This is a genomic window from Janthinobacterium paucivorans (assembly GCF_051380805.1).
Taxonomy (GTDB): Bacteria; Pseudomonadota; Gammaproteobacteria; order Burkholderiales; family Burkholderiaceae_D; genus Janthinobacterium; species Janthinobacterium lividum_D.
This window is the reverse complement of record NZ_JBNYXR010000015.1, coordinates 57,672-113,792: the sequence shown is the minus strand read 5'-3', so window position 1 is coordinate 113,792 and position 56,121 is coordinate 57,672. Positions and strand designations below refer to the sequence as shown.

Annotated in this window: 53 protein-coding genes (2 of these 53 running past the window's edge); 23 read left to right on the top strand and 30 right to left on the bottom strand. The window is 61.0% G+C overall.

Annotated features, from left to right (window positions below):
• From mmsB to ACQ4V8_RS17510, 5 genes are all read right to left on the bottom strand, one after another.
• Window positions 1-35, bottom strand: the start of a protein-coding gene (gene mmsB / locus ACQ4V8_RS17530; RefSeq protein WP_010401773.1) for a 3-hydroxyisobutyrate dehydrogenase. Its footprint begins 871 nt before the window's first position; only the first 35 of its 906 coding nucleotides appear in the window; it begins with the start codon at window positions 33-35; the stop codon falls past the left edge of the window.
• A 131-nt stretch (window positions 36-166) separates the two neighbouring features.
• On the bottom strand, window positions 167-1,333 hold the full coding sequence (locus ACQ4V8_RS17525; protein ID WP_010401776.1) for an enoyl-CoA hydratase/isomerase family protein: 1,167 nt from the start codon (window positions 1,331-1,333) through the stop codon (window positions 167-169).
• Complete coding sequence (locus ACQ4V8_RS17520) at window positions 1,326-2,111, bottom strand: enoyl-CoA hydratase (protein WP_436571920.1); 786 nt, start codon at window positions 2,109-2,111, stop codon at window positions 1,326-1,328. Before ACQ4V8_RS17520 ends, ACQ4V8_RS17525 begins: the two co-directional genes overlap by 8 nt.
• The gene (locus tag ACQ4V8_RS17515; RefSeq protein WP_010401779.1) at window positions 2,108-3,268 is read right to left on the bottom strand and encodes an acyl-CoA dehydrogenase family protein; all 1,161 of its coding nucleotides are present in this window, start codon (window positions 3,266-3,268) and stop codon (window positions 2,108-2,110) included. Before ACQ4V8_RS17515 ends, ACQ4V8_RS17520 begins: the two co-directional genes overlap by 4 nt.
• 9 nt (window positions 3,269-3,277) lie before the next feature.
• Window positions 3,278-4,774 (bottom strand): CoA-acylating methylmalonate-semialdehyde dehydrogenase, encoded by a 1,497-nt coding sequence (locus ACQ4V8_RS17510; protein WP_070346101.1) that lies wholly within the window; start codon window positions 4,772-4,774, stop codon window positions 3,278-3,280.
• 181 nt (window positions 4,775-4,955) lie between these two features.
• Here ACQ4V8_RS17510 and ACQ4V8_RS17505 point away from each other — a divergent pair, with 181 nt between their 5' ends.
• Window positions 4,956-6,338, top strand: coding sequence for a short-chain fatty acyl-CoA regulator family protein (locus tag ACQ4V8_RS17505; RefSeq protein WP_196855657.1), 1,383 nt, complete (start codon window positions 4,956-4,958; stop codon window positions 6,336-6,338).
• On the opposite strand, the gene ACQ4V8_RS17500 is transcribed toward ACQ4V8_RS17505, so the two are convergent.
• From ACQ4V8_RS17500 to ACQ4V8_RS17470, 7 genes are read right to left on the bottom strand one after another with little or no spacing between them, the layout of a single operon-like run.
• Entirely contained in the window at window positions 6,335-7,411 is a 1,077-nt protein-coding gene (locus ACQ4V8_RS17500) for an adenosine deaminase family protein (RefSeq protein WP_436571919.1), read from the bottom strand. The genes ACQ4V8_RS17505 and ACQ4V8_RS17500 overlap by 4 nt on opposite strands.
• A gap of 28 nt (window positions 7,412-7,439) precedes the next feature.
• On the bottom strand, window positions 7,440-8,387 hold the full coding sequence (locus ACQ4V8_RS17495; protein ID WP_261980841.1) for a nucleoside hydrolase: 948 nt from the start codon (window positions 8,385-8,387) through the stop codon (window positions 7,440-7,442).
• A 37-nt stretch (window positions 8,388-8,424) separates the two neighbouring features.
• Window positions 8,425-9,456, bottom strand: a complete 1,032-nt coding sequence (locus ACQ4V8_RS17490) for an ABC transporter ATP-binding protein (protein WP_436571918.1) — start codon at window positions 9,454-9,456, stop codon at window positions 8,425-8,427.
• Window positions 9,457-9,469: 13 nt separating this feature from the next.
• Entirely contained in the window at window positions 9,470-10,249 is a 780-nt protein-coding gene (locus ACQ4V8_RS17485; protein WP_010401788.1) for an ABC transporter permease, read from the bottom strand.
• Window positions 10,246-11,085, bottom strand: coding sequence for an ABC transporter permease (locus tag ACQ4V8_RS17480; protein WP_196855660.1), 840 nt, complete (start codon window positions 11,083-11,085; stop codon window positions 10,246-10,248). The genes ACQ4V8_RS17485 and ACQ4V8_RS17480 overlap by 4 nt, the downstream gene beginning before the upstream one ends.
• Window positions 11,086-11,106: 21 nt before the next feature.
• The gene (locus ACQ4V8_RS17475; protein WP_029496715.1) at window positions 11,107-12,129 is read right to left on the bottom strand and encodes an ABC transporter substrate-binding protein; all 1,023 of its coding nucleotides are present in this window, start codon (window positions 12,127-12,129) and stop codon (window positions 11,107-11,109) included.
• A 57-nt stretch (window positions 12,130-12,186) separates the two neighbouring features.
• Window positions 12,187-13,302, bottom strand: coding sequence for a porin (locus ACQ4V8_RS17470; protein WP_436571917.1), 1,116 nt, complete (start codon window positions 13,300-13,302; stop codon window positions 12,187-12,189).
• A 232-nt stretch (window positions 13,303-13,534) separates the two neighbouring features.
• Between ACQ4V8_RS17470 and ACQ4V8_RS17465 the strand changes: the two genes are divergently transcribed.
• Entirely contained in the window at window positions 13,535-14,452 is a 918-nt protein-coding gene (locus tag ACQ4V8_RS17465) for a LysR family transcriptional regulator (RefSeq protein ID WP_010401793.1), read from the top strand.
• 86 nt (window positions 14,453-14,538) lie between these two features.
• Here the strand turns inward: ACQ4V8_RS17465 and rsmA are convergent, their stop codons facing one another.
• The 4 genes from rsmA to ACQ4V8_RS17445 form a co-directional block, all read right to left on the bottom strand.
• Window positions 14,539-15,318, bottom strand: coding sequence for a 16S rRNA (adenine(1518)-N(6)/adenine(1519)-N(6))-dimethyltransferase RsmA (gene rsmA, locus ACQ4V8_RS17460; protein WP_010401794.1), 780 nt, complete (start codon window positions 15,316-15,318; stop codon window positions 14,539-14,541).
• A gap of 100 nt (window positions 15,319-15,418) precedes the next feature.
• Window positions 15,419-16,474, bottom strand: a complete 1,056-nt coding sequence (gene pdxA, locus ACQ4V8_RS17455; protein ID WP_070346097.1) for a 4-hydroxythreonine-4-phosphate dehydrogenase PdxA — start codon at window positions 16,472-16,474, stop codon at window positions 15,419-15,421.
• Between the two features lie 19 nt (window positions 16,475-16,493).
• Window positions 16,494-17,912, bottom strand: coding sequence for a peptidylprolyl isomerase (locus ACQ4V8_RS17450; protein WP_128089132.1), 1,419 nt, complete (start codon window positions 17,910-17,912; stop codon window positions 16,494-16,496).
• Window positions 17,913-18,015: 103 nt separating this feature from the next.
• Window positions 18,016-20,265, bottom strand: a complete 2,250-nt coding sequence (locus ACQ4V8_RS17445) for an LPS-assembly protein LptD (RefSeq protein WP_070346096.1) — start codon at window positions 20,263-20,265, stop codon at window positions 18,016-18,018.
• A 99-nt stretch (window positions 20,266-20,364) separates the two neighbouring features.
• On the opposite strand from ACQ4V8_RS17445, the gene ACQ4V8_RS17440 reads away from it, so the two are divergent.
• From ACQ4V8_RS17440 to ACQ4V8_RS17420, 5 genes are all read left to right on the top strand, one after another.
• A complete protein-coding gene (locus tag ACQ4V8_RS17440) occupies window positions 20,365-21,432 on the top strand; it encodes an aminoglycoside phosphotransferase family protein (RefSeq protein ID WP_010401802.1) in 1,068 nt (355 codons plus the stop codon).
• Between the two features lie 92 nt (window positions 21,433-21,524).
• Complete coding sequence (murU, locus tag ACQ4V8_RS17435) at window positions 21,525-22,244, top strand: N-acetylmuramate alpha-1-phosphate uridylyltransferase MurU (RefSeq protein ID WP_010401803.1); 720 nt, start codon at window positions 21,525-21,527, stop codon at window positions 22,242-22,244.
• Window positions 22,244-23,566, top strand: coding sequence for a Xaa-Pro aminopeptidase (pepP, locus tag ACQ4V8_RS17430; protein ID WP_436571933.1), 1,323 nt, complete (start codon window positions 22,244-22,246; stop codon window positions 23,564-23,566). Before murU ends, pepP begins: the two co-directional genes overlap by 1 nt.
• Window positions 23,567-23,575: 9 nt before the next feature.
• A complete protein-coding gene (locus ACQ4V8_RS17425; protein WP_070346094.1) occupies window positions 23,576-24,718 on the top strand; it encodes a UbiH/UbiF/VisC/COQ6 family ubiquinone biosynthesis hydroxylase in 1,143 nt (380 codons plus the stop codon).
• Between the two features lie 121 nt (window positions 24,719-24,839).
• Window positions 24,840-25,793, top strand: a complete 954-nt coding sequence (locus ACQ4V8_RS17420) for a sensor domain-containing diguanylate cyclase (protein WP_436571916.1) — start codon at window positions 24,840-24,842, stop codon at window positions 25,791-25,793.
• Between the two features lie 62 nt (window positions 25,794-25,855).
• Here ACQ4V8_RS17420 and ACQ4V8_RS17415 read toward each other — a convergent pair whose 3' ends face one another.
• Genes ACQ4V8_RS17415 through ACQ4V8_RS17405 form a run of 3 tightly spaced genes read right to left on the bottom strand, consistent with a single transcriptional unit; the run spans window position 25,856 to window position 28,770 of the window.
• Complete coding sequence (locus ACQ4V8_RS17415; RefSeq protein WP_436571932.1) at window positions 25,856-27,310, bottom strand: NAD(P)(+) transhydrogenase (Re/Si-specific) subunit beta; 1,455 nt, start codon at window positions 27,308-27,310, stop codon at window positions 25,856-25,858.
• An 8-nt stretch (window positions 27,311-27,318) separates the two neighbouring features.
• Window positions 27,319-27,633, bottom strand: coding sequence for an NAD(P) transhydrogenase subunit alpha part 2 (locus tag ACQ4V8_RS17410; protein ID WP_010401815.1), 315 nt, complete (start codon window positions 27,631-27,633; stop codon window positions 27,319-27,321).
• Between the two features lie 24 nt (window positions 27,634-27,657).
• Window positions 27,658-28,770 (bottom strand): Re/Si-specific NAD(P)(+) transhydrogenase subunit alpha, encoded by a 1,113-nt coding sequence (locus ACQ4V8_RS17405; RefSeq protein ID WP_010401816.1) that lies wholly within the window; start codon window positions 28,768-28,770, stop codon window positions 27,658-27,660.
• 412 nt (window positions 28,771-29,182) lie between these two features.
• Here ACQ4V8_RS17405 and ACQ4V8_RS17400 point away from each other — a divergent pair, with 412 nt between their 5' ends.
• From ACQ4V8_RS17400 to ACQ4V8_RS17390, 3 genes are read left to right on the top strand one after another with little or no spacing between them, the layout of a single operon-like run.
• Entirely contained in the window at window positions 29,183-29,662 is a 480-nt protein-coding gene (locus tag ACQ4V8_RS17400; protein WP_010401817.1) for an NUDIX hydrolase, read from the top strand.
• Between the two features lie 31 nt (window positions 29,663-29,693).
• Window positions 29,694-30,809: a tRNA 2-thiouridine(34) synthase MnmA gene (gene mnmA / locus ACQ4V8_RS17395; RefSeq protein WP_436571915.1), complete on the top strand. Its 1,116-nt coding sequence runs from the start codon at window positions 29,694-29,696 to the stop codon at window positions 30,807-30,809.
• A gap of 23 nt (window positions 30,810-30,832) precedes the next feature.
• Window positions 30,833-30,979 (top strand): hypothetical protein, encoded by a 147-nt coding sequence (locus ACQ4V8_RS17390; protein ID WP_157998775.1) that lies wholly within the window; start codon window positions 30,833-30,835, stop codon window positions 30,977-30,979.
• A 12-nt stretch (window positions 30,980-30,991) separates the two neighbouring features.
• On the opposite strand, the gene ACQ4V8_RS17385 is transcribed toward ACQ4V8_RS17390, so the two are convergent.
• The 3 genes from ACQ4V8_RS17385 to ACQ4V8_RS17375 form a co-directional block, all read right to left on the bottom strand.
• Complete coding sequence (locus ACQ4V8_RS17385; RefSeq protein WP_043462986.1) at window positions 30,992-31,405, bottom strand: response regulator; 414 nt, start codon at window positions 31,403-31,405, stop codon at window positions 30,992-30,994.
• A 46-nt stretch (window positions 31,406-31,451) separates the two neighbouring features.
• Window positions 31,452-32,225, bottom strand: a complete 774-nt coding sequence (locus ACQ4V8_RS17380; protein WP_070346092.1) for a 5'-3' exonuclease — start codon at window positions 32,223-32,225, stop codon at window positions 31,452-31,454.
• Between the two features lie 216 nt (window positions 32,226-32,441).
• Window positions 32,442-33,113, bottom strand: a complete 672-nt coding sequence (locus ACQ4V8_RS17375) for a glutathione S-transferase (RefSeq protein WP_436571914.1) — start codon at window positions 33,111-33,113, stop codon at window positions 32,442-32,444.
• Between the two features lie 165 nt (window positions 33,114-33,278).
• On the opposite strand from ACQ4V8_RS17375, the gene ACQ4V8_RS17370 reads away from it, so the two are divergent.
• The 3 genes from ACQ4V8_RS17370 (at window position 33,279) to nagZ (ending at window position 37,372) form a co-directional block, all read left to right on the top strand.
• Complete coding sequence (locus tag ACQ4V8_RS17370) at window positions 33,279-34,331, top strand: YjgN family protein (protein ID WP_436571913.1); 1,053 nt, start codon at window positions 33,279-33,281, stop codon at window positions 34,329-34,331.
• 2 nt (window positions 34,332-34,333) lie between these two features.
• The gene (locus tag ACQ4V8_RS17365; RefSeq protein WP_010401825.1) at window positions 34,334-35,344 is read left to right on the top strand and encodes a M48 family metallopeptidase; all 1,011 of its coding nucleotides are present in this window, start codon (window positions 34,334-34,336) and stop codon (window positions 35,342-35,344) included.
• 486 nt (window positions 35,345-35,830) lie between these two features.
• Window positions 35,831-37,372, top strand: coding sequence for a beta-N-acetylhexosaminidase (nagZ, locus tag ACQ4V8_RS17360; protein WP_010401828.1), 1,542 nt, complete (start codon window positions 35,831-35,833; stop codon window positions 37,370-37,372).
• A gap of 45 nt (window positions 37,373-37,417) precedes the next feature.
• Here the strand turns inward: nagZ and ACQ4V8_RS17355 are convergent, their stop codons facing one another.
• From ACQ4V8_RS17355 to ACQ4V8_RS17340, 4 genes are all read right to left on the bottom strand, one after another.
• Window positions 37,418-37,579: a hypothetical protein gene (locus tag ACQ4V8_RS17355; protein ID WP_196855671.1), complete on the bottom strand. Its 162-nt coding sequence runs from the start codon at window positions 37,577-37,579 to the stop codon at window positions 37,418-37,420.
• 70 nt (window positions 37,580-37,649) lie between these two features.
• Window positions 37,650-37,922, bottom strand: coding sequence for a hypothetical protein (locus tag ACQ4V8_RS17350; RefSeq protein ID WP_010401830.1), 273 nt, complete (start codon window positions 37,920-37,922; stop codon window positions 37,650-37,652).
• A 9-nt stretch (window positions 37,923-37,931) separates the two neighbouring features.
• Window positions 37,932-39,833, bottom strand: coding sequence for a ferrous iron transporter B (gene feoB / locus ACQ4V8_RS17345; protein ID WP_029496718.1), 1,902 nt, complete (start codon window positions 39,831-39,833; stop codon window positions 37,932-37,934).
• Window positions 39,834-39,835: 2 nt separating this feature from the next.
• A complete protein-coding gene (locus ACQ4V8_RS17340; RefSeq protein ID WP_043462955.1) occupies window positions 39,836-40,120 on the bottom strand; it encodes a FeoA family protein in 285 nt (94 codons plus the stop codon).
• A gap of 412 nt (window positions 40,121-40,532) precedes the next feature.
• On the opposite strand from ACQ4V8_RS17340, the gene ACQ4V8_RS17335 reads away from it, so the two are divergent.
• Both ACQ4V8_RS17335 and ACQ4V8_RS17330 read left to right on the top strand, forming a co-directional pair.
• Window positions 40,533-40,736: a (2Fe-2S)-binding protein gene (locus ACQ4V8_RS17335; RefSeq protein ID WP_010401835.1), complete on the top strand. Its 204-nt coding sequence runs from the start codon at window positions 40,533-40,535 to the stop codon at window positions 40,734-40,736.
• 43 nt (window positions 40,737-40,779) lie between these two features.
• Window positions 40,780-41,481: an energy transducer TonB gene (locus tag ACQ4V8_RS17330; RefSeq protein WP_436571912.1), complete on the top strand. Its 702-nt coding sequence runs from the start codon at window positions 40,780-40,782 to the stop codon at window positions 41,479-41,481.
• A gap of 263 nt (window positions 41,482-41,744) precedes the next feature.
• Here ACQ4V8_RS17330 and ACQ4V8_RS17325 read toward each other — a convergent pair whose 3' ends face one another.
• A complete protein-coding gene (locus ACQ4V8_RS17325) occupies window positions 41,745-42,425 on the bottom strand; it encodes a Fe2+-dependent dioxygenase (protein WP_010401838.1) in 681 nt (226 codons plus the stop codon).
• Between the two features lie 423 nt (window positions 42,426-42,848).
• On the opposite strand from ACQ4V8_RS17325, the gene bfr reads away from it, so the two are divergent.
• Window positions 42,849-43,325, top strand: coding sequence for a bacterioferritin (gene bfr / locus ACQ4V8_RS17320; RefSeq protein ID WP_010401839.1), 477 nt, complete (start codon window positions 42,849-42,851; stop codon window positions 43,323-43,325).
• Window positions 43,326-43,455: 130 nt separating this feature from the next.
• On the opposite strand, the gene ACQ4V8_RS17315 is transcribed toward bfr, so the two are convergent.
• Window positions 43,456-44,070 carry a glutathione S-transferase N-terminal domain-containing protein gene (locus ACQ4V8_RS17315; RefSeq protein WP_010401840.1) on the bottom strand — a complete coding sequence of 205 codons (615 nt, stop codon included), beginning with the start codon at window positions 44,068-44,070 and terminating at the stop codon, window positions 43,456-43,458.
• A gap of 277 nt (window positions 44,071-44,347) precedes the next feature.
• Between ACQ4V8_RS17315 and purB the strand changes: the two genes are divergently transcribed.
• The 5 genes from purB (at window position 44,348) to ACQ4V8_RS17290 (ending at window position 50,495) form a co-directional block, all read left to right on the top strand.
• Complete coding sequence (gene purB, locus ACQ4V8_RS17310; RefSeq protein WP_010401841.1) at window positions 44,348-45,727, top strand: adenylosuccinate lyase; 1,380 nt, start codon at window positions 44,348-44,350, stop codon at window positions 45,725-45,727.
• 395 nt (window positions 45,728-46,122) lie between these two features.
• Window positions 46,123-46,647, top strand: coding sequence for a cytochrome b (locus tag ACQ4V8_RS17305; RefSeq protein WP_436571911.1), 525 nt, complete (start codon window positions 46,123-46,125; stop codon window positions 46,645-46,647).
• A gap of 39 nt (window positions 46,648-46,686) precedes the next feature.
• A complete protein-coding gene (locus ACQ4V8_RS17300; RefSeq protein WP_010401843.1) occupies window positions 46,687-47,241 on the top strand; it encodes a YceI family protein in 555 nt (184 codons plus the stop codon).
• Window positions 47,242-47,389: 148 nt separating this feature from the next.
• Window positions 47,390-47,965, top strand: a complete 576-nt coding sequence (locus ACQ4V8_RS17295; protein ID WP_436571910.1) for a YceI family protein — start codon at window positions 47,390-47,392, stop codon at window positions 47,963-47,965.
• 376 nt (window positions 47,966-48,341) lie between these two features.
• Window positions 48,342-50,495 (top strand): S46 family peptidase, encoded by a 2,154-nt coding sequence (locus ACQ4V8_RS17290; protein WP_010401848.1) that lies wholly within the window; start codon window positions 48,342-48,344, stop codon window positions 50,493-50,495.
• A gap of 69 nt (window positions 50,496-50,564) precedes the next feature.
• On the opposite strand, the gene ACQ4V8_RS17285 is transcribed toward ACQ4V8_RS17290, so the two are convergent.
• Entirely contained in the window at window positions 50,565-51,134 is a 570-nt protein-coding gene (locus ACQ4V8_RS17285) for a hypothetical protein (RefSeq protein ID WP_436571909.1), read from the bottom strand.
• 152 nt (window positions 51,135-51,286) lie between these two features.
• Between ACQ4V8_RS17285 and ACQ4V8_RS17280 the strand changes: the two genes are divergently transcribed.
• Entirely contained in the window at window positions 51,287-52,975 is a 1,689-nt protein-coding gene (locus tag ACQ4V8_RS17280) for a M14 family zinc carboxypeptidase (protein ID WP_196855676.1), read from the top strand.
• Between the two features lie 90 nt (window positions 52,976-53,065).
• Window positions 53,066-55,219 carry an FUSC family protein gene (locus ACQ4V8_RS17275; RefSeq protein WP_436571908.1) on the top strand — a complete coding sequence of 718 codons (2,154 nt, stop codon included), beginning with the start codon at window positions 53,066-53,068 and terminating at the stop codon, window positions 55,217-55,219.
• Between the two features lie 128 nt (window positions 55,220-55,347).
• Here ACQ4V8_RS17275 and ACQ4V8_RS17270 read toward each other — a convergent pair whose 3' ends face one another.
• Window positions 55,348-56,121, bottom strand: partial view of a S9 family peptidase gene (locus ACQ4V8_RS17270; RefSeq protein WP_436571907.1) — the end only. Its footprint extends 1,176 nt past the window's final position; only the last 774 of its 1,950 coding nucleotides appear in the window; its start codon lies beyond the right edge, outside the window — the gene reads right to left on this strand; the stop codon is at window positions 55,348-55,350.

Genomic DNA, 56,121 nt, shown 5'->3' with positions numbered 1-56,121 from the left:
ATGTTGCCTAGGCCGATAAAAGCGATATGTTGCATTTTTATAGTCTCCTGTCGCGCCTAAAAAAGCCCATGGCGTTGTTGCCTTGCCTAGTCGTACTGGGCGTACTGGCCGTACTGCCTTCGGCGAGGCGCCTAGCCCTGAGCATTTTTATGCACTACTTAAATGGTTAAATGGATAGGTCGGCCAGCGGATGCTGTCTCCACGGCGCGGCAAAATACTCGTCCAGATACGTCTCGCTGACCTCGGCCAGGCTGGCCGGCTGCCATTGCGGCGCGTTGTCCTTGTCTATCAGCAGGGCGCGCACGCCTTCGCTGAAGTCGGCATGGGCACAACATTGCACGGCCACAATCAATTCCTGCTGGAACACTTGCGCCAGGCTCAGATGACGCGTGCGTACACGCATTTCCCACACCAGGGCGGCCGAGCTGGGCGCGCCCTTGGCCAGCGAGTGCGCCGCCTTTTGCAACCAGGCCGAATCGCCATCGTAGGCGGCAATGGCGGCCACCACTTCGGGCAATGTGGGCGCTTGCGTCAAGGCAGCGATGGCGTCAAAGTTGGCGCGCACTTCGGAGACGGGCAGCATGGACACCGGGGCCGAGAAACCGCGCAGCAAGCGGTTCAGTTGCTGGTGATTCGCCGGCGCGCTGGCCTGCCATGGCGCCAGCGTCAGCGCGTCGAGCAGCATGGCACGCTCTTCCTGGCGCAGGAAGTAATCGCCGAGGCCAGCAAACAGCGCATCGGCCGCGTTCATCGGTGCCCCCGTCAAACCCAGGAACAGGCCGCTGCGCCCCGGCATGCGGCCCAGGAACCAGCTGCCGCCCACGTCGGGGAACAGGCCTATGCTGATTTCCGGCATGGCGATGCGCGTGCTTTCGGTCACAACGCGATGGCTGGCACCGGCCATCAGCCCCAGGCCACCACCCATGACGATGCCGCCGCCCCACACCAGCAGCGGTTTGACGTAGGTATGGATGCGGTGGTCGAGCCGGTATTCCTCGGCAAAAAAAGCCAGCGCCTGCGGGTTCGGCACGACACCGGGCTGCTCGGTCACGGCCGCACGCAAGCTGCGCACGTCGCCGCCGGCGCAGAAGGCCTTGTCGGTCGACGATTGCAGCACCACGCAGGCAATCGCGTCGTCACCGGCCCAGCGCACGAGGGCGCCATCGATGGCGCGTATCATGTCCAGCGTCAGCGCGTGCAAGGACTTGGGCGCATCGAGGGTGATGACGCCCAGCTTCATGCCGCCGGGACAGCCGCGTTCCTCGATCTTCACTGTTTCAAGCGTTGTTTCAAGCATTTTTTCAGCCATTGTTTCATTGATTGTTTCAGCCATTCTTCCACTCCGCCTGACGTTTTTCCAGGAACGCTTGCACACCCTCTTTCTGGTCTTGCGTCTCGAACAGGCCCAGGAACAGGGTGCGCTCATCGGGCAAGGAATTGATCAGCGGATGGCTGCGCGCGCCCTGGATCAGGGTCTTGCACGCCGACACGCTGCTGGGGCTCTGGCGCGCCACTTTGGCAGCCAGGGCCAGCGCCGTGGCGGCAGCCTTGCCAGTTGGCACAACTTCCTCGACCAGGCCGATGGCCAGGGCCTTGGCCGCATCGACCCGCTCGCCGCATAAAATCATGCGCTTGGCCCAGCCTTCGCCCACCAGCCACGGCAAGTGCTGCGTGCCGCCCGCACACGGCAGCAAGCCGACGGACGCTTCGGGCAAGGCCATCTGCGCGTGTTCTTCGGCAATGCGGATGTCGCAGGCGAGCGCACATTCGAGCCCGCCGCCCATGGCATAGCCATTGATGGCGGCAATGCTGACGCCGCGAAACGCCGACAGCGCTTCGAAGGCCTCGCCAAACGCGGCGGCCATGGCGAACGCCGTGTCCTTGTTGCCGTCGGCAAATACTTTCAAATCGGCACCGGCCGAGAAGAACTTCGCGCCGCCACCGGTAATGACCAACGCGTACACGTCCGGGTCGGCATTGAGGTCAGCCACCAGCTGCGTCAGCGCGTTCAGGCTGGCCAGGGTCCACGTATGGGCCGGCGGGTTATCGAGGGTCACCAGGGCCGTGTGGCCACGGCGTTCCAGCAACAAGTTGGCATACACTTTGCTCATCGTAAGGTCTCCGTGGCGCCATCTTTCAAAATCGCTCGCGCGACGATCAGGCGCATGATTTCATTCGTCCCTTCCAGGATCTGGTGCACCCGCGTATCGCGCACATGGCGTTCGAGCGGGTACTCGCGGATGTAGCCATAGCCGCCGTGCAGCTGCAGCGCATCGTTGGATACATTGAAGCCCACGTCGGTCGCAAAACGCTTTGCCATGGCGCAATATGCGGTGGCATCCGGACTTTCCTGATCCAGCTTCCAGGCCGCCAGGCGCACCATCTGGCGCGCCGCCACCAATTCCGTCAACATATCGGCGAGCTTGAATTGCAAGGCCTGGAATTGGGCCAGCTCGCGGCCGAACTGCGTGCGCTCCTTCATGTAGGCTTGCGCGCGCGTCAGGGCCGCTTGCGCCGTACCCACCGAGCACACGGCAATGTTGATGCGCCCGCCGTCGATGCCCTTCATGGCGATGGCAAAGCCTTCGCCTTCCGCGCCCAGCAAGTTACCAACAGGTACTTTTACCTGGTCGAAACTGATGATGCGCGTGGGCTGGCTATTCCAGCCCATCTTTTCTTCTTTCTTGCCATACACGATGCCGGGCAAATTTGCCGGCACGGCAAAGGCAGAAATCCCGCCAGCACCCTCGCCGCCGGTGCGCGCCATGACGATCAGCATGTCCGTCTGGCCGGCGCCGGAGATAAACGCTTTCGTGCCGTCCAGCACGTAAAAATCGCCATCCCTGACAGCTTTCGTGCGCAGGGATGCCGCGTCGGATCCCGACTGCGGTTCCGTCAGGCAATAGCTGGCCAGCTTCTGGCCGGCGGCCATGGCCGGCACCCACGCCTCGCACAGGGCTTCCTGGCCCCAGCGCGCCAACATCCAGGTGGCCATGTTGTGGATCGTAATGTAGGCCGTGGTTGAGGTGCATCCAGCGGCCAGTTCCTCGAAGACGATGGCCGCATCCTGGCGCGACAGACCCATGCCGCCCCAGCGCTGCGGCGTGTACAGGCCGCAAAAGCCCATCTCGCCCGCCTTGGCAATCGTTTCCACGGGGAAGATCGATTCCGCATCCCAATGCGCCGCGTGCGGCGCCAGTTCGCCTTCGGCAAACGCGCGCGCCGCCTGCTGGAACTCGCGCTGCTCGTCGCTCAATTCAAAGTCCATGCCAGCTCCTTACTTGAGGCTGATGGTGGTGTTGACCTTGCCGACCGAGGCCGCATCCGTAAACCAGCGCTGGGTAATCGTTTGCGTCTGCGTATAGAACAGCACGACTTGCTTGCCGAACGGCCCCAGATCGCCGAGCTTGGAGCCGCGCGAACCGGTGAAGCTGAACAGCGGGACGGGCACGGGAATGGGCACGTTGATGCCGACCTGGCCCACGTCGATTTCTTCCTGGAAATGGCGCGCCGCCGCGCCGCTTTGCGTGAACAACGCCGTGCCGTTGCCGTTCGGATTCGCGTTCACCAGGGCAATGGCTTCATCGAGCGTGTCGACTTCGACGACGATCAGGACGGGTCCAAAGATTTCCTGGTCATACACGACCATGCCCGGTTCCACGCCGGACAAAATCGTCGGACCAATGAAATTGCCGTTCGGATAGCCGTCGACCTTCACGTCACGGCCATCGAGGGTCAGCACGGCGCCCTGTTCAATGCCCTTGGCGACCAGGCTGAAAACGCGCTCTTTTGCCGCGCAGGAAATCACGGGGCCCAGGTCGGGATTATCCTTGCCCGCGCCCACCGTCAGCGTTTGCGCCTTGGCGGCCAGTTCCGGCAGCCACTCACGCGCGGCGCCCACCAGCACGGCGACCGAGGCGGCCATGCAGCGCTGGCCAGCCGCACCGAAACCGGCACCGAGCAACTGGTTCAGGGTTTGCTCTTTATTTGCGTCCGGCAAGACGACGGCGTGATTCTTGGCTCCCATCATGCATTGCGCGCGCTTGCCGTTCAGGCTGGCGCGCTGGTACACATGCGTGCCCACTTTGCTCGATCCGACAAACGAGATCGCCTTGATGTCCCGATGGTCGCACAGGGCGTTGACCACGTCTTCGCCGCCGTGTATCACGTTCAGCACGCCGGCCGGGATGCCCGCTTGCAGCGCCAGGCGCACGAGTTTTTCCGTCACCAGCGGGTCTTGCTCCGATGGTTTCAGTACAAACGTATTGCCGCAGGCAATCGCCATCGGGAACATCCACAGGGGGATCATGGCGGGGAAGTTGAACGGGGTAATGCCGGCGCACACGCCCAGCGGCTGCATCACGCTGTAAGTGTCGACGCCACCGGCCACGTTTTGCGCATATTCGCCCATTTGCAGGGTGCCGATGTTGGCTGCGTGCTCGACCACTTCCAGGCCGCGGAAGATATCGCCTTCCGCGTCGAGCAAGGTCTTGCCCTGCTCCATGGTGAGCGTCGCGGCCAGGTCGGCCATGTTTTCGCGGATCAGCTGTTGAAGTTTGAGGAAGATGCGGGCGCGCGCGCCGATCGGCGTCTTGCGCCAGGTTTTGAAGGCGCGCTGGGCGGCGGCGATGGCGGCATCGACTTCGTCCGGCGTGGCAAACGGCACACGCGCCAGAACTTCCTGCGTGGCGGGGTTGACGACATCGCGCCAGACGGTGGTCTTCGATTCCAGCCACTCGCCGTTGATCAGCAGTGGAACGGTCGGAACATTCATAGCAGCAGCGTTTTGCATGGTCACTCGGTGTCTCCTCATTGGGGTAGTGGTCTGTTTGCATTATTCGCACAATACGGGCCGCAAACAAGGCGTGAAAATGCGAGATAATGCAAAGCTGAATCTGTTAATCTGCAAACATTGTAAATTTGCAGATTCCACAAACCGGCGAAGAGGAAACGCGATGGCGAAGGTTTTCATGGGCGTGCGCCTGCAGCGACTGCGCGAGGAACGGCGCATGACGCAGGTGGCGCTGGCCAAGTCCCTGGGCATCTCGCCCAGCTATCTGAACCAGATGGAGCGCAACCAGCGTCCGCTGACGGTGCCGATTCTGTTGCGTATCGGCAGCGTGCTGGGGGTCGATCCGCAAATCTTTTCCGAACATGACAGCGCCAGCCTGGTAGCCGACGTGCGCGACGTATTGGGCGAATTGCCCGACGCGCCACCCACCTCGATGGCCGAGCTCAAGATGCTGGTGGAAAACATGCCGGAACTGGCCCGTTCCATCCTGCTACTGCAGCGGCGCTACCGGGTGATGGCGGAGCGGGCCGATACGCTGGCAGCGCGCCTCGATGACGGCAGCCGCGGCGCCAGTTCGGCCGCGCCCTCCACGGACGAGGAAGTGCGCGAATACCTGAACCGACGACAAAACTATATCGATGAACTGGACCGCGCGGCGGAGCTGGTGGCAGGCGAACTTGATGCCCAGTTGCGCACGCTCGATGCGTTGCAAAGCCGCTTGCTGGAGCGCCACGGCATCGAGGTCCGACTGTCCGATGGCGACGCGGGCATGGTGCGCAAGCATCGCTACGATGCGCAGCAACACATACTGTGGCTGCCCGACACCCTGACGGGCGGCCAGCGCGCCTTCCAGATGGCGGCGCAAATCAGCCTGCTCGAGCATAGCGACCTGATCGACGCCCTGGTGCTGGCGGCAGGGTTTTCGGGTGCGGCCGCGCAAACGAGCGCACGCTTGGCGTTTTCCAATTATTTTGCGGGCGCCCTGCTGATGCCGTACCAACGCTTCTTGCAGGCGGCGGAAACGCGCGCCTACGATATCGAGCGCCTGGCGCACCAGTTCGGCGTGGGGTTTGAGGCCGTATGCCATCGCCTGAGCACCATGCAACGCCCGGAGGCGGCGGGACTGCCGTTTTTCTTTGTCAGAGTCGACCGCGCGGGCAATGTCTCGAAGCGCCAGTCGGCCACGGACTTTCACTTTTCAAGGGTGGGTGGCACCTGCCCCCTGTGGATCGTGTACGACGCCTTCAGCCATCCGGGCCAGGTGCTCACGCAAGTGGCCAGCATGCCCGACGGTTGCACCTACCTGTGGATCGCGCGCCAGGTCAGCACCGCCTCGCCGGGCTTTCGCGCACCGGGCAAGACGTTCGCCGTGGCGCTGGGCTGCGACATCTCGCAGGCGCACCGGCTGATTTACTCGAAGGGACTCGATTTGCACGACCCGTCCAGCGCCACGCCGATTGGCACCGGCTGCAAGGTGTGCGAGCGCCAGGCCTGTCCGCAGCGGGCGTTTCCCTCGCTGCTGCTGCCGCCACCCGCTTCGGCTTAGGAGGCGTCGACCACGCGCGCGCGCAGCGCATCGAATTGGCGCGTAAATTGCGCGCGCCAGTCGCGCCGTGTGGACTCGTCTATCCAGGCTGCGTCGAGGCCATTGAGCATGAAGCCGCGCATGTCGTCGAGGCCGAAACCGAACTCGCGCATCATCATCCAGGCGCCCGTCGGCGTCACATGGTGCAGGGTCGGGTCGTCCGTGTTCGGATGCAGTTTCAGTCCCAGCTTGGCCATGGCGCGGATCGGGTGGTCGAGCGCCCAGCGCTCGGGCGCCAGAGTGCGCAAATAATACGAATTGGTGGGCACCACCGTGAAGACCAGGCCGCGTTCGACGCAGCGCTGCGCCAGTTGAGCATTATCAACGATCGTGTAGCCATGGTCGACACGGTCCACCTGCAACAGCTCGATAGCCGTTTCCACGTTTGTCCACGGCATGCCGAATTCGCCCGCATGCGCCGTGCACTTGAAACCGGCCTCGCGCGCGGCCCGGTAGGCTTCGATAAAGAGCTCTGGCGGGCGGTCGTTTTCGCGGTAGTCGATGCCGATACCGATTACTTCCGGCGCGCGGTGCGCCTTCATCCACGCCACCACCTGCACCGCTTCCGCAGGAGCGGCTTCACGGTCGATACTGGGGATCAAACGGCCGATCACGCCAAAGTCGCGCTGTGCGTCGCGGATGGCGGCCACGATGGCGTCTTGCGCTGCGTCATAGCGGATGCCCGAGACGCGCACGGTACCGGTCGGATTCCAGAAGAACTCCGCATAGCGCACGCCGTGGCCATGCACGTCTTCCAGGTATTCGTAGGCGAGGCAATACAGGTCGGTCGGCGTAACGATCAGGTGCGCGTCCAGCGCGCGCAGCACGCGCAGCACGCCGACCGGTTTGTCGCCACGCGTATAGAACGCGTCGATTTCCTCGGGGCTGACGACATTGCCCGTCTTGGCGGCCAGCGCACGGAAAGTGGCTTGGCGCACCGTGCCAAACAGGTGGCAATGCAGCTCCACCTTCGGCATGGCGCGTAAAAACTGTTCGATGCTCAAGGCTGGCAAGGGGTCGGCAAGGTGTCGCATGAAGCTCGCTTCGTTAGTGGAAAAAAGGTCAGGCCAATATGGCGGCCAGGCGGCGCATCAAGCGCTCGATCGCCGCTGGACCATCGGCCAGCATCGCCACTTGCACGTTGATGGCGGCGCGGCGCGGCACGCGAAATTCGCACACCGTCATGCCGCGCGTCAGTTCGCCCGTCAATTCGATGGCCACGTGGGCGCTCTGGAACTGGAATAGCTGTGGCGCTTCCAGGTACAGGGCCACCACCGGGTCATACATGGGCATGGGCACGCAACCGTCGCTGCTGCGGATGCGCACATATGCTTCCAGGTAGCCGGCCAGAAGCTGTGCGCGCGGCGTGCCGATGGCGCGCAGGCGTTCCACTTCAGCGTTCGTCACCAGCAACTGGCGGCACAGGTTCAAGCCGAACATGCGCAGCGCAATGCCGGACTTGAACACCGCGCTGGCAGCTTCCGGGTCCGCATAGATATTGAATTCGGCCGCCGCCGTATGGTTACCCTGGTCGGTGGAGCCGCCCATCAGGATGATTTCGACGATTTTTTCCGCGATATCGGGCGCCTTGGCCAGCGCCGTGGCCAGGTTCGTCATCGGCGCGATGGCCATGATGGTGATCTGGCCAGGGTGGGCGCGCACGGCGGCGATCAGCGCGTCGACGGCGTGGCCCGGCGCATCCGTGGCTGCACCGGGCGGCAAAATATCTCCCGTGGTGGGCATGCCGCTGTCGCCGAGGATGCGCTGCGCCGTCTCGATAACGCCCGCCAGCGGTTCTTCGCAGCCCCGATAAATGGGCACCGTCAAAGCGTCATGGGCCTTGATGCGCAAGGCATTGTCATAGGTGATATCGACCGGCGCATTGCCCGCCACCACGCTCACGCCCAGCCACTCGATAGCGGGATTGCTGCCCAGCAGCAGCATCGTCAGCCAGTCGTCAAATCCGGGATCGGTATCGAGCCAGATCTTTTTCAAAGCTTGCGTCATCATCGTTTCCAGTCGGGTGGTAGGGGAACGCAGACGGCCATTAAGCCGCCAAACACAGGGCGCTGTCGGACGGCAGCACGAACGAGACCGCCGTGCCTTCGCGCCAGGCGGCGCTGCCAGCCGCGCAAATGCCCTTGACCTGGCCCAGCGGCGTTTGCAGCAGGTATTCGACGGTGTCGCCCAGGAAGCCGCGTGCCAGCACGGTGCCCGGATATTTGCCAGCCGCGTCGTCCGGCGCGCAGACGCGCACCTTGTCCGGACGCCAGCCCAGCACCGTCGTGCCGGAAGTCACCGGCGCCTTGTATGGCAAGCTGGCACCGGCGTGGTGCAACGCGCCATCGCGGTAATCGAACAGGTTTTCAAAACCCATGAAGTTGGCGACGAAGCGCGTCGAGGGCGTGTTGAAGACGGCTTCCGGCGCGGCCAATTGCTCGATGCGACCGCCGTGCATGACAACGATGCGGTCGGACAAGGCCAGCGCCTCTTCCTGATCATGCGTCACGTACAGCATGGTGATGCCCAGTTCGCGCTGGATGCGGCGCAATTCTGCGCGCATCTGCACGCGCAGCTTGGCGTCCAGGTTCGACAGCGGTTCATCGAGCAGCAGCAGGGCCGGTTCGACGACGATGGCGCGCGCCAGCGCCACGCGCTGCTGCTGGCCACCCGACATCTGTGCCGGCAAACGGGTTTCAAAACCGGTCAGTCCCACGGCGGCGATGACCGCTTCCACCTTGCTTTTCAACAAGGCTGGCGCGACCTTGCGCAGGCGCAAACCAAAAGCGATGTTGTCGTACACATTCAAATGCGGGAACAAGGCGTAGGACTGGAAGACCATGCCGATATTGCGCTTGTTCGGCGCCAGCTTGCCGATGTCGCGGCCATCGAGCACGATGCGGCCCGACTGCAGCGGCATCAGGCCGGCGATGGCGCGCATGGTGGTGGTCTTGCCGCAACCGCTGGGGCCCAGCAGGGAAATCAGTTCGCCCTGCTCGACGTGCAAGTCCAGGTCTTTTACGGACGTCGTATTCTTGGCGTAGCCGAGGTTCAGCTTGTGCAGTTCCAGATAACTCATCGTGTGTTGCCTCTTACATGTATTTTGAAATGCCCAGCACCTTCTCGGTCACCATCACGAAAACCATGGTGAACAAGACCAGCAAGGTCGACAGGGCAGCGATCGACGGATCGAAACTGTTTTCCATGTGCCCCAGCATCTCGATGGGCAAGGTGCTGATGCCCGGTCCCGTCAGGAACAGCGAGACGGGCACCTGGTTGAACGAGGTGACGAAGGCGAGGAAGAAGGCGGCGATCACGGCGTTGCGGATATTGGGCAGCACGATCATGAAGAACGCCCGCAATCGCGACGCGCCCAGGGTGATGGCCGCATCCTCGATATCCACGCGCAGGTTGACCAGGCTGGCGTACACCACGCGCACCGAATACGGAATCAACAACGCGATATGGCCGATCAGCAGGCCCACATACACGGGTGCGTTGATGCTCAGGACCAGGTGGTGCAGCAAGCCCAGGCCGACCAGGATGGCGGGGATGATCAGCGGCGACGTCAGTATCTGGCGGATGACGCTGATGCCAGGCGGCGGCATGCGCGAAAAAGCATAGGCGACGGGAATGCCCAGCAGCAGCGCGATGACAGTGGCGATCAGGCCGATCTCCAGGCTGGTCTGGAAGGCGCGGCGAAATTCGGGCGCCGACCATACTTCGACGATCCAGCGCAGCGAATACGACTCGGGCGGGAACGCCAGCGTTTCACCGCCGGAAAAACCGGCCAGCACGACGATGGCAAAAGGCCCCAGCAAGAACAAAAACACCAGCCACAGGACGGCGCGCGAAAACAGGCTTTCTTTCATACGGAGCTCCGGCTCGAGGAAATACGTTTAAGGCCGGCATTGACCAGCAGGGTCATGCAGACGAGGATGACGGCGATCACATTCGCGGCACCGAAATCGCTTTCCACGCTGACCTTCTGGTACAGCAAGGTTTCCAGCATCAGCACCTTGGTGCCGCCCAGCAGGGCCGGTGTGACATAGGCCGTCACGCAGCCCGTAAACACCAGGGTGCCGCCGACCACCAGGCCTTCCTGCGTCAGTGGCAGGGTGACCTTGCAAAACACTTGCCATGGATTGGCGCCCAGGGTGGCGGCTGCCGGTTCTACGTCGCGCGGCAAGTTTTCCAGTGCGCCAGCCAGCGACATCAGCATCAGCGGCAGCAGCAATTGCAGCAGGCCGACAAACACGGCGAACTCGCTGAACAGCAAACGCAGCGGCTCGTCCGTGAAGCCCAGGTTGACCAGCGCCGCGTTGAGGGCGCCATTGCGCCCCAGCAGTACGATCCAGGCATAGGTGCGCGCGATCGGCGAGACCATCAGCGGCAAGATCATCATGCCGACGACCAGGCCGCGCCACTTCGGCGACACGCGCGCCACGGCTTGCGCGGCCGGATAGCCGAGGACGATAGCGGCGAGCGTGACGAGCGCGGCGATGCGCAGCGTGCGCCAAAAGATGGTGCGGTTGAATTCCTGCGAGAAAAATTCAATGAAACGGTCGAAGCCCCATTGCATGCCGTCGCCGACGCGAAAGGCGTCGACCAGCAAGGCCAGCACGGGCAGCAGGAAGCAGACGACGATAAAGATCAGCGCCGGCAGGACCAGCAGCAGTCCCAGGCGCTTTTTTGGATCAGCAAACATGGTGTTTTCTCCTCGTCACCACTATTTGCTCATGGCCTTGTTCCACTGCGTCATCCAGCTGCTGCGCTGCTTGAGGACGGTTTCCGGCTTGACGAACTTCAGCGAATTGATCTGCTCGGCGCCATAGGTATTAAATTGGGCGGCCGCCACCGACAGGCGCACGTCCTTGTTGACGGGCGAATCGACCAGGTTGGTCGCCAGCTGCGTCTGCACTTCCTTGGAGAGCCAGAAATCCATCAACTGATACGCCAGGTCCGCATTCTTCGAGCCAGCCACGATGCCCATGACGTTCATGCCGGCCGCCTGGCCTTCGGCCGGGATGCTCCATTTCAGGGGCAGGCCCGTCTTGAGCATTTGCGACCAGGTAAAGCGCGCCACGGGCGCGGCCCAGATTTCATCCTGGGCGAACAGGGCAGCGAGCTGCGCGCTGTTTTTCGAGAACGTGACGACGTTGCCCTTCATGCCGACGATCTTGGCAAAACCGGTCGCGTAGTCGTCGGTCTTGCCGCCCCAGGCCGCATCGGCCATGCGCAGCATCAAGGGACCCTGCGTGGTGCTCACGTCAGGGAAAGCCACGCGGCCCTTCAGCTCGGGGCGCCACAGGTCTTTCCAGGACGTCAGCGGGGCGATCTTGTCGCTGCGGTACACCAGGCCCACCGAGTACAAGGTGTAGCCGACGGCGTAGTTGCCGCCGATGGGGTTTTTCGCCACATCATACAAGGCTTTGTAATTGCTCAGCTTGGAGTAATCCATGGGCTCGATCACGCCCTTTTGCGCCGCTTCCAGCATGCCGGAATCGGACAGCAGCACCAGGTCGATCACCGGGTTCTTGCTATGCACCACCAGCTTGGCGATGCGGTCCGCATTATTCCCCGTTTCCACCTTGATATCGCAAGCGCATTTGGCCTTGAACGGCTCGTACACATACTTCATGAACAAGGGCTGGGCAATCGGATAGGCCGAAATGACCAGCTCGCGTTTTTCCGCGTGGGCGGCGTTGGCCAGCAAGCCTAGGCTCAACGCCAACATGAGGTGCTTTTTCAAGATGCTTCCTTTCAGGGGACGGCGCTGCGGGACAACACCGGTAAAGATGAATCAGACTCAGAAATAATGTCGCATGCCGACGATCAGCACACTTTGCGTCTTGCCGCCGGACGCGCCGAAGCCGAAGACGCGGGCAAAGGTAGCATCGCCGGCCGCTTTCTGATAGCTCCAGGTGACGGCAACGTCGGTGCGCTTGGAGAGGAAATAATCGGCCTGGAAGTTGAGCTGATGCCATTTCGGCGTCTTGTTGATGACGTCGTATTTTCCGCTAGTAAAGAAATACGACGCGCCCAGGTTCAGCGCCTGCGTCAGCTTATGGTTCACGTTCAGGTCCACGTTTTGCAGAGTCAGATTGCTTTGATCCAGGTAGTGGTAGCGCACGTTGGTGTACAGCGCGCCAAACTTGGTCCTGCCCACATGATAAAAGCCTCCCGTGCCGGCGATGGCCTGGCTGTCCACGCCGGCGCCCTTGACGGCGCTTTTATTGAAGATCAACAGGGAACTGCCATAGTCATTGCCGATGGCGCCATTCGGCGCATCGGGGCTATTCGGGTGATACATCTTGGTATAGGCGACGGCCCAGCTGAAGGCATCGACCTTATAGCCGGCGCCCATGCTGTAGACGCGGTTGCGGTGGGAATCTTCCGGGTTCTCGCTGAAACCGTACAAGCCCGTGAACGACAAGTTGCTGATGTTCGGGCTGACATACTTGACGGCATTTTGCACGCGCAAGTTGTTGTAGCCGTTATCATTATCGCCGATGTGCACGCCGTTACTGGCGATGACCACCGGGCCCAGCAGATCCTTGACGGCTTCGTACTGGCGGCCCAGGGTCAGCGTTCCCTTGTCATCGCTCGACAGGCCCACATACGACTGGCGGCCGAACAAACGGCCGCTTTGCGCGGCCGTGCCCGTCATGACGTTAAAACCGTTTTCCAGCACGAAGACGGCCTTGCTGCCGTCGCCCAAGTCTTCCTGGCCGCGGAAACCGATGCGGGGATTTTGGTTCGTGCCGCTCAGCGCATGCGTACGGCTGCCAGTCCCCTCATCCGACACATAGCCGATACCGGCCGACAGCAAGCCATACACTTGCACGCTGCTTTGCGCTTGCGCCGCGCCCTGTACCGCCAGCAAGCCACCGAGCACCACCGTTCCCGTCATCCATTTGTTCATCGTCGCAGCCCTAAAAGAATACACCCTGAGTTTTTGGAATTATTTTGTGTCAGCGTCCCTTGCCTGGCGCACCGCCGCGAATGTCGCGAATGCAACTACCGCATGCCAGGCTCTGCTCCTGAATATTATTGCATTCAAGACAAGTAAGACCAGTCCAGAATATGGTAAATTGAGGGATAAGAAAATTTGTTTATTTTTATAAATCCATTACTTTTTTTAATAAGCCACGGCCATGCATGCGCTGAGCAAGAAGATTTCCTTACGACATTTGCAAGCATTTTCCACCCTAGCCCGTGTAAACAGCTTCAGCAAGGCCGCACAAGAATTGTGCGTGACCCAACCAGCGCTCAGCGCATCGATCAAGCTGCTGGAAAATCAGTTGGGAAAAAGGTTGTTTAATCGCACAACCCACCAGCTGGAATTGACGCGCGAAGGCAAGCTGGCGCTCGACTACGCCACGCATTTATTGAATACGGCAAGCAACACTTTTGCCGATATCCAACGCGCCATCGGCAGTGGCCGGCACCGCATCCGTATCGGCGCGATTCCGTCCGCCATGGCGATGACGGCCGTCGTGGTGGCGCACTACAACGAGCAGCATGGCGATGAAGTGGAAATCGTTCTGTCCGACATGCCCAATGACGGCTTGCTGCAGGCGCTGCATTCGGGCCAGCTGGACTTTTGCGTCGGTATCGAGGTGCCCGGTTCCATCTCGCTGGAAAGCGTGGGCTTGTTCGAAGACGAGCTGGTGCTGGTGACGGCGCGACGCCATGCACTGGCGCCGCTCAAGGAAGTGCGCTGGGAGCAACTGGCGGGACAGGAAATCGTCGTCTTTACCAAGGGCAGCATCTGGGAGTTCGCCTCGAGCGCGCTGCGCCAGCACGGCTTGAGCCCGTCGAGCCTATACCAAATGATACACAGCGAGTCGCTGTACGGCGTGGTGCGCGCCGGCATCGCCGTAGGCATCATGCCCAGCCTGTACACGACTTTCCTCAACGACGACGATCTGCATGTGGCGCCTTTGCGCCACCCCACCTGCAAGCGCAAGATCGCCTTGATGCGGCGCAATGAAATCAGCCGCAACCACCATGTCGACGACTGCTTTTCTGCCCTGCGGCAGGATTTGCAGCAGGTCGACCAGTGGTTTTGATTATCACCGCCGGGGTCAGCCCCCCACTCACGTCGACGCCTGCTCAGGCGCTAGTGGTGGAGAGGGTCTGACCCCAGCCTTGGCGATTACTGCGGTGCCTTGAGCAAATTGGCCAGCGCCACATACTGCTCCAGCCCCACGGTTTCCGGACGCTTGGTCGGGTCGATCCCGGCCGCCTTGATCTGCTCTTCCGTAAACATGCCGGCCAGGCAGTTGCGGATCACCTTGCGGCGCTGCGAGAAGGCCTTCATGACCACCGCTTCCAGGGTCGCCTGGTCGCAAGCCAGACGTTCGACCACGGGGATCATGCGCACGATGGCCGATTCCACTTTCGGCGGCGGGTCAAACGCCGTCGGTGGCACGATGAACAGCAGCGACATGGTATAGCGCCATTGCAGCATCACGGACAAACGGCCATACGCCTTGCTGCCCGGTTCTGCCACCATGCGTTCGACGACTTCCTTTTGCAGCATGAAGTGCTGGTCTTTCACCAGCGGCGCGAAGTCCGCCAGGTGGAACAGTAGCGGGCTGGAAATGTTATACGGCAAATTACCCACGATGCGCAGTTTCTGGCCGGCCGGCACGGGAATCTGCGCGAAATCAAACTTCAGCGCATCGCCCGAGTGGATCGTCAGCTTGGCCGGATTGAAGGTTTTTTCCAGGCGTACGATCAGGTCGCGGTCCAGCTCGACTACATGCATCTGTGTCAGGTGGCGCAGCAACTGCTCCGTCATGGCGCCCAGGCCGGGGCCAATTTCGACCATGGCATCGTCCGCCTGCGGCGCGATGGCTGCCGTGATGTCGTTGAGGACGAAGCGGTCATGCAGGAAGTTCTGGCCAAAGCGTTTGCGGGCAACGTGTTTCATCATGTGTTTTCTATCAATGCGGTAAAGCCGGCACAGGCCGGCGGGATCGGTTGAGCAAGCAGCGTCGGGTTACGCCGTGCCGGCTAACCCGACCTACGCTCTATGCTCTGGTCGTGGTGCTGGCGCGCAGCATGTCGAGCGCCGTTTGCAGCGCTTGTTCCATGCTGTGGCAATCGGCCAGCCCCAGCCCTTGCGCGGCCAGGTCCAGCGCCGTGCCGTGGTCGACCGAGGTGCGGATCAGTGGCAAACCCAGGGTGATATTGATGCCGCGCCCGAAGGTCGCGTATTTCAGCACGGGCAAGCCCTGGTCATGGTACATGGCCAGCACGCAGTCGGCGTCGGCCAGGTATTTGTGCTGGAACAAGGTATCGGCCGGATACGGCCCCCGCGCATCGATGCCGCGCGCTTGCGCCGCGGCGATCGCCGGGATGATGACATCGATTTCCTCGCGTCCCAGATAACCGCCCTCGCCCGCATGCGGGTTCAGGCCGGTAAGCAAAATACGCGGCGCGGCGATGCCGAATTTCTGTTGCAAGTCCGCCTGGACGATATCGAGGGTGGCGGCCAGGCTATCCATGGTGATGGCAGCAGACACGTCCTTCAATGGCAGGTGCGTGGTCGCCAGTGCCACGCGCAAGGTCGGTTCGCCATGCCCGGGTTCGCCGGCCAGCATCATCACCACTTGCGCTGTGTTGGTTTTTTCTGCCAGGTATTCCGTATGACCGGAAAAGGCCACGCCGGCGTCGTTGATCGTGCTCTTTTGCAAGGGCGCAGTCACCATGGCGCCAAACCAGCCGGCGGCAATGCCTTCCAAGGCCGCGTCCAGAGTCGCGAGCACGGAACGCCCATTTTCCTTGTCGAGCACGCCAGGGGTGACGTTATTGACGGTAGGAATGTCGATCACGGCCAGGCGGCCGGGGCCGAACTGCGGCAGGCCGCTGTTGCGCACGGCTTGCAGCGACAGCGCCGCCAGGCGGATCTCGGGGTCGATCAGGCTGGCCGTCAGCGCCAGGTAGGCCGCGTCACCGAGCAAGATGCAGTTGACCTCGTGCCGCCTGGCCCAGGCGGCGCGGATCGAGATTTCGGGGCCGACACCGGCCGGTTCGCCGCAGGTAATCGCGATGGCCGGGCGGCGTGCTGGGGGCAAGTTACTCATGTGCAAATAGTGGGCAGCATTACTGGTCGTCCGCGCGGAATTCGACGTAAGCACGGTCGCGTACTTCGCGCGCCCAGTTTTCCGTCGCTTCTTCCAGCTTGCGTTCGCGCAAGGCGTTGCGCGCGGCGCTGCGCTGCTTCTCTTTCGAGACGTCGTCGCTCTTGCGTTCCAGCACTTCGATCAGATGCAAGCCAAAGCTCGATTCGATCGGCTCGCTCACTTGCCCCGGTTTCAGCGCATTCATCGCCGTTTCAAATTCTGGTACGGTGTCGCCCGGATACAGCCAGCCCAGGTCGCCGCCCTTGGCCGCCGAACCGTCATTCGAGAACAAACGCGCCAGGTCTTCGAACTTGGCGGCCTTGTTATCGAGACGCTCTTTTAATTCCGACAATTTGCGCTTGGCTTCGGCAGCCGACAAGGTCGGCGTAATTTTCAGCAAAATATGACGGGCACGCGTCTGCTGCACGGCAGCGACGGCTTGCGCCTCGGCTGCACTACGGCGATCCGTCAGTTTGAGGATGTGGAAGCCGCTGTTGCTCTTGATGATGGGCGTGATCTGGCCCGGCTTCAATTTCATCAACTGTTCCGTGAACAGGGGCGGCAAGCGGTCGCTCTGGCGCCAGCCGATATCGCCGCCGCTCAGTGCATCGCTAGCGTCCGAATAAGTGGCTGCCATCTTGGAAAAATCGGCGCCCGTGCGCAACTGGCGGCTGACTTCTTCGGCGCGCGCGCGGCGCGCGGCGATCTGTTCGGGGCTGGAGTTTTCCGGAATGCGCACGAGAATCTGCGCCAGGTTCAGCTCGACCTGTTCGCTGGCCGCCGCTTTTTCCGCTTCCAGGAAGTTATCCACTTCGGAATCGGAGATCTGGATCTTGGCGTCGACTTCATGCTCGCGCAAGCGCTGCATGATGATTTCATCACGGATTTCTTCGCGGAAGGCTGCAAACGGCGTGCCTTCTTTTTCCATCTGGTTGCGCAGCTCTTGCACCGTCATCTTTTGCTGTTCCGCAATACGACCGATCGCGCGGTCCAGGGTCAGGTCATCCACGCGCACGCCCATTTCCTTGGCCAGCTGCATCTGCGCGCGTTCAACAATCATGCGCTCCAGCAATTGACGACGCAGGTCGGCAGGATCAGGCAAAGGCACATTCTGCGCCTTCATGCGCTGCTGCACGCTCTTGATACGCGCCGCCACTTCATTGCGCGTAATCACATCGTCATTGACGACGACGGCGATGGAGTCGATGCTCTGGCCACTGCTCGAGGCGGGGGGCGTGAAGCCCTTGGCCGGTGCAGGTGCGGGTGCGACCACTGCGGCTGCGGCAGCGGCAGCGGGCTTGGCCGCAGGAGCTGGCGCAGCCTGTTGCGCCCAGACACTACTAGTCGTGGCGCCGGAAATGGCGCACAACAAAACCGTTGCAATTTTGAATTGGTGCATACTGGCATTACGCATAATGTGTAGAGCGCTCATGAGTTCAGGTGAATAAAAAAACCGGTTTGTGCCAGCGCCGGGAACACCGGCGGCGGCAACGGTGCCTATCTTAACGGAGTGGCTGGCTCAGTGTCTGGTAGCCAGGGATGGTTTTGGTAAAAGTTTCCAGGCCATTCGCTCCCAGGCCCAGGCCATTCGACAAGCCCGTCAATTCCAGCTGGAAGAAGATCGGCGTCGAGACAGTCTTGTTCGTCGTCACGAAACGCTGCGCGCCCATGCGGAACACCCAGCAGTCGCCCTTGTATTCCAGACCGACCAGGCTTTCCAGCATGCTACGGTCCTTCACGGAGTAACTGATGCGGCCCACGCTATACAGACGGTCCGTCAACGGCCATTGCGTCGAGATCTCGACATTACGCAGGGCGTCGCGCTGAAAACGATTGCTAAAATTCAATACTTTCTTTGCACCGGGCTGATATTGCAAGGTGTACGAAGAGCTCATCAGGCGGCGGTCGCTGGGATTGTACTGCACCAGGCTATCCACGGTCCAAGTGTCGGACACGCGGCCCGTTGCGGCCAGCAAGATATCCGAACGCGACTGGTTAACCGGCGTGGCCGATGTGAGCTGCACGCGCTGGTCGGCAAAGTAGAAACGCTGGCCGAAGGTCAGGCGCATGCGCTCCGTGCCGTCCGTCTGCAGGAAGCGCGATACCAAGGCGGCAGTGACTTGATTGGCATCGCCGATGCGGTCGCTGCCGACGAAACGGTTTTCCGTGAAAATCTGTGTCAGGTTGAACGTCCCGGCGGCCGTATCGAAACTCGGGAACTGCGACTGGTCGCGGTACGGCGTGTAGACGTAGAACAGGCGCGGCTCCAGGGTTTGCGTGCCGCCCTTGGCGCCAAACAGATGCGTATCGCGTTCGAACACCAGGCCGCTGTCGACCGAAAAGGTGGGCACGGCGCGCGTCAACGACGTATCCGGGAAAAGTGGCTTGCTCCCGGCATGGTTGTCGAGTTGGTACGCGCTGGCATTGAGCATCAGCTTGGGCGTGATGAAATAGCCAGGACGCAGGATGGGGAAACTCAGCTGCGGCACGGCCACGAGACGCGACCCTTGCACCTGTGTCGGGTGCGCGAAGCGCGTCGCTTCCGCATCGAAGGTCCAGTCGAAGCCGCCCCAGACGTCGTATTTGCCAGCGTGAAAGTTCAGCGCGGGCAAACGGTCATACGGCCGCGTCACGCTCAGGCTGGGATTATTGATGGCATCGGGATCTTGCAGCACCTGATAATTTTGCACGCGCGCCGTCAAGCTCCAGTCCTCGGTGCGGTAATCGGTGCGCAATTCGCGCAGCAACTGACGCTCGGTGGCGGTGGCGACGGTTTTCGAAAAATCGTTCGGGTAATTATTGTCGGACGCCTCACGCAGATCCCAGCTGTAAGTCCAGCCCTTGGCCAGCGCCTGCTCGTGCTTGGACTTGATCATGTAGCGATTGGACTTGGTTTGCTTGTCATTAGGCAAGAACTCAAACGACGTTGCGCCCTGGTACAGGCCTGCATCCGTCTCGCCCATGTAGCGGCCCGTTGCACCGAGCTGGATGCCGCGCCGCTGTATGTAGCGCGGGTACAACGTCAGGTCACGGTTCGGCGCGATGTTCAGGTAATACGGCATCAGCAGCTCGAAACCATTCTTCGAAGCAAAGCCCGGCGTAGGCGCCAGCCAGCCCGAGCGGCGCGCGCCCGACAAGGAAAACGAGATGCCCGGCGTGCCCAGGATCGGCACGTCCTTGAAATAGATGATGGTCTTGCTGCCGGTACCCACGTCGCGGCCCGTATCGAGGTTCAAGGTACTCGATTTCAAGTACCAGTCCGGATTCGGCCCTTCGCACGTGCTGTACGTGCCGTCGATGACATTGGCTTCATCGGGATTGATGAAGTCGATGCGCTCGGCCTTGCCCCGCCCGCCACCGGCGTCAAAGCGGTACGTCGGGTTGAGCAAGAAACCCTTGCCGGTCTCCATGTTCAGCTTCAAGACGTCACCGGTGTAGTAATCGCCGAAACGCCACATCTTGATATGGCCCTCGGCGTCGAACTGATCTTCAACTTGTTTGTAACAAGCTGTGTCGGCCGTCATTTTTGTGGTTTTTCCCCGCTCAATCACGACATTCTGATCGAGATTGATCTCCCTTTCGGGCCGTCCGTTCATGCTGTTTGCCGTCATGACGGTGGGCGCGTCGGGATCTTCCACATGAACCGTACGCGGTGCTTTCTGGGCGTGAACGGGCACCGTCGTGGCGGCGACGAGCGCGCTGATGGCGAAAGCCCAGCGCTGCGAAGGGGGGGAGGCCGAAAACCAGCTCATGAATTGGAAGGGGCAAGCACCATTGAGAGGCGATTTTTTAATTTGAATCCCTTATTATATGGGAATCTGCATCATCAACCCGATTCCACAGGCCGCTTAATGTCATTCTCTTCCAATTCCTCCACCGCGCCGGCCCAGGCCGACGCTCGCCTGACCCTGTTGAAAGCCTGGTTAAGCTCGCTTAACCTCGTCGCGCCCGAGTCCGCCCGCCCCGCTTCCAGCGATGCCAGCTTCCGCCGCTACTACCGTTTTGATAAGCTGGCTGGCAATGCAACCTTGCCAGGCAGTACACTGATTGCCATGGATGCGCCGCCCGAGCGCGAAAACGTGGCGGCCTTCGTCAAGGTGGCCGGCTTGCTGAAAGGCGCCGGCGTGTCCGTGCCCGAGATCATCGCGCAAGACCTGGACAACGGCTTCCTGCTGCTTTCCGACCTGGGCACGAGCACGTATCTCGATGCACTCAATCACGACAACGCCAGCGTGCTGTATGCCGAAGCGCTCGAGTCGCTGATGAAAATTCAGCTGGCCAGCCAACCCGACGTGCTGCCCGAGTTCGACCGCGCCTTCATCCTGCGCGAAATGAACTTGTTCCCGGAATGGTTCATCGGCAAGCATCTGGGTGCAACCTTAACGGATGTGCAACAAACCCAGCTGGACAAAGTCTTCGAGGCCATCACGGCAAATATTTTGTCGCAACAACAAGTATTCATGCACCGCGACTACCATTCGCGCAACTTGATGCACATCAACGATGGTTCGATCGCCAATCCCGGCATCCTCGATTTCCAGGACGCCGTCTTCGGTCCCGTCACCTATGACATCGCCTCGCTGCTGCGCGACGCCTACATTCAGTGGGATGAAGAGCTGGTGCTCGACTGGGTCATCCGCTACTGGCAGCGCGCCAAGCAACTGGGTTTGCCAGTCAATCCCGACATCGATGCCTTTTACCGCGATTTCGAATTCACGGCCCTGCAACGCCACCTGAAAATGCTCGGCCTGTTTGTGCGCCTCAATTACCGCGACGGCAAGGATCTGTACATGGGCGACCTGCCAACCGTGCTCGACTACGTGCGCAAGACGGCCAACCGCTACACGGAACTCAAGCCGCTGGTGCGCCTGCTGGACGCGCTGGAAAACAAGACGCCGCAAGTCGGCTACACTTTCTGAGGACACCGGCCAAAAATCACTGCCGCCCGCTACGGTTTTGTCCGGTGTCGTAACTGCAAAAAAATTACTGAACAAATCAGAAAAGAATACCCATGAAAGCCATGATCTTTGCCGCAGGCCGCGGTGAACGGATGCGTCCGCTTACCGATACCTGTCCCAAACCGCTGCTGAAAGTGCGCGGCCGTCCGCTGATCGTCTGGCATGTGCTCAACCTGGTGCGCGCCGGCATCACGGACATCGTCATCAACCATTCCCACCTGGGCCATCTGATCGAGGAAACCCTGGGCGATGGCAGCGCGTATGGCGCGCGCATCGCGTATTCGCCAGAAAGCACGCCGCTCGAAACGGCGGGTGGCATCGCCCAGGCGCGCCACTTGCTGGGCGAGGAAGCGTTTCTCGCCATTTCAGGCGACATCTATTGCCCTTACTTTGATTTCAAGCAAGTACTCGATGTGCTGGCTGACAAAGATGTGCTGGGCGTGCCATATCCGGCCGACCAGCGCGACATCGCCTGGACTTATCTGGTGCCCAATCCCGACTTCCATCCGCAAGGCGACTTCGGCCTGACCTTGTTTGCGATCAACAATACCGACGACACCAAATGGACCTTCGCCAATATCGGCGTTTACCGTCCTGAAATGTTCGATGGCATCGCGCCGGGCAGCCACGCCAAGCTCGGCGATTTGCTGCGCCAGTATGCGGACCAGGGCCGCGTGGGTGGCGAAGTCTATACTGGCGAGTGGACCAATGTGGGCACCCCAAAGCAACTCGATGCACTCAATGGCCTGGCGGCCAAGGTGGACGCCGCATGATGGCCAATTACGCGGCACGGCGCGCGGCGCTGATGGCGCAGATGCTGCCCGGTAGCGTGGCCATCCTCGCCACGGCGCCCGAAGTGGCGCGCAACAGCGATTGCGATTATCCGTATCGCCACGACAGCTATTTTTACTACCTCAGCGGTTTTACGGAACCCGACAGCGCCGTGGTGCTGCTGGCCGCCAGTGCCACGGCACCCGCGCGCGCCATCCTGTTTTGCCGCGCCAAAAACACAGAGCGCGAAATCTGGGATGGCTTCCGCCATGGCCCCGATGCGGCGCGCGCCAGCTTCGGTTTTGACAGCGCCTTCCCCATCGAAGAACTTGACGTGGAAATGACGCGCGTGCTGGCCGACGCTACCGCCATCTACTATGCGCTGGGCGGCAGCCTCGATGCCCAGGTCAAGGTCTGGCTGCACAATGTACGCAAGAAGGCGCGCAGCGGCGTCACGGCGCCTGCCATCGCGCACGACATCAACGGCATGCTCGACGCCATGCGCTTGCTGAAAGACCCGCAAGAACAAGGTCTGATGCGCCACGCGGCCGCCATCTCCAGCGCGGCCCACGTGCGCGCCATGCGCGCCACGCGGCCCGGCCTGCACGAATACGCGCTGGAAGCGGAACTGCTGTACGAATTTCGCCGCAACGGTGCACAATTTCCCGCGTATTCATCCATCGTGGCCAGCGGCGACAATGCCTGCACCCTGCATTACAGCGCCAACAACGCCGTCTTGAAAGAAGGCGAACTGGTGCTGATCGACGCCGGCTGCGAATACGCTGGCTACGCTTCCGACATCACGCGCACCTTGCCCGTCAACGGCCGATTCAGTCGCGCGCAGCAGGCGCTGTATGAGCTGGTACTGGCGGCGCAGCAGGCAGCACTGGAGATGGTGCGCCCCGGCATGCCGCACAGCGCCATCCACGAGGCGGCGCTACAGGTGCTGGCACAGGGCATGCTGGATTTGAAACTGCTGGAGCGGGAAAAGTGCGGCAGCGTACAGGACGTCATCGCCGACCAGGCCTACCTGCCCTTCTACATGCATGGCACCAGCCACTGGCTGGGCATGGACGTACACGACGTGGGCGCCTACCGCGACACGGGAGCACCCGGCAAGCCATGGCGTGCTTTGGCACCGGGCATGGTGCTGACGGTGGAACCGGGCATCTATGTGCGCCCTGGCGCGGACGTACCGGAGCAATTCTGGCATACCGGCATCCGCATCGAGGACGATGTGCTGGTCACGCCGCAAGGCCATGAAGTCTTCAGCACGGCGCCCAAAAGCGTCGCTGAAATCGAACAACTGATGTCACAGGATTAAAGCCGCCGCATGCATACACCGTCCACTTTCGATCTCGCCATCTGTGGCGCCGGCCCTGTCGGCATGGCGCTGGCCGCCCTGCTGGTGCAGCGGGGCGCGCGCGCCGCCGGCATCGCCCTGCTCGACGCCAAATCCATCGAGCAAGCCAGGCGCGACCCGCGCACCATCGCCCTGTCGCACGGCAGCCGCCAGATTCTCGAGGCCGCAGGCGCCTGGCCCGTCGAAGCGACGCCTATCCACCAGATTCACGTCTCGCGCCGCGGCCAGTTCGGACGCAGCCTGATGGACCGCGGCGAACATGGGGTTGAGGCGCTCGGCTATGTGGCGCGTTACGGCGCCGTCGTCAGCGCGCTGGCCGATGTATGCGAGCGCCTGGGCGTGGCCAGCTTGCGCCCCGCCCAGGTAACGGGTAGCGCAGAGGATGCCGATGGCCTCAGCGTGCAAATAGAACAGGCCGGCGCCACATCGAGCTTGCGCGCCAGCCTGCTGGTACAGGCTGAGGGCGGTCTGTTCGGCCAGCAAGCGGAGCGCGCTGTCAGCCGCGATTATGGCCAAAGCGCCATCATTGCCCATGTGCGCGCCAGCGCTCCGATCGCCCATCGCGCCTATGAGCGCTTCACCGATGAAGGCCCGCTGGCGCTACTGCCGCAGGACGATGGCTACGCGCTGGTGTGGTGCGTAGCGCCGACGCGCGCAGAACAATTACTGGCCCTGGACGACGCGGCCTTCCTGGCGCGCCTGGGCGCCGCCTTCGGTAGCCGACTGGGACGCTTTACCCACACGACGGCGCGCCTGGCCTATCGGCTGGGGCTGAACGCGCAGGCGGCCGGCACGGCGCGCACGGTTGCCATCGGTAATGCGGCGCAAACCCTGCACCCGGTGGCAGGGCAAGGCCTGAACCTGGGCTTGCGCGACGCCGCCGCGCTGGCCCGCGTGCTGGCACAGGACAGCAGGCCTGGCGCACTGGAACGCTACGCCAGCCTGCGCCAGGCAGACCGGGGGCTGACCGTGCGCGTGACCGACACCATGGCGCGCATTTTTACGGGCAGCGCTCCCGCGCAAGGCTTGCTGGGCCTGTCACTGGGCTTGCTCGATGCCATCAGCCCGGTGCGCAAAGGTCTGGCAGAACTGATGATGTACGGCCGGCGCTGAACCTCATTCATCGCTCAGCCACCGTGGAACGGGCGAAAAAGAAACAGGGAACCTATCGGGCATGGAGTAAACCGCCTGCGGGTGCGACAATGGCTGTCACCTGGATTTCAGAGACCGTTCCATGACAGAAGCTTTGCCCCCGGCACCGCCTGCCACGCTTCCCGAAGTACTTCTTTCCCGCCTGCTGGAAGACTCCCTTGACGCCGTGATCATCATCGATGAACATTGCCGCATCCGCTATATCAATGACGCCATGCAGGTGCTGTCGGGCTATGCCAGCGGAGAATTGCTGGGCCAGCCGCTGAACGGCCTGCTGCCTGACGCCTTCAGCACGCAGCACGACAACCACGTCATGAACTACATCCGCAACTCGTGTACCTCCAGCAAGCTGGGCAAGATACGCGAATTCGCCATCCGCCACCGCGACACGCAGATAATCCCTATCGAAATGAAGGCGCTGGACCTGGGCGTAGCCGACGGCATGCGCTATTTTGGCGCCCTCTTGCTCGATATGCGCGAACGGCGCGAAATGGCGGCAAAAAACGCCAGTCTGCTGGCACAACTGGAACAGCAGGCACTGCACGATGTGCTGACGTTGCTGCCCAACCGGCGCGCCTTTGAAGCCCAGGCCGAGCAAGCCATGGCGCGCGCAGCGCGCAGCGGCACCGCCCTGAGCGTGGGCGTGGCCGACCTCGATCACTTCAAGAAGGTCAACGACCGCTATGGCCATGCGGTCGGCGATGCCGTGCTGCGCACGGTAGCGCAAGCGCTGCGCGACACGGGCCGCATCACCGACGTAGTAGCGCGCCTCGGGGGCGAGGAATTCGGCCTGCTATTGCCCGATGCCAGCGTACAGCAGGCACAGCAGGTAGCCGAGCGCATCCGCGCAGCGGTAGCTGCCGCTGTCACCCCCTTGCCAGATGGCAGCCAGTTGCAGGTAACCATCAGCATCGGCGTAGCCTCCTTGTCGGCTGGCGCCAGCCTGGACGCGGCCATGTCGGATGCCGACAAGGCCTTGTATATCGCCAAGCATCAGGGGCGCAATCAGGTCATCGCGGCAGCGGCCAAGGCATAAAGATGGCCCGCGCAGGCGGGCCATCTTCAGTCGCGCAAGATGCTATCTGACTCAACTTCCTCCTACTCAACCGCCTTGAGCATATCCTCGATCACCTTCTTGGCGTCGCCAAATACCATCATCGTGTTCGGCTGGTAGAACAGTTCATTGTCCAGGCCCGCATAGCCGGAAGCCATCGAACGCTTGTTGACGATGATGCTCTTGGCCTTGTAGGCTTCCAGAATCGGCATGCCGGCGATCGGCGATGTCGGGTCTTTCGCCGCCGGGTTGACCACGTCGTTCGCGCCCAGCACCAGCACCACGTCCGTCTGGCCGAATTCGCCGTTGATGTCTTCCATCTCGAAGACCTGGTCGTACGGCACTTCCGCTTCAGCCAGCAGCACGTTCATATGGCCCGGCATGCGGCCCGCCACGGGGTGGATCGCATACTTGACGGTGATGCCCTTGTGCGTGAGCTTTTCCACCAGCTCCTTGAGCGAATGCTGTGCGCGCGCCACGGCCAGGCCGTAACCGGGCACGATGATGACAGTTTCCGCATTGCCCATGATGAAGGCGGCATCATCGGCCGAACCCGATTTCACGGGACGCTGCTCCTGCGCGCCGGCCACGCCTGCCACCGGCGCAGCGCCGCCAAAGCCACCGAGGATGACATTGAAGAACGAGCGGTTCATGGCCTTGCACATGATGTACGACAGGATCGCACCGGAGGAGCCCACGAGCGAGCCGGCGATGATCAGCATCGAGTTATTGAGCGAAAAACCGATGCCGGCTGCGGCCCAGCCGGAGTAACTGTTGAGCATCGACACCACCACCGGCATATCGGCGCCGCCGATAGGAATAATGATCAGCACACCCAGCGCAAAGGCGATGACGGCCATGACGATGAACGGCGTCCAGGCCGGCTCCACTGCGTCGGCGAAGCAGAACACCAGGCCCAGCGCAAGCATCACCAGCGCCAGCACCAGATTGAGCATGTGCTGGCCCTTGAAGCTGACAGGCGCCCCCTGGAACAGGCGGAACTTGTATTTGCCCGACAGCTTGCCAAAAGCGATCACCGAACCGGAGAACGTGATGGCGCCGACAAAGGTGCCGATGAACAGCTCGAAGCGGTTGCCGATGGGCAACGCCTGACCCTGCTGGGCGATATTGAAGGCCCATGGCTCGGACACGGCCGCCACGGCGATACACACGGCCGCCAGGCCGATCAGCGAATGCATGGCCGCCACCAGTTCCGGCATCTTCGTCATTTCCACGGTTTTTGCCAGGTAGGCACCGATGGCGCCGCCCGTGACGATGCCGATAATGACGAGGGTCAGCCCCATGCCGCCCGTTTGCTGTTCCTTCAGCTTGAGGATCAGCGCCACGGTGGTGACGGCGGCAATTGCCATGCCACTCATGCCAAAGGCATTGCCACGGCGCGCCGTCGAGGGCGACGACAGGCCTTTCAAGGCCTGGATGAAGCACACCGAGGCGATCAGGTACATCATCGTCACCAGGTTCATGGTGACGAAGCTCATGGCGTGACTCATTCTTTTGCTCCTTGCTTGGCCTTCGGTTCTTTTTTGCGGAACATCTCGAGCATGCGCTGCGTGACGAGGAAGCCGCCAAACACGTTGACGGCGGCCAGCGCCACGGCCAGGGTGCCTGCCACCTGCGCCAGCGGACCTTGCGTCAGGCCGGCCGCCAGCATGGCGCCGACGATGATGATGGCGGAAATGGCATTGGTGACAGCCATCAGCGGCGTATGCAAGGCCGGCGTGACGGTCCAGACGACGTGGTAGCCGACATAGATGGCCAGCACGAAAATGATCAGGTTAATAATGGTGTGACTGATTTCCATGATGTTGTTCTCTCCGGCGCTGCATTATTTACGTAAGATTTCGCTGCCCGCGCACACCAGGCTGGCCTTGATGATTTCATCCTCGCGGTCGATCAGCAACTGGTCGCCCTTGTCGATGATGAGCTTTAAAAAGTCCAGCACGTTGCGCGCATACAGGGCCGAAGCATCGGCCGCCACCAGGGTCGCCAGGTTCGGCTCGCCCACGATGTAGACGCCATGCTTGAGCACCGTCTTGCCCAGTTCGGACAGGGGGCAGTTGCCGCCCTGCTCGACGGCCAGGTCGACGATGACGGAACCCGGCTTCATGGCTTTCACCGTTTCTTCCGAGATCAGCACGGGCGCGGCGCGGCCAGGGATCAGGGCCGTGGTGATAATGATGTCAGCCAGTTTCGCCCGTTCATGCACCAGTTCGGCCTGGCGCCGCATCCAGTCGGCCGGCATGGCGCGCGCATAGCCGCCCGAACCCTTGGCAATTTCTTTTTCTTCATCGGTCAGAAAGGGCACGTCGAGGAATTTCGCGCCCAGCGACTCGACCTGCTCCTTGACGGGCGGGCGCACATCGGACGCTTCGATGACGGCACCGAGGCGCTTGGCCGTGGCGATCGCCTGCAGGCCGGCCACGCCCACGCCCATGATCAGTACGCGCGCTGCCTTGACGGTGCCGGCCGCCGTCATCAGCATGGGCATGAAGCGCTGATAGGTATTGGCCGCCACCAGCACCGCCTTGTAGCCGGCGATATTCGCCTGCGAGGACAGCACGTCCATTGACTGCGCGCGCGTGATGCGCGGCACGGCCTCAAGCGCAAAGGCGGACAGGCCGGCCGTGGCCATGGCAGCGATATTGTCGGCGTCAAACGGGTTGAGCATGCCGATCAGCACGGTGCCGCTGGCCATCAAGGCCCGTTCAGCGGCATCGGGGGCGCGCACCTTAAGTACGATGGCGCAGCCATAGGCTTCCTGGGCGCTGCCGATCTGCGCACCGGCGGCGGCATACGCATCGTCGGGAATCGACGCTTGCAAGCCCGCTCCGGCCTGCACGACGATCTGATGCTTGGCTGCCAACTTCTTGACTGTCTCGGGCGTTGCTGCCACCCGCGTTTCACCAGGCCGTGTTTCGGCCGGTATGCCTATCCTCATGATGCCTCCGCTAATTAATAAACTGACTAGAATCTAACACGGAAAGCAGCGCGTTAAACGTTTATGAAGCAGCAACTTTTAGTTGTACGATACTAATTTCACCAGCATCCCCCAATTCGTTTCACCATGCGGCGCTGCGACCATATTGTGGGAAAAGTGTATCAATATCACCACAGTCTAGCGTGCGTGCATGCTTGTTTTGACCACGCGGAAAGCCTATATTAGCGGGCGTTTCCTGCCATCTTGCCGACTCAGCCCCCATGCTAGTGCGCGCCCCGGGAAAGACGTAAGTACCTCCCACCGCTGTTGACTAAAACGTTGTCATTTATCAATATCTCCGCGTAACAGAAGGCAGGGTTCCAACTGCGCGCGCAGAACAAGATAAAATGTCGGCTCTTTCAAGGATGGAATCATGCCGAGAATCTGGAAACCCTCTGTCACCGTTGCCGCCATCGTCGAGCGCGACGGCCTGTTTTTATTGATTGAAGAAGAGACCAGCGAAGGCATCAAGCTCAATCAGCCGGCCGGTCACCTCGACCCGTTCGAGTCGCTGGAGCAGGCGGTGATCCGCGAAACGCTGGAAGAAGCGGCCTACGATTTCATCCCCACGGCACTGGTCGGCATGTATATGTCGCGCTATCAGTCACTGCGCACGGGCGAGGACGTGACCTATTTGCGCTTCACCTTTTGCGGCACGGCCGGCGCCGAGCATGACCGCCCGCTGGACGAAGGCATCATCCGCACCCTGTGGATGACGCGCGACGAACTGGCGGCATGCCAGGAACGCCACCGCAGCCCTCTGGTGCTGCAGTGCGTGGACGAATACCTGGCTGGCCGGCGCGCACCGCTGGCCCTGCTGCACACGCATGCGTCTGTCTTTAACAGCGCATAGCAACATTATCTAAAGTACACTGGAAAGCAAGATGAGCAAGAAGAAAGTCGTTATCGGCATGTCCGGCGGGGTCGATTCCTCGGTTGCCGCATGGATGCTGAAGGAACAAGGCTATGAAGTCATCGGCCTGTTCATGAAAAACTGGGAAGATGACGACGATTCGGAGTATTGCTCCACGCGCCAGGACTGGATCGATGCGGCCAGCGTGGCCGATGTCATCGGCGTCGATATCGAAGCCGTCAATTTCGCCTCCGAATACAAGGACCGCGTGTTCGCCGATTTCTTACGCGAGTACCAGGCCGGCCGCACGCCGAATCCGGACGTGCTGTGCAACGCCGAAATCAAGTTCAAGGCTTTTCTTGACCACGCCATGACCCTGGGCGCCGACCTGATCGCCACCGGCCATTACGCGCGCGTGCGCCAGGCGCCCCAGGATGCCGGCCGCTATGAGCTGCTCAAGGCAGTCGACGCCAGCAAGGACCAAAGCTACTTCCTGCACCGGCTGAACCAGGCGCAATTGTCGAAGACCCTGTTTCCGCTCGGTGAAATCCCGAAGACGCAAGTGCGCAAGATCGCCGAACAACTGGCACTGCCGAACGCGCAAAAGAAAGATTCGACCGGCATCTGTTTTATTGGCGAGCGCCCGTTCCGCGAATTTTTGAACCGCTACCTGTCCTACCAGCCGGGCCCCATGAAAACGGCCGACGGCAAGACAGTGGGCGAGCACGTGGGCCTGAGTTTTTATACGCTGGGCCAGCGCAAGGGCATCGGCATCGGCGGCGTGAAGTCCTACCAGAATGCCGATGGCAGCAGCGACGCATGGTATGTGGCGCGCAAGGATATCGCCAACAACACCCTGTGGGTGGTGCAGGGCCATGACCATCCGTGGCTGCTGTCGCCCGCCTTGACGGCGGACCAGGCCAGCTGGGTCGCCGGCACCGCGCCCCAGGCAGGCACCCTGTCTGCCAAGACGCGCTACCGCCAGGCCGACGTGGCCTGTCAGCTACTGCCGGATGGAAATGAACACTTCAACCTGGCGTTTGACCAGGCACAATGGGCCGTCACGCCGGGCCAATCGGCCGTGTTGTATGATGGGGATGTCTGCCTGGGCGGCGGCATCATCGCCAGCGCCACGGGCTTGCCCTGATCATGGACTGAAAGGATACGCTGATGCACACACTGCACGCCCGGATTGTCACCGCATGGAATGCCTTACCCGTAGTCTTGCGAGCCAGCTTGCTGCTGGGTGCCACAGCGTACTTTTTGCTGAACCTCGGCAAGTCATTGGGCCAGGCACTGTACTACCTGACCCATTAAGCTGTCGCCGGTTCAATCGGCCGAGTTCGACGATTGCGCGGCGGCCAGCGCCTGCTGCTTGCGCACCATGGCAATGACCGTATTGCGCACGGTTTTCAACACCGTGTCGGCCATGAAGGGCTTGACGATGAAGCCCGACACCCCCATTGCATGGGCCGCCTGCAGCGAGGCGGCGTCAATGCCGCCCGATACCATGAAAATGAGCGTCTTCGGATACTGGGCGCGGATGGTTTGCACCACGTTGCTCCCGTCTTCCACCTGCTCGCGCGCGATGCAGACGAAATGCGGATGGTGCTTGACCAGCAGCGCCAGTCCCAGCGCACTGGTATGCGTCTGCCCGCAGACATCGTAGCCGCCATCGGTCAGGACCGTGTTCAGCAGGCCGCGCGCCACGGCGCTGCTATCGATCAGGACTGTTTTTAACATCATGATTTACTTCCCTTGCTTGATTGTTCTTGTCTTGCGCCGTGCCTTACTTTTCCCACACCAGCTTGTTCCAGGTCACGCCTAAAGTCACGTCCGTCTTGAGCGCGACTAACTTTCTTGAAAGATACAGTATTTCCCGCTCTTTTCGCAGGCTTTCGCCCAGCGCACCGGGCAAAATCCCCGCGCCGGCCATCACGGCGTCGATATTGCCGTAGGCGCGCAACAGTTTCGCGCCCGTTTTTAGGCCAATCTTCGACACACCGGGGATGCTGTCGGTGACGTCGCCCATCAGCGCCAGCAGGTCGGGCAGCAGTTCCGGCGGCACGCCGAACTTTTTCTCGACCCAGGCGCGGTCGTGCCAGATACCCTTGAAATGATCCCACACCAACGCGCCGTGGGCGATTAAGCCATGTAAATCCTTGTCCGTGGTGGCAATAACGGCCGCGCCGCGCCCTTCGTGCAGCCAGCGCATGACGGCCGTGCCGATCACGTCGTCGGCCTCGACCCCGGCAATACTCACGACATTTAGACCGAAGCTGGCCAGGGTGGCATAGAAGCCGGGCAAGGCGTCGCGCAGCACCTGCGGCATGGGCTGACGCCCCTCGCGGTAACCGGCATACAGGGCGTGGCGCCAGGTGTTGCCGCCAAAATCGAAGGCCGGCAAGATGTGCGTCGGCTCATGATCATTGATAAGGGTGCGCAAAGACGACAGCGCATGGCGCAGCGCGATCTCCGCCTTTAGGTCGGAATCGGGTTCAGGACTGGCTTCGTAGACGCGGCGTACGATATTCAAGCCGTCGATAGCGAGGAGTCTGGCCATGCGGTAAATGGATACTGTTTGAATCGCGCATTTTACCGTATGACGCAAGCACTATTGCCAGCCAATTCCGCTTGACAGGTTTTACGCGGCGCAACAACGCCTAACAAAACCGTCTCGAGCGCAAGTCAATTGTGGCTAAGAAGCGCAACCGTACTCAAGTAAGGTGAGCATCGCAGGCCGCAAGTGGCGACGCGCAGTAGGTTTGCTTAGGCATTCTCATTTGGCGAAATCGTAGGGCCCGCCACGCTCCAGGGCACGCTGGTAGGCGGGCCGCGCGTGGATGCGCTGCAGGAATGCCGTCAACTTTGGCAGGCGCTCATCGAGTCCGCCGCGCATGGCGGCCGCTTCCAGCGGAAAGCTCATCTGGATGTCGGCGGCCGTGAATTCATTGCCGGCAAACCATTTGGCGTTCTCCAGCTGCGCTTCCATGTAAGCCAGCTGGCTGTTGAGATTGGGCATGATGAAGCTGCTCTTGACCTTGCTGACGATGGCGCGCGCTATCGGCTTGACAAAAAACGGCATGGGCGACGATTCGACCTTGTCGAACACTAGCTTCATCAGCAGCGGCGGCATGGCCGAGCCTTCCGCGAAATGCAGCCAGTAGGTCCAGCGCAGCTTCTCCGGCGTGCCCGCCGCCGGTATCAAGCGGCCATTGCCGTAGCGTTCGACCAGGTACTCGATGATGGCGCCCGATTCGGCGATCGTGTTGATGCCATCGGTGATCACGGGCGACTTGCCCAGGGGATGGACGGCTTTTAAAGAAGCCGGCGCCAGCATGGTTTTCGGATCACGCTGATAGCGCTTGACCTCGTAGTCGAGGCCCAGCTCCTCGAGCAGCCAGAGTACGCGCTGCGAGCGCGAATTGTTCAAATGGTGGACGACGATCATGGTTTTTCCCGTTAGGCGGTGGTTGAGTTCTAGTATAGCCGGGACGGGAAAATCGCGGCGGCACGGGCGGCAGAGCGAAATATATTGCAAAAAAAAGTATTTTTAATTGATAACTTCTTCATCTTCCCTTATCTTGTTTGTTTCCAATAAGCAAGGAAGCTCTCTGTGGATTTCGATACAAACAACAACACGCCGCAACGCGCAGCCATTACCTTCAGCGCCACCGGCAGCGAATACTTCCGTATCTGGATCGTCAACCTGCTGCTGAGCATCGTTACCCTCGGCATTTACTCGGCCTGGGCCAAGGTGCGCCGCAACCGCTATTTCTATTCCAGCACCCACCTGGCCGGCAGCAGCTTCGAATACCATGGCAATGCGCTCGCCATTTTGAAGGGCCGTATCGGCGCCCTGGTCCTGATCGGCGGCTACAACCTCGCCTTCCAGATCTCGCCCGTCGTGGGCTTGATCATGCTCGTACTGATGATGGCCGTCATGCCGTGGCTGGTCTGGAAAAGTCTGCAATTCAAGCTCTACAACACCAGCTACCGGGGCATCCGCTTCGGTTTCGGCGGCAGCGCCAAGGAAGCTTACACATACTTTCTGTGGCTGCCTATCCTCAATACCTTCACCCTGGGCTTGATGACGCCTTTCCTGCACCAGCGCCTGAAGCGCTTCCAGCATACGCATAGCCGCTTCGGCACCAGCAACTTCAGCTTCGACGCCAGCGTCGGCAGCTTCTACAAGACCTATCTGCTGTTCTTCGCCCTGCTGCTGGCCGGTTTCCTGGTACTGATCTTTGTCGTCTTCGCCAGTGTCTTCGCCGCCTTCAGCACCAATGCCAATGACGTCACCAAGGCTGGCAGCATCTTTGGCGCCGTGGCCGCCCTGTATGCCTGGGCCTTCATCGTGCTGCCGCTGTTCCTCACCATGATCCAGAACCTGATCTGGAACCACACGCGTTTGCAGCAGCACCAGTTCCAGTCGCAGCTGACATGGGGCCGCACCACCTTCATCATGCTGACCAACTTGCTGGGCATCGTCGTCACCCTGGGTCTGTTTTCGCCATTCGCCCATGTGCGCTGGCTGAAATACCGCTTGGAAGCGACTTCCATGCTGGTGTACGGCAGCCTCGATGCCTTTGTCACAGCCACCGGGGAGCAGGTATCTGCCACTGGCGAAGGCATGGTCGACCTGCTGGACTTCGACCTGTCGCTGTAAGCATGGACGCCAACACGCAAGCGAACCACGCGCCCCTGGCCGCCCGCTATTTCGACGGCCAGAGTTCGCGCCTGTACCACGTGACACTGTCCGTGCGCGATGGCGTGGCCGTACTGGCGGGCGACGTCGAGCGCAGCTGTCCGCTAGGCGAGCTGCATGTGTCCGAACGCAGCAGCCACGCCGTGCGCAAGGTCAGCTTTCCCGACGGCGCCTATCTGGAAATCGCCGACCAGACAGCCTTCAACGCATTGCTGCACGACACGGGCCACCGCGACGGCTGGGTGGTGCGGCTGCAGCAAAGCTGGCGCGGCGCCCTGCTGGCCACGGTGGCCACCGTGCTGGCGCTGTGGCTCAGCTATCAGTACCTGCTGCCGGTCGTGGCGAAAGGCATCGCCTATGCGATTCCCCAGTCCGTCGAGCGCCAGCTGGGCCAGGGCGTGCTCGATATCCTCGACCAGCACGTGTTTGCCGCGAGCAAGCTCGATACGGCACGCCAGCAAGCCTTGCGCAGCCAGTTCGCGCGCCTGTCCACGCCCGGCGACAGCACGCCCGAGCACCGCATCGTTTTCCGCAAGAGCAAGATCGGTCCGAACGCGTTTGCCCTGCCGTCGGGCGATATCGTGCTGACCGATGAAATGGTGGAACTGCTGCCGGACGATGTCGCCATCATGGGCGTGCTGGCGCATGAGCTGGGCCATTTGCAGCAGCGCCACCTGACGCGGCGCATCATCCAGACCTCGGCCGTGGGCGCCGGTGCGGCACTGCTGTTTGGCGACGTGTCGACGCTGGTGGCAACCGTGCCGCCGCTGCTGCTGGACTTGAAGTATTCACGCGACGTCGAACGCGACGCGGACGACTACGCCATTACCATGCTGCGCCAGAACGGCATAGCGCTGGAACACCTGGCGCAAGTCTTTGTCGCCTTGGGCAAGCTGGAACAGGGCACGCCTTACCTGTCGAGCCATCCGGCCAGCGCCGAACGGATCGAACGCATCCGCGCCGCACAGCGTTGAAGCCGCGCGGCGTCCAGCGGGCGCCGCGTTTTTTCCGCCATCACCTTGCGCAAATCAAAGGTAGCGTCGACCTTATCATTCCGACTTCACCGCAGTGCCCATGCGCCCAATACCCTTTCGCTAGCTGACCTTCATTGCCACGGCCGCCATCTTTGCCCTGTGCCGGGCTTACTATGCATATTAATGACGATCCCCGCTGGCCGGTGCGCTGCCTGCAGTCGCAAAGCTGTCGCACGCAACTGCCGCCCGTATTCGGCAGCTACTGCCCCAAGGCCCAGCCAGCGTCGTTCCAGCGCCTGGGTCGATACGGTCGCTGCGCAAGCGAAGCAATACCACTTAATAACCACTTGCGCAAAAACCCAAATCCAATACAATACCAAAACAAATACAAAACCAAGGCAGCTTTTGCGGTGAGCGCCACGATGCGCCACCACGGTGCCAAAATGCGTATGCCGTCGTCAAAATAAATACCGGAGGAGTTGCAGCATGGAGCAGGGTTTGCGCGAGAAAGCAGGACAGTTGTTCATGGTGGGCTTCGACGCCCTGCAGGCGGACGAGCATATCAAGACCTTGATACGGCAAAAGAAGGTGGGCGGCGTGATCCTGTTCCGCCGCAACGTGCACACGCCCGCGCAGGTATCGGCCCTGTGCCGCGAGCTGCAGGAAATCAACGCGGAGGTATCCGATACGCCGCTGCTGATCGCCATCGACCAGGAAGGCGGCATGGTGATGCGCATCGAGCAGGGCGTCACGCCGATACCTGCGGCCATGGCCTTCCAGGCAGCGGGCTCCATCGAAGACTGCGAGCGCATGAACCAGATCAGCGGCGATGAGATGCGCCAGCTCGGCATCAATATGCTGCTCGCCCCCGTGCTGGACGTGAACAACAACCGCAACAACCCCGTCATCGGCGTGCGCGCGTATGGCGAAGATGCCGCTACCGTCATCGACTACGGCATGGCTGCCATGCGCGGCCAGCGCGCCAGCGGCGTGGCCGTCACTGCCAAGCATTTCCCCGGCCACGGCGACACGGCCATCGACACGCATTACGCCATGGCGCTGGTGCCGCACGACAAGGAACGCCTGCACGCCGTGGAACTGGCACCCTTCCGCGCGGCCATCGCCGGCGGCGTGGACGCCATCATGACGGCGCACGTGGTCTTCCCCGCTTTTGAGGCCGATACCAGCGTGCCGGCCACCCTCTCCAAAGGCGTGCTGACGGACTTGCTGCGCGGCGAATTGAAATACCAGGGCGTGGTCATTACCGATTGCCTGGAAATGGCAGCCATTGCCGACGGCATCGGCATCGCCCAGGGTGCCATCGCGACCTTGCAGGCAGGCGCCGACATCGTCCTGATCTCGCACCGCGAAGCGCAGCAGACGGCTGCCATCGAGGCCGTCATCGCCGCCGTGGAACGCGGTGACATCGCCATGGCGCGCATCGACGCAGCGCTCGCGCGCGTCGCTGAACTCAAGCGCAACCGCGCCGTGTGCGACTGGCGCACGCGCCCCGTGGCCCCGCCGGCACTGATGCAAGCGCCTGCCATGGCACTGTCGCAGCGACTGCAAACAGCGGCCTTGCGCGTGCAAGGCGCGTACCGCCCGCTTGACCCTGGCCTGCCCGTGACCCTGCTGACGGTAGAAGTGCGCTCGCGCAGCGAAATCGACGAAGTGGCGCTGGGCCGCAACAAGGAAGCGCGCAGCTCGATGCTGCCGGCGCTGCTTGAAGCTGGCCTGGACGTGCGCGAATATGCGCTGTCGGCTGAAGCGCTGGACGAGGAAGTGGCTGCCGCCATTGCTTTTGCGCAAGGTGCGCAACAAATCGTGCTGCAAACGTATAACGCCATGTTCATCGACGGCCAGCGCCGCCTCATCGACGCCCTGGCGCAAGATAAACTGTGGCTGGTAGCGGGCCGTTTGCCCTACGACCTGGATCTGGCGCCACAGGCGCAAGGCCGCCTGGCTGCCTTTGGCTGTCGCCCGGCCGCGCTGGCACCAGTCGTCGACAAGCTGGCCGGCAAGACCTAGCGCTGTAGCGGCGTAAAAAAACCCGCAGCAGCGGGTTTTTTTCGTTCAGGGCCGCGTGACAGGCGGCAAGGCAGCCACCGCCAGCAAGGCAAAGGGCCCGAGGACCAGGCCGATGCAGAACCAGAATCGCGCGTGGCGGCCACGCCGGCTGGCCAGCAAGCAGGCAGCAAGCGCAAACAAAAACATGAAGATCAAGAGTATCGCCATTGCCACTCCTTGCTATGCGCACAGTCCAGTGTAGCCGACGGGCGCACCGGTGGCTACACGGATATCAGCCTTAGCGCCGCACCTGCATCAGGATCACGCGCTTGCTGCTGCCATCGGCCGGCGGCGTGGCGGACGGCGGCGGGCTGTCGCAAGAGCCACAGGAACCGCAGCCGCTGGCGCAACCGGCTGCCACCTTGAATAAGGTCGACATCTTCGCCTCATCGAAGCTGCAGCGCACCAGGCCACGCACGATGGCGCGGCGCACGCCAGCGGGCAGATACCTGGTCGAAAAGTGCAGCAGCGCGGCGGCGACGATCAGGGCGACGATGAGGGTTTGCCACATGCTTTTCTCCTAAGCGCCCAGCAACAGGGCGAGGCGATACGTGATGAACGAGGCGGCGTAAGCGAGGGCGAACATATAGCCGGCCATCAGCAGCGGATAGCGCCAGCCACCCGTTTCGCGTTTCACCACGGAGAGGGTGGACAGGCACTGCGGCGCGAACACATACCAGGCCAGCAGCGACAGTGCGGTGGCCATCGACCACGAATGGGCAATCAGCGGCTCCAGAGTGGTGGCCAGCGCATCGCCCGTTTGCGACAGCGCATACACGGTGCCCAGCGCGCCGACGGCCACTTCGCGCGCCGCCATGCCCGGCACCAGCGCGATGCAGATCTGCCAGTTGAAACCGATGGGCGCGAAGATCACTTCCAGGCTGCGGCCCAGAATGCCGGCCAGGCTGTAATAGATAGGCGGATGAATCGCATTGTCCGGCGCGCCGGGGAAGGTGCTGAGGAACCACAGGATGATCATCAGGCTCAGGATGATGGTACCGACGCGCGTCAGGAATATCTTCGCGCGCTCCCACAGGCTGACGGACAAGTTCCGCAGATGCGGCCAGTGGTAGGCCGGCAGTTCCAGCATCAGCGGCTGCTTGCTGCGCACACCCATGCTGCGCTTCATGACCCAGGCCACGGCCATGGCCGAGATGATGCCGGCGAAGTACAGGACAAACAGCACCAGGCCTTGCAGGCTCAGATAGCCCCACACCTGGCGCTGCGGGATGAAGGCGGCGATGATCAGCGCATACACGGGCAGGCGCGCCGAGCATGTCATCAGCGGCGCAATCATGATGGTGACCAGGCGGTCGCGCGGGTTCTGGATGGTGCGCGCCGCCATCACGCCGGGAATGGCGCAGGCAAAGCTCGACAGCAGCGGGATGAAGGCGCGGCCCGACAGGCCCACGCCACCCATCAGACGGTCCAGCAGGAAGGCCGCGCGCGGCAGGTAGCCGCAGTCTTCCAGGCTGAGAATAAAGAAGAACAAAATCAGGATTTGCGGCAGGAATACCAGCACGCTGCCGACGCCGCCGATGATGCCTTCCACCAGCAAGCTTTTCAGATGGCCGTCGGGCATGTTCGCTGTCAGCAAGGCGCCCAGGTGGCCCACGCCATCGGTGATCATTTCCATCGGCGTGGCGGCCCAGGCAAACACCGCCTGGAAGATCAGGAACATCAGCACGGCCAGGATGATGGGGCCGAACACGGGGTGCAGCACCACGTCATCAATTTTTTCTGTCAGGTTGCCCGTGTCGGCGCTGTCGTTGCTGACGGCGGCCAGGATGCGGCGCACTTCGCGCTGGGTTTCTTCAACGGTGATGGCATCGATGGCGGCCAGCGGTTTCGCTTGCACGGCCGGCAGCGGCAGCATGGCGTCAATCGCGCCCAACAAAGCTTTTTCGCCATCATGCTGCACCGCGACGGTTTCCACCACGGGCATGTCCAGTTCCCGTGACAGCTTGGCCGTATCGATGCGCATGCCGCGCTTGCGCGCTACGTCCGTCATGTTCAGCGCCAGCAGCATGGGCAGGCCCAGGCGTTTGACTTCCAGCACCAGACGCAAGTTCAGGCGTAAATTGGTGGCGTCAACCACGCAGATGATGGCGTCCGGACGCGCTTCCCCCTTGCGCACGCCTCCCACCACGTCGCGCGTGATGGCTTCGTCGGGCGTAGTGGCGGACAGGCTGTAGGCACCCGGCAAATCGAGCAGGCGCACGGGCTTGCCAGCGGGCGAAGTGAAATGCCCTTCCTTGCGTTCGATGGTCACGCCAGCGTAGTTCGCCACTTTCTGGCGCGCGCCCGTCAGGCGGTTGAAGAGGGCAGTCTTGCCGCAGTTCGGATTGCCCAGCAAGGCAATTTGTGGCTGATGCAGCGGCTTATGCAAGCCCGCATCGACAATAGTTTCGACAGCACCCATGGTCATTCCGGTTGAAGCAGCGGTTGAATCGTCACCAGCGCCGCTTCGAAGCGGCGCAGTGCGAACGTGGCATTGCCGACCTTGATGGCCAGCGGATCGCCGCCGGGAATGCCGCGCTTGAGCATGCGCAGTCGTTCGCCAGGAACAAAACCGAGCTCCATCAAGCGGCGGGCGAGGTCGACGCCGTCGTCCGTCTGTCCTGCCGTGTAGGGAGTGATATGCAACACCGTGCCGCTCTGGCCGACTGCCAGCGCGTCGAGCGTCATCGAGGGTGGAACTAGAGTCATGAGCAAATTCCGTTCAAATTAAACACACCGGGGACATACTGCGGCGCGCGGCGCATCGCGTTTGACTTGGCTGTTGTGAGGTAAACGCAACTGTTGCGCTTTACCGACAAGCGGCCTTTCAAACTGTCCAGACGGCGACCATCCGAAACAATACCAGCATTATAAACATGAATGCGAATTGTTTTTATTTGCCCCGGAGAGTAGCCCCTGTCAAGGGCTAGGCCATGGACCAGAAGCACATATCGACATGCCACACCTGGCCGCCAAGCGCCGCACGCCAGATCAAAATCGCTTGCATTGTCCTGCGCTTTGCGCGACAATGAAACTTAATGATAATGATTCTCATTAAAACACTAGCAACAATGCTTGAGGAACCTAGTGTCCATTCATCATCCAGCCAGAAGGTGCATCAATGATTGTATGTGTCTGCAACAACATATCTGATCGTGAAATCCGTCAAGCCGTCGATCTTGGCCTGTCGAGCATGGCCGAACTGCGCCGCGACCTGGGCGTGGCCACCTGCTGCGGCAAATGCCACACCTGCGCGCGCGACGTGCTGAACGATCACCTGGGCGCCACCGCAGTGATGCAAGAAACAGTATTGATGCGAGCGTAATGATGCGAGCCGTACTGACAAACTGAAGAAAGCGACGACTGCCATGACGATGATGCCCCCGCCCGTAACGGTGCAGGCCGTGCAACAATTTGCCGACTTCGACAAGAAGCGCAACAAGTTTGCGCCGCTGATGGCCATCGTCGTTCTGCATATCGCCGGCTTTTACGCCATCCAGAGCGGCCTGCTGAGCCGCGTCGTCACGGCAACCATACCGACCATCACCACCATCAGCATCATCGCCCCGCCAGCGCCGCCCAAGCCGCCGGCAGCGTCGGTGCCAAAAACCGTGGAACTGAGCGCTCCCGTGCCGCGCGCCGTGATCCCGCCACTGCCGCTGATCGCCGTGGCGCCGAGCGAACCGACGATCACGCCGCCGCAACCGACGCGTGCCGAAGCAGCTCCCGTGGCCACAGCCGCGCCGGCAGCACCATCGACACCGGCGCCTCCAGCACCGGCGCCAGCGACACCGCGCACTGTCAACAGCGTCGAATACGTCAAGGCGCCGCAACTGATCTACCCGAATTTGTCGCGCCGTCTGGGCGAGAGCGGTACCGTGGTATTGCGCATCCTGATCAATGAAAAGGGCTTGCCCGAGCAAATCCTGGTGCATAAATCTAGCGGCTACGGCAATCTCGATGAAGCGGGCCGCCAGGCTGCGCAGCGCGCGCTGTTCAAGCCGATGATAGAGAACGGCAAACCCATGTCCGTGTATGTGCTGGTGCCACTGACCTTCCAACTGAGCTAACCTTCCGGCAGGCAGCGCAGCGGGTGTGCCCTGCTGGCTTTTCTATAGCGTGTTTTCTGTACTAGTCAAGCAACTGCTTGTTTCAGTCTGCCAGCCTACATCCCCGGGCCAGGCAGACTTTTTTTTGGGGTCAGACCCTTTGGGTCTGACCCCAGCCGTTCAGGTCTAGGGTTAGAGCATGCAAAAACTGTATTCTCTTTTTAACCCTAAAAAAACTGGGGCCGGACGGGGACGCCTAGTCCCGCAGGGTCCGACCCCCTTTTTTAGATCTCCGCCCACATCCTGAGCAGGTTGTGATAATGGCCCGTCAAGCCCACCGTCGCCGGTGAGTCGCCGTGCTCGCCACGCACATTCTGGATGTTCTGATCGAGCTCGAACAGCATGCTGCGCTTCCAATCCTCGCGCACCATGCTTTGCGTCCACAGAAAAGAGCAGATGCGCTCGCCGCTGGTGACGGGCAGCACCTGATGCACGCTGCTCGACGGATACACGATCACGTCGCCGGCCGGCAGTTTCACTTCATGCGTGCCGTAGGAATCGACCACCACCAGTTCACCGCCTTCATACTCGTCCGGCTCGCTCAGAAACACAGTCGACGAGACGTCGGCGCGCATCGACTGCATGCCGTTTTTCGGCGTGCGGATAGCGCCGTCAATATGCAGGCCATAGTGCTCGCCACCGGCGTAGCTATTGAAGAATGGCGGCAGGATGCGCAGCGGCAGCACGGCCGAAAAAAACAGTGGATTGGCCATCAATGCGCGGCTGACGATCTCGCCCAGCTCCAGCGCCAGCGGCGAGCCCTCGGCCAGTTGGCGGTTGCGCTTGACCTGCGCCCCTTGCGCCCCGACGCTGGCGCGCCCATCGACCCAGTCCGTCTGCGCCAGACGCTGGCGAAACTGCGTGACCTGTTCCGGCGTCAGCACGCCGGGTATATGCAGCATCATTTTGCTATCCTTTTTTCAGTAAAATCGCTGCCCGATTATCGCATCGCCGACGGCGGCCAAGAATACGTCAAAGCAAGAACGGCGCAAATATTTTCGCCCGTTTCAAGGCCGCCAAGCACACACGCCAACGGCAACAAAGTGGCAGCAGGAACGCGAATGAGAATGGCCTTCATTTTCCTTCACAAATAAAAAACGGAAAGATCGGACAATCCATTTGAGAATGGGTTTTATTCGCACGTTATTTACGTTAAAAAGACGGAAAAATACCGTTTCCCGCCCGAAATCGCCGATATTTTGCGCTATTATGCGGGCATAGCGAGACCGAAAAACTGCGCGCCACCAGGCAGCCATGTGCCACCCGGCAGTGAACGCCAGCAGCCTGCGGTTTCATCATCAAACGCGACACAGAACAAAGGACATCCCATGAAGGGCGATAAAGAAGTCATCCGTATGCTCAACGCACAGCTCACCAATGAACTGTCGGCCATCAACCAGTACTTCCTGCATGCACGCATGTACAAGCACTGGGGCCTGGAAAAGCTGGGCAAGAAAGAATACGAAGAATCGATCGGCGAAATGAAACACGCCGACAAGCTGATCGACCGCATCCTGATGCTCGACGGCCTGCCGAACCTGCAAGCGCTGCATAAGTTGCTGATCGGCGAGAACACGCCGGAAATGCTGGAATGCGACTTGAAACTGGAACGCGCCGCGCACGCCACCGTCAAGGAAGGCATCGCCATCAGCGAAAAAGCCGGCGACTACGTCTCGCGCGACCTGTTCCTGATGATCCTGGAAGACACGGAAGAGCACATCGACTGGCTCGAAACGCAGATCGACCTGATCGCCAAAGTCGGCATCCAGAACTACCTGCAAAGCCAGATGGCTGTGGAAGAGTAAAGCTTAGGCAGCAACGTAAAAACCGGCACGCGTGCCGGTTTTTTTTCGCCTGTACTCAGGGCTGTCCGGCGCCCTGGCGCCCGGTGTCGGCGATTGCCCGGCCTTCGACGCGCGACCGCTCAGCGCACGCTCACTGAGGCACGGTATCCTTGAACGATTGTCGCTCGGACAGTTTGTCGAACAGACGTGCCAGCGCCGGATGCGCGGCGCGCCAGTCGATTTCCGGGAAGCGGAAGCTGAGCCAGTCCAAGGTGCAACCCACGGCCACGTCGGCCAGCGTATAGTTCTTGCCGGCGCAATACGCACTCTCGCCCAGACGCGTTTCCAGCGCTGCAAGACCCAGGATGATCTTGTCGAGCTGGCGCGCGATCCAGGCCGCGCTTTGCTGCTCGGGCGGACGCTGCGTGCGCTCCAGGCGCACCAGCACGCCTGCATCGAGGATGCCGTCGGCCAGCGCTTCCCAGTTCTTGATATCGGCGCGCTCGCGGCCATTGCCGCCGGCAGGCAGCAGCTTGCACACTGGCGTCAGCGTGTCGAGGTATTCGACGATGACTTTCGAATCGATCAAGGTGCTGCCATCCTCCATCACCAGGCAGGGCACCTTGCCCAAGGGATTGGCCTGCGCGATGCGGGTTTCTGGCACCCACACGTTTTCCAGCTCAAAAACATAGTCGAGCTTTTTTTCCGCCAGCACAATACGGGCTTTGCGGACATACGGGCTGGCGAGGGAGCCGATCAGTTTCATAGGTACTTTAAGGTAAAGGAGCAGCGAGCAGTATAACATCGGCGGCAGCGGCGTTTGGTCGCACGCGCCCAGCGGTCCGCATAGTGTGGCAGGCATGCCGCATCGAGTCCGGATTCGTCCGAAATGGCGGCCATCGGCAGCCGACCGACGGCTAGCGAACGGTCAGCGGTGGTAAAATCGGCATTTATCTGTGGCGCCGAAAAATTGCTTAATTGCAATAATCCTACCCTCCCCGCGCGCCACACGCCAACCGTTTCTTTAACTTGCGTCCGCTCTCATGACTTCTATCACTCCGTATTCCACGCTGTCGGCCCTGTCTCCGCTCGATGGCCGCTATGCCAGCAAGACCGATCTGCTGCGCCCGATCCTGTCCGAAGCCGGTTTCATGCACCACCGCGTGAAAGTGGAAATCTCCTGGCTGCAAGCACTATCGCAAGCCGGCTTCGCCGAAATCAAGCCTTTCTCGGCAGAAGCGAGCGCCCTGCTCGACAAGATGGCGGCGGATTTCTCGGAAGCCGACGCGGCCCGCATCAAGGCCATCGAAGCGGTCACCAACCATGACGTCAAGGCCGTCGAGTACTGGCTGAAGGAACAAGTGGCGGACGTGCCGGAACTGGTGGCGGCATCGGAATTCATCCATTTCGCCTGCACCTCGGAAGACATCAACAACACCTCGCACGGCATGATGCTGAAAGCCGCACGCGATGGCGTGATGCTGCCCGCATTGCAGGGCCTGGTGGCCAAGCTGACGCAGATCGCGCACGACAATGCCGACGTGCCGATGCTGTCGCGCACGCACGGCCAGACGGCCAGCCCGACCACCCTGGGCAAGGAGTTTGCCAACGTCGTGGCACGTTTGCAGCGCGCGGTGAAACGCATCGAACAGGTAGAAATCCTCGGCAAGATGAATGGCGCCGTCGGCAACTACAACGCCCACCTGTCGGCCTACCCCGGCTTCGACTGGCCGGCCTTCTCGCAGGCCGTCATCGAACAGCGCCTGGGCCTGGTCTTCAACCCGTACACCATCCAGATCGAGCCGCACGACTACATGGCCGAACTGTTCGATGCCTTCGCGCGCGCCAACACGATCCTGCTGGACCTGAACCGCGACATCTGGACCTACGTGTCGCTGGGCTACTTCAAGCAAAAACTGAAAGCCGGCGAAATCGGTTCGTCGACCATGCCGCACAAGGTCAACCCGATCGACTTTGAAAACTCCGAAGGCAACCTGGGCCTGGCCAACGCCGTGCTGAAACACCTGTCGGAAAAACTGCCCGTCTCGCGCATGCAGCGCGACTTGACCGATTCGACCGTGCTGCGCAACATCGGCGTGGGCCTGGGCTACACCCTGCTGGCGTATGACAGTTGCCTGCGCGGCCTGAACAAGCTGGAAGTGAACCACGCGCGTCTGGCGCAAGACTTGGACGCCACCTGGGAAGTGCTGGCCGAGCCCGTGCAAACCGTGATGCGCCGCTATGGCATCGAAAATCCGTACGAGCAACTGAAAGAATTGACGCGCGGTAAGGGCATCTCGAAAGAGGCGCTGCAAACCTTCGTCAATGGCCTGGCCATCCCGCAAGACGCCAAGCAAGTGCTGCTGAGCATGACGCCAGCTAACTACATCGGCATCGCAGCGCAATTGGCCAAGGCGATCTAAGCGAGCACCGCGATCCGCATCAGGCAGATCCACTCCCGCAGGGCGGCCAGCGCACAAACGCCGCCCGCCCTGTAATGGCGTTCAGTTAGTGTGTTAGTGATGCTATTTTTAGCCCAAGAACCAGGACAGGGGTCGGACCCTGAGGGGGAATGTGCTTCAATGGAGCACATTCCGATCACGAAGTGACCGACCCCAGCTCTTTGCCTCTGGGGTTAGCGAATTTACTGGCGCTCATAAATCACGCCAAAATCCTTAACTGAACGGCATTACCGCCCGCCCTGCGGTTTTTCCAGTCATCTTTCTTATAGAATCAGCAGCACGCAGCGCAATTTGATTTTCTTTGGTATATTAAGGCTAATTAGTCCTGACACGTACTACTTTCAAGAAAGCCGCCGATGCAACGCTACACGACCACCGCCATCCTCCTGCACTGGCTAAGTGCCCTGCTGATCATCAGCGCCTTTGTCATGGGCCTGGTCATGACAGACATTCCCGGCCTGACGCCCACCAAGCTCAAATATTTCTCCTGGCACAAATGGCTGGGCATAACTGTGCTCGCCGTCGCCGCCATCCGCCTGCTGTGGCGTAAGGCCAACGTGCCGCCGCCGCACCCGTCGAGCATGCTTGCCTGGCAAAAAAAGGCGGCCGACGCCGTGCACGTGCTGCTGTACCTGCTGATCTTCGCCGTACCCATTTCAGGCTACCTGTACACCCTGGCGGCCGGCGTGCCGGTCATCTATCTGGGCCTGTTCCAGCTGCCGGTCATCATGGCGCCGAACCCCGAGCTTAAGCCACTTCTAAAAGAGATTCATTATGTTCTGAACATGACGATGGCCGCCACCGTGGCCGCCCATGTGCTGGCAGCGCTGAAACACCATTTCATCAACCGCGATGGCGTACTTAAACGCATGCTGCCATAACGTCCTCCCTTTGCTCACTGAAACACAGGAAAAAATAAGATGAACACCACCCAACGCATCGTCCTCGCTTCCCTGCTGGGCCTATCCGTGGCCGCCACCGCGGCCACCGTGCTGAAAGTCGATCCCGCCAAGACCAGCGTGTCGGCCGCGTTCAAGCAAATGAACGTCCCCGTGGAAGCGAAGTTCAAGAAATTCAATATCGCCATCGATTACAACCCGGCCACGCCGGATGCCTCGAAAGCGTCAGTAGAAATCGACACGGCCAGCATCGATATCGGCGACCCGGAGTACAACAAGGAAGTGGCCAAGAAAGAATGGTTCAACTCGGCCCAGTTCCCGAAAGCCACGTTTGTCTCGAGCAGCATCAAGGCCGCCGGCGCCGGCAAGCTGACCGTGAGCGGCAAACTGAGCATCAAGGGCAAGACCAGCGACGTGAGCTTCCCCATGACGGTGAAAGCCGATGGCGGCAAATACGCATTTGACGGCGCCCTGCCGATCAAGCGCCTGACCTACAACATCGGCGAAGGCGAGTGGAAAGACACCAGCATGGTTGCCGATGAAGTCACCATCAAATTCCACGTCGCCGCCCAGTAACACCTGAGAAAACGTCCATGGCTGCGTTGCTCTTGCCCGGTTTTCCACCTTGTGCTTTTCGTACTGCACCAGGCAAGGCGCCTTGTCCTGAACGTTTTTCAGTCGTTACCAAAAACAACCCCACCACCTGTTCAACTATAGGATCTGCATGAAATTTTCGCACTTGATGATCGCCGTGCTGGCCGCTGCCAGCGCTGGTTCGGCCATGGCCGCCGCCGACACCTACAACCTCGACCCGACGCATACCTTCCCCAGCTTTGAAGCCGATCACATGGGCCTGTCCGTCTGGCGTGGCAAGTTCAACAAAACCAAGGGCAGCGTGACACTGGACCGTGCCGCCAAGACAGGCAGCCTGGACCTGGTCATCGATGCCGATTCGATCGATTTCGGCTTCGACGCCATGAACACGCACGCAAAAAAAGCGGACATGTTCAACGTGGAAAAATTCCCGGCAATCACTTACAAGAGCACGTCGCTCAAGTTCAACGGCGATCAGCTGGTGGAAGTGAACGGCGAACTGACCCTGCTGGGCGTGACCAAGCCCGTCACATTGAACGTGAGTAAATTCAAGTGCATCATGCACCCGCGCTACAAGCGCGAAGTGTGCGGCGCTGACGCCAGTGCGCAATTCAAGCGCAGCGACTTTGGCCTGAACTACGGCATGCCGGCGTTCTCGCCGGAAGTCAAGCTGGCCATCCAGGTCGAAGCGATCAAGGCCGATTAAGGCCGATTAAGCACGGCCTTGCAGCATGACAAGCCCGCCTCGCTGCACGCAGCCAGGCGGGCTTTTGCATGCGCGACGCAAGGGCGCTGGACTTTTTATGCTGCGGCTTATGCTGCGGCATCAATATCACCTGGCGCCAAGGCAAGTACGCACAAATACCACGGCGCTGGCACGGGGAAAATGACACTGGCAAGCGGCTCCTGCCACTGCACCACTGGAAGTTGTGTCCATTAAAACAAATAAATGCAACCATGCCGCCCGGAAAATGTGATTGACTAGTGCGAGTTCGATACGGATACTATGCCTCGCCCGCTGAGAAAAACACTGGGTACACGTTGGTTCCGCCTTCCCACCATGTAAAAAGACTAGAACTCGAATGAAAAAATCTTTAATCGCGCTCGCCATCCTGAGCAACTTCGCACACGCCGACGAAGGCATGTGGATGCCCCAACAGCTGCCACAAGTAGCCAAGGAACTGAAAGCGGCCGGACTGAAACTCGATCCGACCACCCTGACCAAACTGACCGAGTTCCCGATGGGTGCCATCGTCAGCCTGGGCGGCTGCTCGGCCTCGTTCGTCTCGCCGCAAGGCCTGGTTGCCACCAACCACCATTGCGTCTACAACAGCGTGGCGGTCAATTCGACCAAAGAGCGCGATTTGCTGGCTAACGGCTTCCTGGCCAAGACGTTCGCGGAAGAATTGCCGGCCGCTCCTGGTAGCCGCATCTTCGTCACCTCGGCCGTGACCAATGTCAGCGACAAGATCATCAGCGCCGACGTAGCCAAGCTGCAAGGCAAGGCACGCATCGACGCGATCGAGAAAAACCAGAAAAAACTGGTTGCAGAGTGCGAAAAAGAAGCCGGTTTCCGCTGCACCGTGTCGGCCTACTACGGCGGCCTGGAGTTCTACCTGATCAAGCAACTGGAAATCCGCGACGTGCGCCTGGTGCACGCGCCTCCAGCGGGCGTGGGCAAGTTTGGCGGCGACGTCGACAACTGGATGTGGCCACGTCACACCGGCGACTACGGTTTCTACCGCGCCTACGTCAGCCGCGACGGCAAAGCTGCCGACTTCAGCAAGGACAACGTGCCTTACCAGCCTAAACACGTGCTGAAACTGGCCAAGGATGGCTTAAAAGAAGGCGATTTCGTGATGGTCCTCGGCTACCCTGGCCGCACCAACCGTCACCGCCTGCCATCGGAAGTGGCTTACACGTTTGACTGGAACTATCCAGCCTTCGTAAAAGCGTCGGGCGAAACCCTGGCCATCATCGCGCGCGAAACCAAGGACAACAAGGATGTGGCCCTGAAATACGCGGGTCAGGTCGCTGGCGTCAATAATTACTACAAGAACCGCCAAGGCATGCTCGATTCCTACGCTGGCAGCGACTTCCTGGCGCGCAAGACGACGCAACACAATGACATGAAAGCATGGGTCAACGCCAATCCTGCACGCAAGGCTGAATTTGCCGGCGATATCGAGCAAGTGGAAAAGCTGATCGCCGAGCGCGATGCCGACACCAAGCGCGACTTCTTCCTCAGCTACGCACAGCCGCGCCTGCTGAGCACAGCACGCAGCTTGTACCGCCTGTCCAACGAGAGCACCAAGGCCGACACGGAACGCAAGTCCGGCTACCAGACGCGCGATTTGCCGCGCCTGGCCTCGGGCATCACGTCGGTCGAGCGCACCTACGATGAAGCAGTCGACAAGGCATTGGTATTGAACAGCCTGAGCAAGTACGCCGCGCAACCGGCAGCACAACGCCGCGCCAGCTTCGACGCCGCCATCGGCATCAAGGATGGCATGTCGGCCGCCGAACTGTCCACCGCGCTGGACAAACTGTATGCCGGCAGCAAACTGGGCGACAAGGAAGAACGCGCAGCATGGCTGAAACGCACGCCAGCCGAATTCCAGGCCAGCAAGGATAGCTTCATCCAGGCAGCCGTTGCCATGTATCCCGATTCGCTGAAAAACGAAGCGGAAGACGAAGAACTGGCCGGCAAGATCCAGCAAGCCTACGCCAACTACATGAAAGCAAAAATTGCCTTCATGAAGAGCAAGGGACTGGCCGTCTATCCTGACGCCAACAGCACCTTGCGCGTGACGTTCGGCAAAGTTGCCGGCCGTGACCACGGCGCCGACGGCACCACCTGGAGCGCGTTTACCACCGTCAAGGGCATCACTGCCAAAGCCACGGGCGAAGGTGAATTCAATGCACCGGCGAATCAACTGGCCGCAATCAAAGCCAAGGACTTCGGCAAATTTGTTGATCCGAAACTGAAAACCGTGCCGGTCGACTACCTGGCGACTCTGGACATCACCGGTGGCAACTCCGGTTCGGCTGCCCTGAATGCAAAAGGCGAATTCATCGGTCTGGCCTTCGATGGCACCTTGGACTCGATCATTTCCGATTGGGACTACAACAAGGCCAACACCCGTTCGATCCAGGTCGACCTGCGCTACATGCTGTGGAACATGAAACACATCGACCGCGCAGACAACCTGCTCAAAGAAATGGGCGCTGAGTAACAAGAAACGATCAGCCGCTCACGCGCGCTTGTCAGCTGAGCCACTCCTGCGGGAGTGGCTTTTTTTCGTCTAGCGTTTGATCTTTGAAAACCGGTAAGGTACGCCTTGCTGCGCGCCAAACACCTGCGCTCGAGGGTTTCCCAAGGGCAGCATCACGCGCCGTCCATCCTGCAGCAGCAGGGCCAGGTCGGCGCCGGGAAAACGCTGCGCCAACAGCCGATAGGCTGGCCGTGCTATGGCAGCGGCGGGAATCACGATGCGGTAATCGGCATCGCCAAAGTCCAGTAGCAGCGCGGGAACCTCGTCCGGCCCGGGCAAGGCCGTGATGCGCAGGTGCGTGCGTCCCTTGACCAGCTCGATGGCTGACCAGGCGGGCAAGGCGCGCTCGGTGGCGCCGATCTGCAACTGCGGCGCCTGCCTGCCATCCGCCGAACGCAGCAGGACATCGGGCCGCGCCGCCGGCGCTGCTATATCGACGGCCAGCAACCAGCCCCGGTAGCGTATCAGCGCGCCTTGCGCGCTGGCAGTGACGGAGCCGCCAGGTGCCACGGGGTCCTTGCTCGCCTGCAAACGCAGCGGCGCCGCCTGCGCTGCCAGGCAAGCCCACCACACCAGCGCCGCCAGCACCATCTTGTCCATGCCGCCTCCATCCTTGCGTCTGAAACGTATTCATAACACAGGGGCTGCAGCTGTCTGCTGTTGCGCATCAAGGCATCGGCGCCGGTGCTACAATTGCCCCCTTGCGGGCGTACTTACCCGGCGCGCCTTCCCCCTCCCAGACTCAGACCGCTATGCCACCAGACTTGCGCACGACCTACGAACTCGGTAACCACAACCAGACCACGACCTGGCTGGAATGCATCACTTTCTACAAAGATCTCGCCGCACGCTACCCGCAGGTGCTGCATTTCGAACAAATCGGCCTGTCCGATTCGGGCGTGCCCATCCATGCTGGCGTCGTCAGCGCCGATGGCGTATTTGACCGCGAGCAAATCAAGCGCGCAGGGCGTAGTGTTTTCTTCAACAATAACGGCATCCACCCGGGCGAACCGGAAGGCATCGACGCTTGCATGGCCATCGTGCGCGACCTCTGCACGCAGCCGGAACGCCTGGCGGCCCTGGGTAGCACCGTGCTGCTGTTCATTCCAATCTACAACGTCGATGGCAGCCTGAATCGCGCCAATACCTCGCGCGTGAACCAGGATGGCCCGGAGCAATTCGGTTTCCGCGGCAACAGCCGCCACCTGGACCTGAACCGCGACTTCATCAAGTGCGACAGCCTGAACGCGCAAGTATTCAACCGTCTGCTGAGCAGCTGGGACCCGGACGTCATGGTCGACACGCATACCTCGAACGGCGCCGACTATCCGTACACGATGACCCTGATCCACACGCAGACGGATAAACTGGGCAATGGCCTGGGTCCGTTCCTGCAACAGACCATGCTGCCGCACATCTTTGCCGCAATGGAAAACGCCGGCTGGCCCACCTGCCCGTACGTCAATCCCGTCAAGGACAGCCCCGACCACGGCATCGCCGAATTCCTCGAAGTACCGCGTTTCTCGACCGGTTTTGCGGCCCTGCACCATGTCATCGGTTTCATGCCGGAAACGCATATGTTGAAACCATTTGCCGACCGCTACGCTTCCATGCGCGCCCTGCTCGACATCACCCTGGCGTTCACCATCGAGCATGGTGAACAGATCAAGCAACTGCGTGCGCAAGCCAAGGCGGCTAGCCGCACGCAAGCACAATGGCCGATCCACTGGGTCATGAACGAAGAGCAGCCGTCGACTTTCCCCTTCAAGGGCTATGCGGCGCAATACACGCCTAGTATCTTGGGCAACTACCAGCGCCTGTCGTATGACCGCTCGCAACCGTGGGAGCGCGATATCGCTTACTACAACCGCTTCGATGCGGACGTCACCGTGGCCGCGCCGAAAGCCTATGTAGTGCCGCAAGCCTGGCGCGAAGTCATCGAGCGGCTGCGCTGGAACGGCGTTGAAATGTCGCGCATCAGCGAAGAACAAACCTTAACGGCGCGCTACTACCATATCGCCAACGTCGGCACGCGCACCACCCCCTACGAAGGCCATATGTTCCACGAGACGGTGGAACTGGAGGCACGCATGGGCGAATTCACGGTGCAGGCGGGCGATTATGTGATCAGCCTGGAGCAGGACAAGGCGCGCTATGCGGTGGAAACGCTGGAGCCGCAGGCGCACGACAGCTTCTTCCGCTGGGGCTTTTTCAACAGCGTGCTGGAGAAGAAAGAAGCGTTTTCCGATTACGTCTTCGAAGACATGGCATCCGAGTTGCTGCGCGATGAGCCAGCGCTGGCGGCCAAGTTTGCCGACTGGAAAGCAGCGAACCCGGCCTTGCTGAGCAATCAAGGAGCCGTCCTCGACTTCATTTTTGAGCACTGCCAGCGCTTCGCCGAGCCTGAATGGCGGCGCTACCCCGTCATTGCCCTGATGTAAATCGAAGCGGTAGCAACTGCAACATCCTGGCGCCGCAGCGGAGACCCCGGTGCGGCGCCTCTTTCTGTGCCCTGCCCACAAGGTAATCCCATGCACTACGCACTGAACCTGCGCACCTTCATTTACAGCCATTATTTTTACCTGGGCTTGCGCGTGGCCATCGGCCTGGTCGGCCTGGCCTTGCTGGTCCAGGAAATCAGCGACAGCGCCACCGCCATGACGGTATGCATCGGCGCCCTGTGCACGACCCTGATGGACATGCCCAGCCCGCTGCGCCACAAATTGAACGAAATGCTGGCCTCCGTGCTGTTGTGTAGCGCCGTCACTCTATTGATCAGCCTATGCGGGCCGGTGCAGTGGCTCTTGATGGCGGTGCTCGTGCTGGTCAGTTTCCTCGCCAGCATGATGGTGGTGTATGGCAAGAAATCCATGCCCTTGCAACTGGCCGCCCTGTTCATCATGACCATGTCGATGGAGCATCAGATGACGTGGCAGCAATCGTTTCACCATGCAGGCCTGTTCATGCTCGGTGGCCTCATCTATCTGGCCTACGCCATGGCCATCGCCTGGGTCTTGCGCCACCGCATCAAACAGCAAGTGCTGGCCGAAGCCCTGTTCGAACTGGCCACCTACATCGACATCAAGGCCGACTTCTACGACACGCGTTTCAATTTGACGGCGCAGTTCAACAAGCTGGTGCGCCACCAAAGCATATTGGCCGACCGCCAGCAAGCATCGCGCGACCTGATTCTGCGCAGCCACAAAAACAGCAAGGATGCCATCGTGGTGCAAGTGCATGTATGCATGCTCGATTTATACGAGCTGATCCTCTCCACGCACACCGATTACGCGCTGCTGCGCCAGCACCTGGCCGATTCCGACGTGCTCAAATCCTTGCACGACCTCGCTTACAAGGCGGCGCGCGATATCGAATCGGTCGCCTACGCCGTCACGCGCAAGCGCGCCTCGTATGCGCAGATCAGCTATGACAAGCAATGGTGTGATATCGAAGCGAAGATAGCCAGCCTGCATGCGCAAGGAGACAAGGCGCAGGAAGCGCTGGCCACCCTGCGCGCGCAGCGCAACAAGATCCGCGCCATTCTGAAGATGATCGTCGAACTGCACCTGGCCACGCAAAAAGTCTACGCCGACGTGCCGTTCTGGAACGGTGCGGACATGGCGCCATTCTTGTCGCAGCAGAAATACGAACTGAAGACCTTGCTGGCTAACCTGCGCCTCGATTCGCCCATATTCCGCTTCGCCCTGCGCGTCTCGATGGCCATCTCGGTGGGCTTGGCGATAGGCCACTGGCTGCCGTATGCGGCGCACAGTTACTGGATCGTGCTCACCATCGTCATCATCTTGCGCCCCACGTTCAGCATGACGCGCCAGCGCCGCGCCGACCGCATCATCGGTACCATCATCGGCTGTGTCATCACGGCCATCGTGATCCGCTTCGTCCACAGCAATATCGTGCTGATGGCCATTCTATTTTTATCCATCGTCGCTACGCCCACCTTTATTTACTTGCGCTACCGCTACACGGCCATCGCCGTGAGCCTGATGATCTTGCTGCAGATGCACCTGGTAGCGCCCAGCAACCCGAACCTGGTCAGCGAGCGCCTGATCGATACCCTGATCGGCGCTGCGGTGGCGACTATCTTCAGCTTCGTGCTGGCCAATTGGGAATACCAGAGCCTGCCACGGCTGGTGCGCCAGGTACTCAATGTGAACCTGAACTATATGCGGGCCAGCTTCGCGCTGTTGCAGGGGGAGTGTTGCGATGACTTCGCTTATCGCATCGAGCGCAAGCGTTTGATGGACAGCCTGGCCGCGCTCAGTTCGGCGCTGGTGCGCATGCTCGATGAACCGGCCAGCAAGCAACGGGCGGTGGAAGACATCAATCTATTCATCGTGCAAAATTACTTATTGGTGGCACACGTGGCGGCGCTGCGCTCGATCCTGGGGCGCCACGCCAGCTTGTTGCCTGTCGTCCGCGTCAATGCCTTGCTCAGCCACAGCCACGCGCAAGTGTGTCTGACCCTCTCGCGCGCGCTGGAGCAGCTCGATAACAAGGCCGCCATCAGCGCCCCGCTGGCCGCGCCTGCCACACCACAGGTCAGCGAAGTGGCCTGGTCGGGCTGGCCACTGGTGCAGCGCCGCATCCGCTTGTTGCAGGCCGATGCCGACAAGATCGTGGTACATAGCGCGGCGATCGTACACATCGTCTCACCGCGCGGCTGAAAAAAAGTCCATGGCGTTGTTGCCGCGCCTCGTCGTACATTCGTACTGCCTTCGGCACGACGCCTAGCCCTGAACATTTTTTCAGCCGCTTTATGCAGGCTGGCCTGCCTGCGGCAGGCTACCAATCACTACTTCAGATACTGCTCAAACCAGCCGACGGTGCGCTGCTGCAAGTCGCGCTGGTGTTCGATCTTGCGTAAGGAGTGACCTTCGCCTTCATAGATGACCAGGCTCGATGGCACGCCCATGGCACGCAAGCCGTGCCAGAATTCCAGCGACTGGGCAGCTGGCGTTTCCACGTCGCGCTCGCCCACATAAATCAGGGTCGGCGTCTTGGCCGCCTTGATCGATTCGATGGGTGAAGCCTTGCGATAGACAGCTGGATTGTCATACGCGGAAGCGCCAAAGAATGGCATCATCCACTGATTGATGCCATTCTGGCCGTAATAACTGATCCAGTTCGACACGCCCGCCCCCGCCACGGCGGCCTTGAAGCGGTCGCTGTGCGTGACGCCCCACATGGTCATGAAGCCGCCATATGAATGGCCGATCAAGCCCAGGCGCTGGCCGTCGACGGGGGCCACTTTTTGCACCGCATCGATGCCGGCCAGGATGTCGCGCCAGTCGCCGCCGCCAAAGTCGGCCATGTTGGCACGCGTGAATGCCTGGCCCTGGCCAAAGCTGCCGCGCGGATTGGGCAGGAAGACGAAATAGCCTTTTTGCGTCAATTCGTGGATCAGGGTGCTCGCGGCCACATAGCGGGGCGAGGCGGCCGCGCCCGGGCCGCCATGCACGTTGACGATCAACGGGTAGCGCTTGCCGGACGCCAGTGACGACGGTCCCAACAGCCAGCCCTGCACCTTATATTGCTCGTTATTCCAGCCCACATTCTGCACCGTCAG

What these genes read in the sequence shown, in the direction of transcription:
- ACQ4V8_RS17525 (WP_010401776.1), bottom strand. Translation starts at nt 1,333, where the DNA reads ATGGCTGAAACAATCAATGAAACAATGGCTGAAAAAATGCTTGAAACA.
- ACQ4V8_RS17520 (WP_436571920.1), bottom strand. Translation starts at nt 2,111, where the DNA reads ATGAGCAAAGTGTATGCCAACTTGTTGCTGGAACGCCGTGGCCACACG.
- ACQ4V8_RS17515 (WP_010401779.1), bottom strand. Translation starts at nt 3,268, where the DNA reads ATGGACTTTGAATTGAGCGACGAGCAGCGCGAGTTCCAGCAGGCGGCG.
- ACQ4V8_RS17510 (WP_070346101.1), bottom strand. Translation starts at nt 4,774, where the DNA reads ATGAATGTTCCGACCGTTCCACTGCTGATCAACGGCGAGTGGCTGGAA.
- ACQ4V8_RS17505 (WP_196855657.1), top strand. Translation starts at nt 4,956, where the DNA reads ATGGCGAAGGTTTTCATGGGCGTGCGCCTGCAGCGACTGCGCGAGGAA.
- ACQ4V8_RS17500 (WP_436571919.1), bottom strand. Translation starts at nt 7,411, where the DNA reads ATGCGACACCTTGCCGACCCCTTGCCAGCCTTGAGCATCGAACAGTTT.
- ACQ4V8_RS17495 (WP_261980841.1), bottom strand. Translation starts at nt 8,387, where the DNA reads ATGATGACGCAAGCTTTGAAAAAGATCTGGCTCGATACCGATCCCGGA.
- ACQ4V8_RS17490 (WP_436571918.1), bottom strand. Translation starts at nt 9,456, where the DNA reads ATGAGTTATCTGGAACTGCACAAGCTGAACCTCGGCTACGCCAAGAAT.
- ACQ4V8_RS17485 (WP_010401788.1), bottom strand. Translation starts at nt 10,249, where the DNA reads ATGAAAGAAAGCCTGTTTTCGCGCGCCGTCCTGTGGCTGGTGTTTTTG.
- ACQ4V8_RS17480 (WP_196855660.1), bottom strand. Translation starts at nt 11,085, where the DNA reads ATGTTTGCTGATCCAAAAAAGCGCCTGGGACTGCTGCTGGTCCTGCCG.
- ACQ4V8_RS17470 (WP_436571917.1), bottom strand. Translation starts at nt 13,302, where the DNA reads ATGAACAAATGGATGACGGGAACGGTGGTGCTCGGTGGCTTGCTGGCG.
- ACQ4V8_RS17465 (WP_010401793.1), top strand. Translation starts at nt 13,535, where the DNA reads ATGCATGCGCTGAGCAAGAAGATTTCCTTACGACATTTGCAAGCATTT.
- rsmA (WP_010401794.1), bottom strand. Translation starts at nt 15,318, where the DNA reads ATGAAACACGTTGCCCGCAAACGCTTTGGCCAGAACTTCCTGCATGAC.
- pdxA (WP_070346097.1), bottom strand. Translation starts at nt 16,474, where the DNA reads ATGAGTAACTTGCCCCCAGCACGCCGCCCGGCCATCGCGATTACCTGC.
- ACQ4V8_RS17450 (WP_128089132.1), bottom strand. Translation starts at nt 17,912, where the DNA reads ATGCACCAATTCAAAATTGCAACGGTTTTGTTGTGCGCCATTTCCGGC.
- ACQ4V8_RS17445 (WP_070346096.1), bottom strand. Translation starts at nt 20,265, where the DNA reads ATGAGCTGGTTTTCGGCCTCCCCCCCTTCGCAGCGCTGGGCTTTCGCC.
- ACQ4V8_RS17440 (WP_010401802.1), top strand. Translation starts at nt 20,365, where the DNA reads ATGTCATTCTCTTCCAATTCCTCCACCGCGCCGGCCCAGGCCGACGCT.
- murU (WP_010401803.1), top strand. Translation starts at nt 21,525, where the DNA reads ATGAAAGCCATGATCTTTGCCGCAGGCCGCGGTGAACGGATGCGTCCG.
- pepP (WP_436571933.1), top strand. Translation starts at nt 22,244, where the DNA reads ATGGCCAATTACGCGGCACGGCGCGCGGCGCTGATGGCGCAGATGCTG.
- ACQ4V8_RS17425 (WP_070346094.1), top strand. Translation starts at nt 23,576, where the DNA reads ATGCATACACCGTCCACTTTCGATCTCGCCATCTGTGGCGCCGGCCCT.
- ACQ4V8_RS17420 (WP_436571916.1), top strand. Translation starts at nt 24,840, where the DNA reads ATGACAGAAGCTTTGCCCCCGGCACCGCCTGCCACGCTTCCCGAAGTA.
- ACQ4V8_RS17415 (WP_436571932.1), bottom strand. Translation starts at nt 27,310, where the DNA reads ATGAGCTTCGTCACCATGAACCTGGTGACGATGATGTACCTGATCGCC.
- ACQ4V8_RS17410 (WP_010401815.1), bottom strand. Translation starts at nt 27,633, where the DNA reads ATGGAAATCAGTCACACCATTATTAACCTGATCATTTTCGTGCTGGCC.
- ACQ4V8_RS17405 (WP_010401816.1), bottom strand. Translation starts at nt 28,770, where the DNA reads ATGAGGATAGGCATACCGGCCGAAACACGGCCTGGTGAAACGCGGGTG.
- ACQ4V8_RS17400 (WP_010401817.1), top strand. Translation starts at nt 29,183, where the DNA reads ATGCCGAGAATCTGGAAACCCTCTGTCACCGTTGCCGCCATCGTCGAG.
- mnmA (WP_436571915.1), top strand. Translation starts at nt 29,694, where the DNA reads ATGAGCAAGAAGAAAGTCGTTATCGGCATGTCCGGCGGGGTCGATTCC.
- ACQ4V8_RS17390 (WP_157998775.1), top strand. Translation starts at nt 30,833, where the DNA reads ATGCACACACTGCACGCCCGGATTGTCACCGCATGGAATGCCTTACCC.
- ACQ4V8_RS17385 (WP_043462986.1), bottom strand. Translation starts at nt 31,405, where the DNA reads ATGTTAAAAACAGTCCTGATCGATAGCAGCGCCGTGGCGCGCGGCCTG.
- ACQ4V8_RS17380 (WP_070346092.1), bottom strand. Translation starts at nt 32,225, where the DNA reads ATGGCCAGACTCCTCGCTATCGACGGCTTGAATATCGTACGCCGCGTC.
- ACQ4V8_RS17375 (WP_436571914.1), bottom strand. Translation starts at nt 33,113, where the DNA reads ATGATCGTCGTCCACCATTTGAACAATTCGCGCTCGCAGCGCGTACTC.
- ACQ4V8_RS17365 (WP_010401825.1), top strand. Translation starts at nt 34,334, where the DNA reads ATGGACGCCAACACGCAAGCGAACCACGCGCCCCTGGCCGCCCGCTAT.
- nagZ (WP_010401828.1), top strand. Translation starts at nt 35,831, where the DNA reads ATGGAGCAGGGTTTGCGCGAGAAAGCAGGACAGTTGTTCATGGTGGGC.
- ACQ4V8_RS17355 (WP_196855671.1), bottom strand. Translation starts at nt 37,579, where the DNA reads ATGGCGATACTCTTGATCTTCATGTTTTTGTTTGCGCTTGCTGCCTGC.
- ACQ4V8_RS17350 (WP_010401830.1), bottom strand. Translation starts at nt 37,922, where the DNA reads ATGTGGCAAACCCTCATCGTCGCCCTGATCGTCGCCGCCGCGCTGCTG.
- feoB (WP_029496718.1), bottom strand. Translation starts at nt 39,833, where the DNA reads ATGGGTGCTGTCGAAACTATTGTCGATGCGGGCTTGCATAAGCCGCTG.
- ACQ4V8_RS17340 (WP_043462955.1), bottom strand. Translation starts at nt 40,120, where the DNA reads ATGACTCTAGTTCCACCCTCGATGACGCTCGACGCGCTGGCAGTCGGC.
- ACQ4V8_RS17335 (WP_010401835.1), top strand. Translation starts at nt 40,533, where the DNA reads ATGATTGTATGTGTCTGCAACAACATATCTGATCGTGAAATCCGTCAA.
- ACQ4V8_RS17330 (WP_436571912.1), top strand. Translation starts at nt 40,780, where the DNA reads ATGACGATGATGCCCCCGCCCGTAACGGTGCAGGCCGTGCAACAATTT.
- ACQ4V8_RS17325 (WP_010401838.1), bottom strand. Translation starts at nt 42,425, where the DNA reads ATGATGCTGCATATACCCGGCGTGCTGACGCCGGAACAGGTCACGCAG.
- bfr (WP_010401839.1), top strand. Translation starts at nt 42,849, where the DNA reads ATGAAGGGCGATAAAGAAGTCATCCGTATGCTCAACGCACAGCTCACC.
- ACQ4V8_RS17315 (WP_010401840.1), bottom strand. Translation starts at nt 44,070, where the DNA reads ATGAAACTGATCGGCTCCCTCGCCAGCCCGTATGTCCGCAAAGCCCGT.
- purB (WP_010401841.1), top strand. Translation starts at nt 44,348, where the DNA reads ATGACTTCTATCACTCCGTATTCCACGCTGTCGGCCCTGTCTCCGCTC.
- ACQ4V8_RS17305 (WP_436571911.1), top strand. Translation starts at nt 46,123, where the DNA reads ATGCAACGCTACACGACCACCGCCATCCTCCTGCACTGGCTAAGTGCC.
- ACQ4V8_RS17300 (WP_010401843.1), top strand. Translation starts at nt 46,687, where the DNA reads ATGAACACCACCCAACGCATCGTCCTCGCTTCCCTGCTGGGCCTATCC.
- ACQ4V8_RS17295 (WP_436571910.1), top strand. Translation starts at nt 47,390, where the DNA reads ATGAAATTTTCGCACTTGATGATCGCCGTGCTGGCCGCTGCCAGCGCT.
- ACQ4V8_RS17290 (WP_010401848.1), top strand. Translation starts at nt 48,342, where the DNA reads ATGAAAAAATCTTTAATCGCGCTCGCCATCCTGAGCAACTTCGCACAC.
- ACQ4V8_RS17285 (WP_436571909.1), bottom strand. Translation starts at nt 51,134, where the DNA reads ATGGACAAGATGGTGCTGGCGGCGCTGGTGTGGTGGGCTTGCCTGGCA.
- ACQ4V8_RS17280 (WP_196855676.1), top strand. Translation starts at nt 51,287, where the DNA reads ATGCCACCAGACTTGCGCACGACCTACGAACTCGGTAACCACAACCAG.
- ACQ4V8_RS17275 (WP_436571908.1), top strand. Translation starts at nt 53,066, where the DNA reads ATGCACTACGCACTGAACCTGCGCACCTTCATTTACAGCCATTATTTT.